We start from the raw sequence: 57671 nt of genomic DNA, 5'->3' as shown, positions 1-57671 counted from the left end.
AAGTTTTAAACCACCACTCCTCAAAGTGGGTGTTCGCAGAAATTTTCCTGTCTGTCCTCGTTAATAATGAACGTGGCATGCCATTTCAATTTCGATGTAAAACTCCCTGTTACAGTATAAAGGTTAAAACTTAATAGTCATACGAACAATGCAGCTTGTTTACTTAGTATACACGACATGTTATCAGCAATCAATGGTTAATGTTTCCTACTTAAAAATCGTTTATCCTTTTTCATATTCCTGCATAAGATAAGAATACATGCAGGTAGGAGGTTGAAAGTAATGGGGTTATTCATTAATCGTGAAAATCATCCAGCTATTTATAAAAATCAAGCTCAACTGACGGAACCAAACCAAACAATATATAAACAAGATTATTTGGCTGAGTTAATCACAAAACAAGATCAGGCGAATGCAGAGTTAAAAAATACAATACAATCATTAGAAAAGACACTTCAAAAACAAAACCAATTGCAATCTAACCAGGTGAAACGAATTAGAAATGATGTAAGGGATTTAGCTGAAGGACAAATTGAGCATATCGATTTTGGTCGTGATTTAACAACAAGAGTAGAAGTGCAGGGTAAAAAGAATCTAGAATTGGCTTCAAAGGTCGAACAACAAATTGAATTTCAGCAAGATATAGTCAAACAACTGTCAAACCAAGAAAGTTTTCAAGAAGATTTTGTGAATCGGTTGGAAAATCAAGAAGCATTAATGGAGAAGTTATCGAGGAAAGTTGATAATTTTCGTTCCATTCTTTATGAACGTACACATTTTCTTGCCGATAAGATAGAAGAGGGCTACAACTCCACCTCATCTTATATTCAGGATTTAGTATTAAACTCTACAATACCGCCAATTAAATATAAGTTGAAGAAAAAAGAAGAAAAGGTGGACTAAGAAGAATGTCAGTCATCTGGCGTTCTTTTTTGTATATTTATAATCATCTAAAAGGTCATTGACCGCGTTGGTCGATAAATGGTATTATTTAATCGACCAGATTGGTCTACGGAGGTATGAAAGTGACAATTAAATTTGATAAAGTGGAAATTGAAAAACAGAAGAACATTTTAAATGCAGCGCTTAAAGAGTTTGCTGATAAAGGTTACGCACAAGCTTCTACAAACAAAATTGTAGAAGATGCGGGGATTGGGAAAGGCATGTTGTTCTATTATTTTACGAGTAAAAAAAATCTATATACCTATTTAGTCGATTATTGCATCGATATCTTAGAAAAAGAATATCTTGAACGTATCGATTATGCTAATCCGGATCTATTTGAAAGGTTACTAACCGTTTCAAAAGTGAAGTGGGATTTTTTCATGGTTCATCCAGAAGTGATTAATTTTATCTCAACACTTTTTGTGAAAAATCCAGACCAACTTGATGATAAGTTGAAAAATAGATTTCAAACTTTACAAGAAAAATGGGGTGATGTGCTTTATGAAAATATTGAATTTGCCCGATTTAGGAAGGATATTGATCCTAAAAAAGCATTCGAATTAGTTCAGTGGTCCCTTCATGGTTTTGAGGAGAGCTTGAAATTCCGATTACGCGATCAAGTGATTTCGGAAATTGATTATGAAATATACTTTGAAGAATATTACGAATACGTAGCTGTACTAAAAACCGTTTTTTATCATAATGCTTAGGTGAATGGGGAGGATGAGATAATGTCGATTTTGGAAATTACCAATCTTACAAAGAAGTTTGGAAGTTTTACTGCGTTGGACGATGTTAATCTGAAAGTCGAAAAAGGCGAAATTTACGGCTTCATTGGTCCAAATGGTGCTGGTAAGTCGACGACAATTCGTGTTTTACTCGGAATTTTAAAAGCGACAAAAGGAAGTGCTAAAATATTTGGGAAAGATGTGTGGACACATGCAGTCGAGATTCATAAACGTATTGCATACGTGCCTGGGGATGTAAACCTTTGGCCAAATTTAACAGGCGGAGAAGTTATCGATCTATTTATGAAGTTGCGAGGGAAATCGAATCAAAGTAAACGAGATGAGCTAATCGAGCGATTTGATCTAGATCCTACGAAAAAATGCCGGACGTATTCGAAAGGAAACCGTCAAAAGGTTGCGTTAATCGCAGCATTAGCTTCGGATGCGGATTTATATATTTTGGATGAACCAACTTCTGGGCTTGACCCATTAATGGAACGTGTATTCCAGGAATGTATCTTGGAGGCGAAAAATGAAGGGAGAAGTGTATTGTTATCCAGTCATATTTTGTCTGAGGTTGAAAGACTTTGCGATAAAGTTGCCATTATTCGCGAAGGAAAAATTATAGAAACTGGCACATTAACAGATTTACGCCATTTAACAAGAACCAATTTGAACGTAGAAACGAAATTGCCAATGACCGACATTCATAATATGAAAGGTGTCCATGATATCGAAGTCAAGGAGCAATCATATGTCCTTCATGTTGACGGTGAAGAATTGGATGAAGTGATGAAAGTTCTCAGCCAATATGGAATCATTTCTATAGAAAGTGCACCACCGACATTAGAAGATTTATTCATGAGGCATTATGAAGGCCTTTCTACAACTTCAGATTCAGGAGTTGGAGGTGTAATCTAATGGCAAATCAGCGCTATACAAATACTTGGATGCTTTCAAAATTCATTTTACGAAGAGACCGGCTCCGTATTTCAATTTGGTTATTTATGTTAGCGGCTTTTACTTTTCTAGTTGCTCAAACTTTTTCGGAATTGTATGCAAATGAAGAGGAGCGGCAAATCATTGCCCAAACGATGTTGAATCCAGCGATGACCGCAATGGTTGGTCCAGCTTATGGCATTGATAACTATACAATCGGTGCTTTATTCGCCCATGAAATGTTGCTTTTTACAGCGATTGCTTTTGGATTGATGAGTATTTTATTGGTAGCGAGACATACCCGGGCAGATGAAGAAGAGGGCAGGGTTGAGTTAATCCGATCTTTGCCGACAGGGCGGTTATCAAACTTGGCGGCGACTGTTGGCGTGGTGAGTGGTTTGAATATCCTGTTTGCAATTCTCATTGGTTTTGGCTTGTATGGGATGGGCATTGAAAGTATGAATTTAAAAGGCTCGTTATTATACGGGGCAGCTGTAGGTGCTACGGGGATATTTTTCACTGCGGTAACCGCAATTTTTGCACAGCTATCTGAGAATGCACGAGGAACGATTGGACTCGCTTTTACTGTGTTGGGTGTTTCTTACCTGATTCGTGCGGTTGGTGATGTTGGAAGTGGGACGATTTCTTGGTTTTCGCCGTTAGGTTGGGTGTTGAGTGCGGAAGTCTATGTGAATAACTATTGGTGGCCAATTGCGTTAACGATTGGAATCGCATTGCTATTAATGATTCTTGCGTTCTACTTAAGTGCAATCCGAGATTTAGGGTCCGGATTTTTACCAGCAAAACCGGGAAGAAGGCATGCATCTATATTTTTACAAAGCCCACTCGGTTTATTCATCAGGTTGCAGCGTACAAGTTTAATCGCATGGGGGATTGGGATGTTTGTCCTCGGTGCGTCTTATGGTTCTATATTCGGTGAACTGGAATCCTTTTTTATGGATAATGAAATGTTGAAGGATTTGTTATCACCGGTTGACGGTTTTTCCTTGACGGATCAATTTATAACGATGATTATGTCGATTATGGCAATGATTAGTACAATACCTGCCTTGATGGTGATGAATAAACTGGTTGGGGAAGAGAAAAAGAATCGAACAGAACATTTACTCAGCCGTGTAGTGTCTCGAACACGTTTAATGGGAAGTGCGTTTGCCTTGTCGATTATGACCAGTTTTTTGATGCAATCACTGGCTGCCATTGGATTATGGACTGCGGGAAATGCGGTGACTGAGGAGGGGCTTGTTTTTAGTACGCTTTATGGTGCAGCAATCGTTTATCTTCCAGCCATGTGGGTGATGACGAGTTTAGCGGCAGTGTTTATAGGCATAGCACCGAAATTTACTGGGGCGATGTGGCTCTGTTTACTGTATTCGTTCTTCGTCGTCTATTTAGGGGGGCTTCTACAGTTTCCAGAGTGGCTGGCCAAATTAACGCCATTTGGTCATATTCCCAACATACCTGTAGAAGACATGGATTATATGAAGGTATCGATTTTAGTGGTTATTGCAATTGCTGCGGCTGTGGCTGGTTTTATAGGATATAGTAAACGGGATATTCAAGGCTGAGTGTTCGGAGAATTATAGCAGTGAGTTACAAGGAAGTACCGAGTATTTGAACAATGTCTCTAGTAATAATTATTATAAGCATCTTCTTTACTGGAATAGAGCGAAAATAATGTATACTATGGAGGAATGATAAATACATATAATGAAAAGGTAAAAGGAGAGAGTTTTTTTGCCAATAAATATACCTGACGGGCTGCCAGCAAGAGAATTATTAAAACAAGAAAAGATTTTTATAATGGACGAGGATCGTGCTAGGATGCAGGATATTCGCCCACTTAATATTGCAGTGTTGAATTTAATGCCTGAGAAAGAGCGTACAGAGTTACAATTACTGCGTTTATTGGGCAATACGCCACTGCAAGTAAATGTGACCTTTTTATATGCGGCAAGCCATCACTCAAAGAATGTTAGTAAATCGCATTTAGATAATTTCTATGAAACATTTGAAGACATTAAAAACCGTCGATTTGATGGGCTAATTATTACAGGGGCACCAATTGAACACTTACAATTTGAAGATGTAAACTATTGGGATGAATTGAAAGAAATCATGGATTGGTCGAAAAACAATGTGACGTCGGTTTTACATATTTGTTGGGGTGCACAAGCCGCACTTTATCATCATTATGGGATAGATAAATATGAGTTGTCGGAGAAATGTTCAGGCGTGTTCAGCCATCGTTTGTCGGACCCTACAGTAAAACTAGTACAAGGCTTTAATGATGAATTTAATGCACCGCATTCGCGGTATACAACAGTTTCTTCCGACGAAATCAGCAAGCATCCACAGCTGACTTTATTGGCAAAGTCTGATGATGCTGGGGCTTTCATCATTTTGTCGAATGACAGCAATCACATTATGCTAACGGGGCATTTGGAATACGATGCAGATACATTAGCTGAGGAATATACGCGGGATCTGGCAAAAGGCATCGATATTAAAGTTCCAGAAAATTATTTTCCGAACGATGATCCATCGAAGCCGCCATTGAATACGTGGCGTTCGCATACGCATCTTCTCTTTTCGAACTGGTTGAATTATTATGTCTACCAGGAAACGCCTTTTGAATGGAAATAGAAATCGAAGTGTCAGATAGCGTAAAGAAACGAAAAAAGTAAAGAATTAATTAGAATAGCATTATTTTCATTTTGAGTAGATGGAGATGTAAAATGGGTAAATTAGAATATGAAGATTGGGAACAGCGTTGGAATCAACTATTTGAAAAGTATGATAAAAAGGGTTACTTAAGTTTTAATTCGGATGAACGAATATGGCTTAACGTAAGAGGGGTAATTGATGCAATAAATAATGGAGGCATAATAAGTTATTATTATAATAGCGGGGCTGATGACCTTGATGATGCATTAGAAGATTTAAAAAGAATAGATGCAATTGATATTGTTAATTTGTTGCAAGAAGTGAATGAGTTATTTCCAAATGGAAATCCACCGAAGGATATTGAAGAACGGAATGAAGTGATTGATTCTTGGGAAGATGGACAGTACGATGGCTTCTTAGAGTCATTAGACGAAAGATTTTATGACGAGCTAGAAGAAACACTTGAAATCAAGTTGGATAAGGTAGTAAAAAGATTGTTAGATTGAACTATCGGGAGATTAATGTGTTCAATGTCATTGTCTTTCGTCCCCCTCAATAATCTGGCTATTATACGATCTTGTAAACGTATCTTTGTTTCATGATAAATTGGAAAAGGGATATTCTCATTTCGAGAATATCCCTTTGTTTATAGTTGAGGAATATGAGTGAGATGTAGCGAAGGGTATCGAAATCAAGGTTCCGCAAAATTATTTTCCAAATGATGACCCATCGAAGGAACCATTGAATACGTCGCGCTCTCATACACATCTACTCTTTTCTAACTGGTTGAATTATTATGTCTACCAGGAAACGCCTTTTGAGTGGAAGTAGAAATCAAGGTGTCATAGAGTGTGGAGGAAAAGTTCTGCTTCCTTGTAACTTGTGAAGCAAAATTATAAATTTAAAAGGCGACACTCAAGAGCAGTTCAACTTTGAGTGTTGCCTTTTTATTTAGTATGAGTCTTTTAATTATTCTCTTCACGAATTCGCCAAAATCTATTGCTATTATCCTAGTATCAAACATTCATTCTGAGAAAATGAATATTCTTATGCTAGACTATTAGTTAGTAGGAAGAATTACAAAATATAATAGAGGGTCTGATTTTATGAACTCAAAAACTTCTGAAGTAGTTTTTACCAAACGAAACTATAAACCAGCAATTATTCTTTTAACGATTGTCTTAATAAGTGCAATTGTTATTTTGTTAAGTTTGCCAGGGATTGAAGAATTCGATGCGTTTGATGTAACATTATTACCAATGATGAATGCGATCTTCAATGTATGCTCATTTTTATTTTTAATTGGTGCGCTTATCGCCATACTCAAGGGAAATATAAAAGTACATCGACGTTTCATTTATGCGGCAGTGGTAGCGACGTTGCTATTTCTAATCACTTATGTTGTTTTCCATTTCATTGCCTCATCCACGTCTTTTGGTGGAGAAGGTTTCATTGCGGTATTTTATTATTTTGTTTTGATTACCCATATTATTTTCGCGATGTCAATAATTCCACTTGCACTTACAAGTATCACATGTGCTTGGAATCGAGAACTTGAACGCCACAAGAAAATATCACGCTGGACAATGCCGATTTGGCTATATGTTAGTTTTACAGGCGTATTAGTTTATCTGCTAATTAGACCTTATTATTAAATAGAATTGACTCCATTTATTGTAGTTAATCTATCTCGTAGCGAATGGCTTACTTCAGTTAAGATAATGAAGACTAGAAAAGCTGCTACAGATAAGGTGGAGGAAGTGCTTTTGTGGCTAGACTGTTAAGTTTAGAGGTTGGAAAAGGGATATTCTCAAAATGAGAATATCCCTTTGTTTATAATTGGTAACATTAAATTTTTGAATTGATTCTTCATCTCAAGTGTTTGAGAGAATAATTTCCATAGAAAGTATGCACTTTCTTTACCGCGGTAATTTGCTCCACTAGGCGTCTTCTACCTAAGCAACGTAAACCCTACCTACTTTTACGTCCTTGCGACCCTATAGTCGCGCCAGTGTGAATAAGTATATCAAAAACATTACGTAGAATGCCAGAACATCAAATCTCATTTGTTACCCAACTTCTCAACTTAATAAGTATAACGTATCCGCCCATAAATGTCAATGACATTATGTTTTGTTGGAAAATCTTCAAACATTATAGTTTTTATTTCCCTCAAAGTATATTAAACTTAACAATAGAAGCATAGTGTAACTGAAAAAATATGAAGGAGGCGTATCGAATGGCCTATGTGATAACATCTGCTTGTATTACAGAAAAAGCAGCGGACTGTGTAATGGTTTGTCCTGTTGACTGCATCGAAGAGGGCGAAGATCAGTACTTCATCGACCCGGATGTTTGTATAGATTGTGGTGCATGTGTCGCGGCATGTCCGGTTGAAGCAATATACCACGAAGAAGATTTACTAGATGAGGACCTACCGTTTTTAGAAAAAGCGAAAACATTTTATAATATTGCTTAACAAACCCTAAAGATATTCTCCTTAATTTGAGAATATCTTTTTTTCTAACAAAAAACAAAGGTGGCATGGTTATGAAAACATTACTCTTAACGGGATTTGAACCATTTTTAAAGTTCACTGTGAACCCAACCATGAAAATTGTCGAGGAATTACATGGGGAAGTGATAGGAAATTACAAAATTCATAGTGAAGTGCTTCCAGTAGATTTTACATCGTCAGGTGATCAATTATTAGCTTATATAGATGACATCCAACCTGATGCAGTCATTTCACTCGGGCTAGCCGGGGGTCGCTCGAAAATCACGCCTGAAAGAATTGCGATCAATGTGAAAGACGGTGCTGCAGATAATGAAGGCCATACCCCAACAGATGAAGTGATACATGAGGACGGGGAAGATGGCTATTTCACATCCCTTCCAATCCGAGAAATGGTGAATCGTTTACAAGAGGCGGGTTTGCCAGCAGCGATTTCGAATACGGCCGGAACTTATTTATGCAACAATATGATGTACGAAGCGCTATATTATGCAGCGAATCATCGCCAACACATGAAGAGTGGCTTCATCCACATTCCAGCATCCCACGAACTAGCTATCCAACACGGTAGCGTACCAAGTTGGTCACATGATGATTTGAAAAAAGGGATCGTATTGTGTATCGAAGTGTTGGGCGCCAATGACAAATAGAGCGTTACGCATGATGCAAATTAATGAACGGACACTTCGCTTTGACTTTGAAATGAAAAGTTTTAATGAGAGTTTTACTACTTTACAAGCGTTTTGTGATTTTATTGAACAAGAATGGAAAGGTTTAATAGAAGAGGTCGTCCCGAGTTATGAAACGGTAACCGTCTATTTTCAACGGGATTTAATTAAATCAGCCGCTTTAATAGAAGAAATTCAGCTAAAGTGGCAGTCCAGGCCAAATCGCAAAGTACATTTAAAGAGCCGGCATATTCAAATTCCAGTTTGCTATGAATCGCCATTTGGTGAGGACTTTTTAGATGTTATGAATCATACTCAGTTGTCACGTGAAGAAGTCATCTCGCTACATACAAGTTCAAGTTATACGATTTTTGCGATTGGTTTTTTACCAGGTTTTCCTTATTTGGGCGGGTTGTCTTCTGCATTAGAGGTTCCTAGACGAAGCGAACCACGGCTTGTTGTGCCAAAAGGGGCGGTGGGCATTGGTGGTTCACAAACTGGAATTTATCCGATTGAATCACCAGGAGGATGGAATCTAATCGGACGAACTCCTTTTGAGTTGTTTAATGCAAATCGTCCACAGCCATTTTTACTGCAAGCCGGCGATACACTTACTTTTTTGCAGATTTCAACGCAACAGTTTTTTGAATTGCAATTAGAAATTACAGCTAACCCGAATATATACTTGAATTATGTGAAGGAAGTGACTGTATGAGGATTGACTTAAATGCAGATGTTGGCGAAAGCTTTGGGGGTTACTCAATCGGAGAAGATGAAAAGTTATTCGATTATATAACGTCTGCGAATATTGCTTGCGGTTTTCATGCGGGGGATTTTAATGTTATGCGTGAAACGGTTGAATTGGCAGCATTGAAAAATGTATCGATTGGTGCGCATCCTGGTTACCCGGATATACAAGGGTTTGGGAGAAGGGCGATGCAAATGTCACCTCGGGAAATTTATAATATAATCGTTTATCAAATTGGTGCCCTCAAACAATTTTGCGACATACAAGGTGTGCCGGTTTCGCATGTAAAGCCACATGGCGCTTTGTATAATATTGCAGCAATCGACGGGGCGATAGCAGAAGCGGTTGCTGAAGCAGTTTATGATGCAGTTCCGTCTGCCTATTTGTATGGGCTTTTCGGTAGTGAACTAATTACCGCGGGTAAGAAAATCGGTCTTAAAATAGCGGGAGAAGCTTTTGCGGACCGTCGATATACCGCGAATGGTCAACTAAGTTCACGAACTCTACCAAATGCCGTGATCGATACATATGAAGAAATTGAGAAACAAATACTGGATATTATTATTCATCATAAAGTTCAAACGATAACGGGTGACATCATTACGATCCGAGCCGACACCATCTGTTTTCACGGCGATGGAATTGGCGTTGCAAACCATGCCGAAATGATCCGACAAGTTTTAAAAGCAGCATCCATCCAAGTCAAAGCTCCGGGTGTCGCGCTATGATTCCGTTATTTAAAGTCGTAAAATCTGGCGTCTTTTCATCTATTCAAGATCGTGGGAGATTGGGTTATCGTAAATTCGGGGTCCCTGTTTCGGGGCCAATGGATATTAAAGCTTTTATGTTCGGGCAGAAAATTATCGGAAATGATGAACAGGGTACTGCACTGGAACTATTCTTAGGCGGATTGACACTAGAAGTACTCACAGATCATCGGATTGTCATTACAGGTGCAGATTTAAGTGCGCAACTTGATGGCGAAAAAGTACCGTTGTGGAAAACATTTTTGATTACAAAAGGGCAATTACTCACATTTTCTCAGCCACTCATTGGTGCAATTACCTATCTAATTCCTGAAGGTGGATTTTCAGTAAAATCATTCTTAGGAAGCAAATCGAGTTATGAGAAAGGTGGAATGGGTGACCCGATCAAAGATGGCATGATTTTATATGGGGATACAACAAAAAAGCAACGCATCAATAGAGGTTTGCGGACTGAGTTCGTTCCGACTTACCTTCAAGAAATTTCGATCGAATTATTTAAAAGTCCACATGTGAACTTGTTTGATGAAGCGAGCGTTCAAATATTTTTGACGAATACCTACACCCTCCGTGGGGGTGATCGTATGGGCTATTTCTTCAGTGGTCCAAAACTTGGGTTCATGACGAGTGGTGACATCGTCAGTGAAGCTACTCAGTTTGGCACGGTGCAAGTTCCAACAAACGGTCAACCAATCATTTTAATGGCAGATGCCCAAACAATCGGTGGGTATGCGACAATTGGAACCGTTTCAAAAGAGGATTTAGCAAAAGTGGCTCAACTACGAACTGGTGGTAAAATACGATTTGGTTATCGTTCATAATACATGTTACGTTAAAACAGGATTGGCACTTCACAAGCCAATCCTTTTATTATTCAGTTTATTGATTGGTTTTGAATGAAATTGATTGACTGTGGAGTGTTAATGAATTATTATAGAATCTAAGAGAAGGGATCGGGGTGATGTCAACTTGTTAACGAATGAACGTCAAGAAGTGATTATTGAGTTATTAGCACAAAAGAAAACAATTAAAATACAAGATATTATTGACCTTACAAATGCGTCAGAATCGACTATTCGGCGTGATTTAACAGAATTAGAAAACCAACAAAAATTAACAAGAATTCATGGTGGTGCGACGATTAATGAACGAAAACGTCATGAGCATAGCGTGATTGACAAATCCACCAGAAACCTTCAGGAGAAAATTGCAATTGCAAAATATGCATCATCATTGGTCGAAAATGAAGATTGTATCTATTTGGATGCAGGAACAACAACACTTCAATTAATTCCATTTTTAGTTGGTAAGGAAGTTGTCGTCGTAACCAATGGACTGATGCATGTGGATGCATTAGTCCAACATGGCATTACGACCTATTTGACGGGTGGTTATGTCAAAAGCAAAACTGGTGCGCTTGTTGGTACACAAACGATTCAATCGCTTGAAAACTATCGTTTTGATAAATGTTTTCTAGGGACAAATGGTTTCCATGAATCCTTCGGTTACACAACACCGGATCCTGAAGAAGCCGCTGTGAAACAACTCGCCAGTAAACTTGCAGAAAAAACCTATATGCTAGCAGATCCTTCGAAACATGAAAAAGTTAGTTTTGCAAAGATAATTGATTTAGAAGATGCAGTATTGGTAACAGGTAAACTTAAAAAGAATGAGTTAGAAAAATTAGCACTTCAGACTATAGTAAAGGTGGTTACGCCATGATTTATACATGTACAATCACTCCGAGTCTCGACTATACAACGTATTTACCTGAATTTCATTTAGGCGACTTAAATCGCACAGAAGAAGTCCATTATTATCCGGGTGGCAAAGGGATTAACGTTTCACGTGTTCTAAAAAGATTAGGAAGAAGTAGCGTTGCACTTGGTTATATCGGCGGGTTTACTGGTCAATACATGACCGACTTTCTAATAAGAGAAGGCATACAGACAGATTTCATCCAAACTGAAGAGATTACACGTATCAATGTAAAAATAAAAGCCGCACAAGAATCAGAATTAAATGGACCTGGTCCTCGTATCAATGAGCATCAGCTAACTGAATTACGTGAAAAAGTGAAGCAGATGTCATCAGGGGACTGGTTCGTCTTAGCAGGTAGTTTAACAAATACAATTCCGACTTCCTTTTTCAAAGAACTTGCAGCCATTTGCGAGAATAATGATGTCTATTTCGTTTTGGATACATCGGGTGCCGCATTAAAAGATTTAATCAATACAAAGCCGTTTTTGATTAAGCCCAATATCGACGAACTGGGTGAACTGTTTAATACCCAAATCACTTCTAAAGAAGAGGCTTTCCACTACGCAAAGAAATTAGTTGGAAAAGGGATTAGGCATGTTGTTGTTTCGATGGGCGGAGAAGGTGCACTACTTGTATCAAAAGAGGAAGGATTCGTTGCCGAGGCACCAAAAGGTAAAGTTGTCAATACAGTAGGTGCTGGAGATTCTCTTGTGGCAGGATTTATCGCATCATTTACGCAAAATGAAAATGTGCACGATGCATTTCGATACGGTGTAGCTAGTGGAAGTGCGACTGCTTTTTCTTCAGACTTATGTGAGAAAAATGCTGTAGAAGATTTACTTCACCAAATTAAGATACGTAATTTAACAGAAGGGAATGAAAAATGATGAAAATAACGGAATTATTACGTGAAGAAACAATCATATTAGATGTTGATTCAAAATCTAAGCCGGAAATATTGCAGGAATTAGTTACACAACTAGATCAGGCCGGAACCTTAAGTGACAAAGAATCATTTACGAGGGATATCTTAGCACGTGAAGCGCAGAGTACGACGGGCATTGGAGATGGGATAGCCATTCCACATGCGAAATCAGCCGCCGTGAAAAAGCCGTCAATTGCATTTGGTCGCTCACTAGAAGGATTAGATTTTGAATCACTTGATGGGCAACCCGCGCATATTTTCTTTATGATCGCAGCTAGTGATGGTGCGAATAATGACCATTTGGAAGCGCTCTCTAGACTCGCGACATTTTTAATGGATGAGAATTTTAGAGAAAAACTACTGTCTGCAACGTCGAAAGAAGAAATTTTGACGATTGTAAACGAAAAAGAAATAGCGGTTGATGGACCAAAAGAAGAAGTAGTAGAAGAAAAACCGCAAATAGCAGGGAAAATACTTGCGGTAACAGCTTGTCCTACAGGGATTGCACATACATTTATGGCTGCTGAAAAGCTATCAGAAACCGCAAAGACGATGGGTGTTTCGATAAAGGTTGAAACAAATGGGTCAAGCGGTGTGAAAAATCGTTTAACAGATGCAGAGATAGCGGATGCATCTGCGATTATTGTAGCAGCCGATACGAAGGTAGAGATGGCACGTTTTAATGGAAAACCGGTCATCCAAATTCCTGTTGGAAAAGCAATTTATGAAGCAGAAGAGATGATCACCCGTGCGATTAATCTAGATGCACCGATTTATAAACATGATGGCGCTAAAGGCGACGAGGAGAGCACTGAAGGTAAAGTTGGTTTTTATAAACACCTCATGAACGGTGTCTCTAATATGCTTCCATTTGTAGTGGGCGGCGGAATTTTAATTGCTTTATCTTTCTTCTGGGGCATTGAATCGAGTAATCCAGATAGTCCCGAGTATAATGCTTTTGCAGCCATGCTGAATGAAATCGGCGGTGGAAAAGCATTTTTCCTAATGGTACCTGTATTGGCAGGTTTCATCGCATCTAGTATTGCGGATCGACCTGGTTTTGCACCTGGTATGGTAGGTGGATTGATTGCCATTACTGTGACAGGCGTTGAAGGAGCCGCCGGGGGATCTGGATTTCTAGGCGGACTCATCGCAGGATTTCTTGCAGGTTATTTAACATTGCTCGTGAAGAAAATGTTTTCGAAATTACCGAACTCACTTGAAGGGTTAAAACCGGTATTGTTTTTCCCGGTATTTAGTATTGCATTTACTGGATTGGCCATGATGCTGATTAACCCACCCTTAACAAAAATATATACTGGGCTTACTTCCTTTTTGGAAGGACTTGGTGGTACAAACGTCGTACTCGTTGGAATTTTGTTAGGTGCGATGATGGCAATAGATATGGGGGGACCGGTAAATAAAGCAGCTTACACATTTGGCATAGCTATGCTAGATGCACAAAACTTTACATTTATCGCAGCTGTCATGGCAGCTGGAATGGTGCCGCCACTAGGGATTGCACTCGCTACGACATTGTTTAAAAAACGTTTTACGAAACAAGAAAGAGAAGCAGGGAAAACAGCATATGTGTTAGGTGCGTGCTTTATCACTGAAGGAGTTATTCCGTTTGCTGCAGCAGATCCAGCGCGTGTGATTCCAGCATCAGTTGTTGGTGCAGCTGTCACAGGTGGACTTACAATGTTCTTTGATATTGCTTTACGTGCACCACATGGCGGTGTTTTTGTCATGGGACTCGTTGAAGGCGGCGTAAGTAGCATACTGTTATACGCGCTTGCAATCATAATTGGTGCAATTGTAACGGCTATGCTTGCAGGTATACTAAAAAAGAATGTTCAGCAGCTCGCATAAGTGCAAAGAACCCGAAGCTAAGATTAAATCATAGCTTCGGGTTCTTTTTATATAATTTGCCATTCTCTCTTTTTTGCGAATACTTTTAATCGCTCTTCTGGTTGAACGGCTACTGGATTGCCGACTAAATCCAGAACTGAAACATCTGAATAACTGTCGCCATAAGCAAAACTATTGGCCCAGTCAATTTCTTTATTTCCCAATACTGATTTGATCTCTTCGTTTTTTCTCAATCCTTGGATGTGATGAATGGGTGTTTCCAAGTCAATAAAAGAATTTTTAATAGGGATATTCGTACCGATGATTTTATCAAAGGGTAATCCCTCAGCAACGATATGTAGAAGTGGGGTATACGCCCCTGAGACTAACATGACATAGACATCATCCTCGGCATGTTGTTTTACTTTCGCAACAACCTCGGGATTTAAATCAGCTTGCATTTTTACGGAAATTTCACGGAAATAGGTATCCATCTCATCGACTGACAAATCTTTAAGTGCATCCAAATATATTTGCATTGATCGTTCTCGCATTTTATGGTTCGGATAAACTTTCATTTTATTGCCAATATAAGGCAGTAAAATCGTACGGTAAAATCGCTTGTATCTCGTATGATATACCGGATGTTCCTTCAAATGATCCATCAGAATTTGATAGGTTTCTTTTGCATACAAAGTTCCATCAAAGTCAAATATTGCAACCCGCATCATCATCACCATTTCCTTCTATATAAAATTATCTATAGAGAAAATGATACAGGGTTGGATGCGCTTCTGCAACGTAAGTAAGATAAAAAACAATTCGAGTACTTGAACATTGGAAAATTCAAGTACTCGGTGATTAGTTTATTGTAGATTTTGCTGGTTGGGCATAGCAGGTTGTCCACTGGTTGCAAAGGCATTAAGTAAATTCTGCATATCCTGTTGTGCAAGTTGTGGCACTTGATAATAATGGTGTTTGTTTTGATATAGTGAAAGCTCATAGGCCATTTCAATGCAGTTTGGAACAGAATCAGCCAGAACACGGCGTACGACTGGATTACATGTTTCAAGAGCAGCCATCGTTTTACCAGAAGCGCTTGTTTTACAAGCATCAAGCAAGAAACCAGAAATCATTTCATCAGATATTTCAGCAGCCGATTGAATCGGTTTTTTGGGTTGTGTCGCTTTCATTCCATATACAAAATCATTCCCTTGGGTCATCTTGTAAGATCCAGTCGGATGTGAAGGGTCTTGCCCTGTTTTAAAACATTCGACGGTTATATTATATTCATCCAATGCAAAACGGTATTGCCGGTCTAAGATATTGAGTAATTCAGGGTCTTTTACTTGTGGTCGTAGTAACATCATTTGATTTAGAGCCGCAATTGAACCTGAGAGAACCTCATGAAGATCTAGCACTTCATGACCTCCATGATTCATTTGTGGTGTGACTGCGCCAGTGTGCATGTTTTGATGAGTTTCGCTACCAGAGTGATTTTGATTCAACTAAAATTCCTCCTATTTCGTGAAAGTTTTTTGCATCGCTTTTAGTATGGATGTAGAATTAAAAGATATTCATAAATTATATTGAAAAAATATATACCTGAAACAGAAGGAGTGGATTTGAGTTGAATATAATTTCTTATGAAGATATGACACAAGTAGAATTTATCAATAAATTCGCAGGTCGACAATTGCTCGTTTCAGTGTATTATATCGATGGATTATTAATCGATACAGGAAATTCAAAAATACAAGAGAAATTAATCCCATTATTGAATAAATGGCCGATAACCGATGTAATTTTAACGCATCATCACGAAGATCATACGGGAACAGCAAAATGGATTTTCGAGCATAAGAAAATTCCAATTTACATACATAAATCGGGGATAGATAATTGCAAGCATCGAATGAAACTGCCTTTTTATAGGAAAGTTTTTTGGGGAGAGCGCGCACCGTTTGAAGCGCTTCCGTTAGAAAATAAATTTAGCACGCCAAATTATACATGGGATGTGATTCATACGCCTGGTCATGCACATGATCATGTCGCTTTGTATAATCGTGAAAAAAAGTGGTTGTTTGGCGGAGATTTATACGTTCAATCGAGACCGAAAAGCTTATTTGCATTCGAATCCATTCCGGAGATTATCAACTCTTTGCGATTGATGTTAACTTATGATTTTGACACCTATATTTGTTCGCATGCAGGGATTATTCAAAATGGCAGAGAAGTGATTGCAAGAAAACTAGCCTATTTATCGGAAATCCAAACGAAAGTTATATCGCTACATGAAAAAGGGAAAACCAACCGAGAAATTCGCCAAGAATTGTTTCCGAAAAGTCATCCAATGAATTATTTTTCACTCTTTGAAAATTCGCCAATTCATATTGTAAATTCAATTTTACGGTAACTAAATAGGGATACGTTAAAAAAGTAAGACGCCAATGTCCTTTATCGGACTTCGGCGTTTTTTTGTCGTGTGCCGTGGATCGTTTGTCAGCTTTGTCAATCTTTGTTCATGTAATTTAAAATGGAATCGACTTGGCCCCAATTTGGGTTCAAAATTAGGACTGGTAGAAAGGTAAAGACAAATAACAACAGCAAGTTTGCACAGAAAAATAAGCGGAAGACTTTTTTTAACTTCAAACGTTTCCCTTCCCTCATCTATATTTTTCATAATCTTAGGCAATCGCCTTGTCATTAGTAGTGTATGCGAATCATCTCAATTCGCTATATGAAATATAAAACTAGTTTTAATAGTATCAAGTATTCGAGTGGCTTATTAATAGTATGCATATTGAGCTTGTCACATCAATAAACTTTTAAGAAGTGTGTACTTTTGAGAGAGAGGTAGATGATGAATGCGAATTCACGTTGTTCAACCTGGTGAAAGTCTATATGAGATTGGCAGGACATACGGCACAACCGTAGCAGAAATTGCGACAGCCAACGAAATACCTGATCCATCTAGACTAGTCATAGGCCAAGCTTTAGTTATTCCGATATCAGGTAGTTTTCATATTGTGCAACCTGGTGAATCACTTTTTACTATTGCCAATCGATATGGGACGACAGTTGCCGCCCTAGCGAATGCGAACGGAATCGCAACGAATGCGATATTGCAAATTGGTCAAAGGCTTGAAGTTCCACAAAAAACAAAACCAGAAATTGAGACGATGCTTTATGTAGAACCACGCACGCCGGTTGCAGAATCGATGATTGAAGAAGTACGTGATAAAACGAGTGGAACGTATTTAACATATCTCGCAATGTTCAGCTATCAAGTGTTGCGTAATGGTTCGTTACAAGCACCATCGACGGATAATATTCCCCAAATTGCAACTTCTAATGGCGTTGCAAATGCGATGGTTATTAGCAACTTGGAAAACTATCGATTTGAACCTACACTCGCAAACGCGATTCTCACGGATCTAGAAGCGCAAAATCAGTTAATCGGAAATGCGATTCAAATCGCAAATGATGTCGGATATAAGGACATTCACTTTGATTTTGAGCTACTGTTTCCAGCTGACAGGCAACTTTATAATAATTTTCTTAGTCGCGCTAGTGAACGACTTCATATGGCTGGATTGACAGTCTCCTCAGCAGTTGCACCCATGACAGCCAATGTATTGACTGGCATATACGGCGGACATGATTATGCATCTCATGGTGCGTTATTAGACTTTGTTGCTCTGATGACATACGAATGGGGTTACACGTACAGCGAGCCGCAAGCAGTCAGTCCAATTACTCCTGTGAGACGCGTAGTGGAGTATGCCACAAGTGTTATGCCGAGTAACAAAATCATGCTAGGGCAAAATTTATATGGCTATGATTGGGCTGCACCATTTTCACCACAAGGGGGCGCACCAGCAAAAGCTTTGAGCCCACAACAAGCCATCGCGTTAGCATTACAAGAGAATGTATCGATTCAATATGATTACCAGGCACAAGCACCATATTTTAACTACTACGATGCAGAAGGCGTATTGCATGAAGTGTGGTTTGAAGATGCCAGAAGTATCCAAGCGAAGTTCGACTTGATTAAAGAATTTAATCTTCGTGGCATCATGTATTGGAAACTGGGGCTCGCATTTCCGCAAAATTGGCTTTTGTTAAAAGATAATTTTACAATTCGAAAAAGATAATAGATACAACAAAGTAATCCCTTACATTCAAGTTGTAAGGGATTATTATTTTCTTTAAATTAGTAAGAAAACATTGAACTATATAAAAGATGTCGTATAATAAAACAATGAAAGAGGTGGACTTGCAATGAAAAAAGATATGAGAATTCATAGTAAAGTGTTCAGTGAAGGTACAATGAGAGCGCCAAACCGTGCAATGTTGCGCGCAGTTGGTGTGACAGACGAAGATTTTGAGAAACCAATGGTAGGAATTGCGAGTACCTGGAGTGAAGTAACACCATGTAATATACATATTGATGAATTAGCCATAGCCGCAAAAAAAGGCGCGAAAGAAGCGGGCGCTGTTCCGATGATTTTTAACACAATTACAATTTCAGATGGAATTTCTATGGGGACGAAAGGAATGAGCTATTCACTACCGAGTCGTGATTTAATAGCAGATTCCATTGAGACAGTAATTGGCGGGGAAAACTTAGATGGTTTAGTTGCTATCGGTGGCTGTGATAAAAACCTACCAGGTTGTATGATTGCGATTGCCAATTCTGATGTTCCTTCCGTATTTGTCTACGGCGGTACAATCGCACCAGGAAAGTTGCGCGGGGAAAGTATTGACCTTGTGTCTGTTTTCGAAGGCGTTGGACAGTTAAATAATGGACAAATAGATGAGCAAGAGTTAAACAAAATTGAATGTCATGCTTGTCCAGGAGCAGGTGCATGTGGTGGAATGTACACAGCAAATACAATGTCATCTGCGATTGAAGCGATGGGAATGAGTTTACCAGGAAGTTCTTCAAACCCAGCAGTTTCAGAAGAAAAATTAGCGGATTGTGAAGAAGCTGGTCATGCACTCTACAATTTAATGGAAAAAGGAATTTATCCAAAAGACATTATGACAAAAGAAGCGTTTGAAAATGCGATTACAGTTGTCATGGTGCTGGGTGGATCTACAAATGCTGTCCTTCATTTACTTGCAATTGCACATGCGATAGAGGTAGATTTAACGATGGATGATTTCGATCGTATCCAGAAGAAAACACCTCATCTAGCGGATTTAAGACCGAGTGGTAAATACGTAATGGAAGACTTGCACCGAATTGGTGGAGTTCAAGCAGTTATGAAAATGCTTTTAGAAGCTGGTTATCTACACGGAGATTGTTTAACAGTTACAGGTAAAACAGTCGCTGAAAACCTTCAGGAAGCACCAGATTTAGCCGAAGGACAAAAAATCATTATGCCTTTTGACAAAGCGTTAAGTGAAGAAGGGCCACTAGTGATTCTAAAGGGTAATTTATCACCACGCGGGGCAGTTGCGAAAATGTCTGGTGTTTCCGTCAGAACGCATACAGGGCCAGCACGTGTATTTGATACGGAAGAAGCGGCAACAAACGCAGTTATGGAAAATGAAATTAATGAAGGCGACGTCTTAGTCATTCGTCATGTTGGTCCCAAAGGTGGACCAGGTATGCCAGAGATGTTATCGATTTCTGGAATTCTTGTTGGTAAAGGGTTAGGCGAGAAAGTTGCGCTCATAACTGATGGAAGATTTTCTGGTGGTACACATGGATTAGTCGTCGGACATATCTCACCAGAAGCGCAAGTTGGAGGACCAATCGCTTTCATCAGAAATCATGACGAAATCACGATTGATGCTGAAACACAAGAAATTAAAGTAAATGTTTCAGAAGAAGAGTTTGCAGAACGCAAAAAAGATTGGGTAGCACCACCATTATACACGCGAGGCGTTTTAGGGAAATATGCACATAACGTAACTTGTGCATCAAAAGGTGCAGTAACAGATTATTATAACCGAAAATAATTTTTATGAACGCTCCTAGTCTAACTAGGGGCGATTATTTACGAGTAGACAGGGGATTACAATGATTAAAGCAATATTTTTTGATTTAGATGATACATTATTATGGGATAAGAAGAGCGTAGCGACTGCATTTCAAAAAACTTGTGAAGCAGCAAGTAAAAGTTACGATGTAGATCCTGAAGATCTTGAGAAAGCCGTTCGTGATGAAGCGAGAGAACTATACGCAACATATGAAACATTTGAATTTACAAAAATGATAGGTATCAATCCTTTTGAAGGTCTGTGGGGCACGTTTGATGATGAGGCTGACAGCTTCCAGAAGATGAAAGACATTGTCCCAACCTATCGACGCGATGCGTGGACAAGAGGTCTTCGTCGTCTAGGAATAGAAGATGCAGCTTTAGGTGAAAAACTCGCAGAATTATTTATTGAAGAGCGCAAGAAAAGTCCTTTTGTCTATGAGGAAACGTTTCAAGTACTCGATCAATTGAAAGAATCGTATCAGCTAGTGCTCATCACTAATGGATCACCAAGTTTACAACATACAAAACTTGAGATTACACCAGAAATTGCGCCTTATTTCGAACATATTATCATTTCAGGTGGATTTGGCGTAGGGAAGCCAGATCGAACCATATTTGACCATGCATTAGAACTTAGCGGTGTTCAAGCAAATGAAGCACTGATGGTTGGAGATAATTTAATGACTGATATTTTGGGTTCGTCTTACGTGGGAATTCCATCTGTTTGGATTAATCGAGACAACCAAGCCCAACATAAAGAAATAAAACCGACATATGAAATTACAAACTTAGAAGAACTTTTCTCGATTCTTTCAAAATAGGAAAAGAGTAACTTGAGATTGAAAAAGGTTAAGGATTGTTAATATCCTTGACCTTTTTTCGCTCTATTAGAACAGCTTCTTTTAGTTTATACACTTAATGGACAGTCTTTGAATTATCGAGCCTTTATCCAACTTTATTTATCGCAATATTAAGATTGTTGACCTTTGTTTCATAAATTAAAGTCTTATTCTATAAAAATACACAAAATTGATTTATCTTTTCAATTATTCATATTGAAAGTATCCCTATTTACTTGTATTATAAAGAAATATACTAAATTCGTGTAATTTAACATTATTCAGCAAAAGCCCGTCATCTCAGTAATTATAGAGATATATGAGAATGATTTGTTTTAGTCGGTGCTTATAATTATGCTGAATTATATTAAAGCCTACGAAAGAATTATTAAACTTGATGATTGAAAATGTGTATGTAACATGTATAAGGTTTATCGACTAACTTGAATTTAGGAAGGACTGATGCTATTTTGGCAAACATAAGTGAAGCATATGAAAACCCAAAAAAACTTGCAAATGATTATGTCCATGAAGTTTATTCTTTGATCAAACAAAGAAATCCAGGGGAAGTAGAATTTTTACAAGCAACTCGGGAGATATTTGATTCATTACGTCCAGTCTTTTCAAAAAATCCCCAATATATTCGTGATGGTATCTTAGAGAGAATTACTGAGCCAGACCGGATTATTACATTTCGTGTAGCTTGGGAAGATGATCAAGGAAAAGTACATGTCAATCGTGGATATCGTGTGCAGTTTAATAGTGATCTCGGACCATATAAAGGTGGGATTCGATTCCATCCTTCTGTAAATACGAGTATTATGAAGTTTCTAGCTTTCGAACAAATTTTCAAAAACTCCCTGACAGGTCAACCAATTGGTGCTGGTAAAGGAGGATCTGATTTCGATCCTAAAAACAAGTCTGAACGTGAAATCATGCGGTTTGTTCAAAGTTTCATGACGGAGCTAAGTAAATATATCGGACCAGATTTGGATGTGCCAGCGGGTGATATAGGTGTTGGCCGAAGAGAAGTAGAATATATGTCTGGGCAGTATAATCGATTGCACGGGGGCCATAAGGCGGGCGTCTTTACTGGAAAAGATCCAAATTATGGTGGGAGCTTGGGAAGAAAAGAAGCAACAGGCTATGGAACGATTTACTTTGCTGAAGAGATGTTAAAAGTGAATGATATGAGTTTCAACGGAAGCCGAGTGATCGTATCTGGCTCTGGGAACGTTTCTATTTATGCAATGGAAAAAGCCATTGAACTCGGTGCGAAGGTAGTGGCATGTAGTGATTCTAGCGGCTATATCTACGACGAAAATGGAATCAATGTCGAAACAGTTAAAGTGCTGAAAGAAGAAGGAAATAAACGAATTAAAGAATATAAAAAGTTCCACTCGAGTGCTAAATATTTTGATGATTGTACAGGGATTTGGTCCATTAATTGTGACATCGCACTTCCTTGTGCAACACAAAATGAAATCGATGAAGTGGCCGCATATAAGCTCGTCAATAATAATGTAAAAGCTATCGCTGAAGGTGCGAATATGCCTTGTACAAAAGAGGCGGTTGACTTATTCATCGAAAATAATGTCTTATTTGCACCAGCAAAAGCGGCCAATGCTGGCGGCGTAGCTGTATCAGCAATGGAGATGTCCCAAAATAGCATGCGTCTTAACTGGACATTTGAAGAAGTTGACGAAAAACTTAAAGAAGTAATGAACAACATATTCCAAAGTTGTTTGAAGGCGTCTGAAGAATATGGTCAACCTGGTAATTTAATTGTCGGTGCCAACATTGCTGGTTTTCTTAAAGTAGCAGATGCAATGATTGCCCATGGCATTAGATAAGAAAATAATGTATTTAAAAAACACTAGACCTCACACTGAAAAATCGTGAGGTGATCTAGTGTTTTTTTATGTGAGTTCTGTTTTGCAGATGGGTCGAAAAGAGTGGGGAAAGAGGACACCCTCTTTCGGTTTTTTATATGGCTGGATTAAATATTAAAACATTTAATCCCGACAAGTTTAATAGGTATGAGCCCTTGACGGGACATTCCTATTGTATTATGATTGTTCTTACAACTTAATATCTTATCAAGAGAAGCTAAGGGACTGGCCCGTTGAAGCTTCAGCAACCTCTGCCTCGCAGAAAGGTGCTAATTCCAGCAAGAGTAACTTCTTGGCAGATAAGAGTAAAAGAATATTTATTATTCAACCCTCTTTTCTATCGAGAAGGGGGTTTTTTATATCCAATTTATTAAATATCCCAAAAAATAAGAGAAAGAAGGTTAAATGATGAGTAGAATTGTTATTATTTCAGGAAGTCCATTGACACCGTCACGTACAGATCTCGTTCTTCGTTATGTAGAATCCATATTACAAAAGAAAGGTTTTACGGTAGATTATATTGCTATTCCTGATCTACCACCGGAAGATTTGGTTTATGTACGCTTCAATAGCCCATCTATCCGAAGTGTGATTGAACAAGTTGAAAATGCGGACGGAATCATTATCGGTTCCCCAGTATATAAGGCTTCTTATACGGGCGTACTTAAAGCGTTACTTGATTTGTTACCAGAGAATGCATTTAGGGGAAAAACAGTATTGCCTTTCATGGTTGGCGGTAGCATCGCACATTTGCTGGCAATTGAGTTTTCATTGAAGCCTATTATACATAATTTAAAAGGCGTTTCTACACAAGGCGTTTATTTCGAAGATTCCTTGATTGATAAAGAAAATAGTGTCAATCCAATTAAAGAAACTGATAGCGAATTCCGATTACAGACACAGTTGCAAGAGTTACTTGATACGATTGTAGAGGCACAGCGCACAACCGAATTAGTCGGAAATCTAAGGTGATAAAAAATATGGAGTAAAATCGACGAGTACTTGAATGATTCATTTTTCAAGTGCTTGTTTTATTTTCTTATTTATAAGCATTTAACCAAAAGATAGGATAGCCCCTAGTCTCCAAATATGTTAGCATTAATAATAATGTTATAATTCAATCTATTTAAGACGTTATTATGTGATTAATTAGTCTAGGCAATATGACTCTGCTAAGATTTAGAATCATATTGTTAAATGAGGCGATCCTATAAATTAAATGGGTCAATTTGTTGAAAAGGTGGAGTTACATGGGAAGAATTGTAATTGCAGTTATTTTAACGATTTTTGGTGGTATTCTTGGAAGTTTTTTGGAGCCAGCAGTGTTTGCAAACAGTATTCCGGTTGCAATCATGGGAGGATTTATTTTAGCGGAGATCCAACGTAAAGATGATAAGTAATGAGTATCTCATATGATTCTCATATAAGTATTTACGGAAATGTACGGGCAAGATGGAGGTGTTTTTTTGAAAAGAGTTTTTCATTTATTAATTGCTTTGTTTTTAATTATTTCATTATTGGGGTGCAGTTCCAGTGTTCAAGGAAGTATAAAAGATTTTCATGACGATGATATTGCGGCAATTGTGAAAGACAAAGAGATTACAATTGGTGACTTGCGGTTTTTGTATGCAGATGATCAGGTGTTGGAAAACATTGAAGGAACTGCAAAGCTCGAATTAATGATACAAGAAGCTAAGGCGTTGAATGTAGATATTTCTGATGAAATTAGTTTGCAAGCGGAAACAATGTTAGCGCTCCCTCTTAAAGATATAAAAGATCCGTACGGAAAATCAATGCATGCGTTTATCGAATCACAAGCTCAAAAGTTGGGGATAGATCCTGAAAAATATTATATGAAGTATGTAGAAATCAAGAGTGAACAAAATGCGTATTTAAATGCATACACGCACGAAATATTTGGTGAACCCGACGATTATAACGAAGAGGAATTAGAGACATACAATGAAAATACTAATGACTTTTTGAATGAATTAGTTAAAGAATATAAAGAGGAGATTGAAATACTAATCAAGAAGTAAGGAACAGTTAAATGATTGAAAAACTCAATTAGAATAGAGGGATATTGTGAAAAAGAATATTGCAAAAGTAATGAGTTTCATAGTAATCTTTACTTTACTATTTGGATTATTACGGTTATTGATCAATGTAGGGGTAATTCCCTGGAATCTATTGACAGATATTCTAACTCTTTTTATAATTATTCCCATTTTAATTATAATATCCACTCTTTTGTCAGGAAAATTTATAAATTTATTAATGGTGGAGGATTAAGTAGAATTATCAAATCCATGCCCGGGATCGCAGAGGAGAAAATCTTAGCATCGATACAAGGGAGTGACACAAGAATGAAAGAATTTATAAGTACATTTTTTATTTGCCTAGTCATTTGCAGTGTAGCTGCATTTTTATTTGCTGGCTTAATTCTAGATAGTTTGTGGGGGATTCTTATTGTTGTTGCATTTATAATTTCGGTGTTTATAACCATTTTTGTAAAACAGGAATCCAGAATTGATGAACTAGAGAAGAAAGTGGAAAGTCTATTAAACAATTAGTAATGCACTTTGAACGACAAAAGCCTGATTCCCAGCCGAAAACAGAATCAGGCTTCTTTATCATAAGTTTTTAAAGAGGGAAATTAATAGATTAATTTCACATGCCCGTCAACATAACTAGTTGGATGATAGCTATTGCCAATGGGATAATGGAGAGTATCTTTAGCCAGCTTTTTTTAGTTACAAACCCTAGTACTAACATTAATATGCCTATTATTAGCACAGCAGTGATTCCGAGCATCGTCATAGTTTTCCCCCTCTAAGTTTCGAACGTCTAACAATGTTTATTCTAGATAGCCAACAATAATACCTTCAATCTCTTCAATAGGTAATGACCCGAAATCGCGACTATCTGTCCCTCTCCACCATTGATCAACCAAGATAAACACTGTGTTTTCTTTGACGTTTACAGCGTTCATATTCGTATTGAAATAATCCCTCGTTAATTGTTCATTTGCAATATTTCTTGAAGGTACATTTTCGAAATACCCCTCTTCATTCAAACCAGTCATTGTTGCAATTCCGTAAAAAGTATCTAGCAGGCCTCCATCGATATATACCTGACCATTTACAATTTCAACAGTTTCGCCGGGTAAACCAACGACTCTTCCAATATATTTTTCAGGTGTTGAGGGGTGGCTTGTTAAAATTTCAGGCGGCGTTTGGTAATAAACCACCTGTCCTCGTTGTAAATTATTAAAATTAGTCGTGACGACGAGTTGGCCATGAACAGAAGTTATAAAATCATGACTGCCTCTATCCATCGCATCACTGCCCCAATCAATCAAAAAAGTGTTTTCAAATTGACTAACACTAGCTAATTGTTCGGGCGTTAGATGATCAGTAATGCTGAACGTGTTTCCTAAACTGATCTTAGTCTCATTCTCAATTAAAGAAAATACACTGAAGACGACGGAGAGAATCACGACAACTGAAAGTGCGATGGGTAACCATCTATGTGGTTGACGATACTTCTTTGGTTGAACGCTAAAAATATGGCGTCTCATTTTTTCTTTTTGGCCAGCAGAAAGTTGGATTGAATGGTCGAGTTTCTTTAACTCTTTGGACAGTTCATTGTTGAAAGAGTGTTTCATTAGTAATCCCTCCTTTTTCTAATTCTTTTTTAAATGCGGATAATGCTCTCGATAAAGTCATTTTCACTCTGCCTTCAGAACATTTTAAGATTGCTGCAGTTTCTTTTGTAGAAAACCCTTTAATTTCACGTAAGGTAATCATTTGTTGGTAGCTCGGCTTCAAGGAACCGAGCACATCATAAAATAGTTTTTGCTGTGAATTTTGTAAGGTCACTTCTTCTGCAGAAAATCCGAATGTAGAATCGAGCCGCAGTGTATCTTCATATTTTGTTTGTGGTTTGTTCTTTCTGAAATAACTCATCGTTGTTGTATAAGCAATACGAAAAATCCAAGTTCTTACAGAAGACTTTCCATTAAAACGATGTTCGTTTGCTACGACCTTCATAAATGTTTCTTGGGTTAAATCTTCTGCGACATGTGTATTTCTGACTAGCAACAAAATATAGCTATATATTGTATCTGCATAGTCGTCAAACCACTTTTCACTAGACATTCATTTCACCTCACAATTTCTACTTAGACGCAACAAGGTCTAATCGGTAACGAAAAACAACAAGATATTTTACTATATGTAATAGGGTTGCTATAACTTTTTTGTGTTTGAATATAACGATATATCTGATAGTATATTAGTATCATAGCATTACTGAGTAATTGTTCCATTTGAAAGGGATTTTGGAATGCCTCAGCAGAATCAATTCATAGGGGGACTTAGTTTGAATAACGACAAAGAAACGTCTGAAGCAAAAAGAGAAAGCAGTAATCTAGCAGGTGGGCTGGGGTGGAAACGAATGGGGATGGTGATTGTTGGATTAATAGTTGGTTATGTTCTATATCATCTATTTTCATGAGGAATTTATGTAAAAAAAAAGGGAAGAGCCATTGGACTCTTCATTTGTTGATATCTTGAGCAAGTCTACTTTTTTCTTTTGCTGATTTCCGAGTTTTTATATATGAATAGCAATTATAAAATGTGATGAAATACATAGCGAATAGCATGGTATATAGTGCATATATAGCGCTTCCAGGAAAGTGTTCAAAAATATACGCTTTCTGGCTGATGGCAAAGTAATTGACCATGATTAATAGGACCAAGCTGTATACTACATGAATAATTTCTTTTTTCTTTTTGAAAATTATTTTCAGCACGATAAACGATACCATAACGAATGAAAGAGTAAAAAGAAATGAAACTACAAAATTAGCAAATGCCATACTTCTCCCCCTAACAATAAATATAAAACGAGTATTAAATTCACACTATTCCTACTATACAATAAAAATAGAGATTATGGAGGTAAGTTATCAATATGAAACTTATTATTTATTTCCTTATAGGTATCGTCGGAATAAGTATAGGGGCTATTTTATTCTCATTTGGAAATGAAGAGGCTAGTTTCCAGACAAGGTTTTTTATAAAATTAAGCGGTATATTATTTTTCACGGGTTCCATATTCTTTGTTCAAAGACGTTGGAAAATCATTAATCATAAGTGAATCTAAAAAGACATTCACTAATGTGAATGTCTTTGATTATATTCGAAGATCCTTCTATAACAACCCTTCAATTAAATGAAACGTCGGTATCTGCTTATCAAATGTCGCAATATACTTAAATCCAACTGACTGCAGCAACTTTAACGACTCATTGAAATCAAATGCAATTTCCTCGACGCGGTGGGCGTCTGAACCTAATGTAATGATTTCACCACCACATTGCTTATAAAGCTTTAATACGTCATCACTCGGCATCGCATGAGGCAATCCGTAGCGTACTCCCGATGTATTTAGTTCGATTCCTTTGCCCGCAGGAATAATTTCATTGAATATCGCCGATAATTCATCATGGAAACGTTCGACTGGCTGTTCTTTTGAATAACGTTTGACGAGATCGACATGTCCCAGGACATTAAAACGTTTAAAGTTCTTCACGCAGTCAAGCAATTCATCGTAATAAACTTCGTAGGCTTCTTCAATAGTTCGTCCTTCAAAAATTTCCCCGTAATGTAAACTTTTCTTTTCGGTCGTATGCATCGAACAAATGACAAAATCGAACGACGTATTGTCCATTAAAGTTTCATATCTATGTAGTAAATGAGGCTGTACGCCAATTTCAATTCCTTTTCTTAATAGAATTTGCCCATCATATTTCTTTTGCAGATTATTAATCGTCTCGGTGTATTCACGTAAATCAAGATCGAAAACAATGGTTTCGTCGGGATATTCATAATCGATATGTTCGGTAAAACAAATTTCTTTTAGTCCTCTTTCAATGGAACCAACGACCATATCTTCCATTGAAGTCGAGCAGTCCGCCGAAAAATGGCTATGCATATGGTAATCAAACATCAAAATTCCTCCTCGTGTTGACAATCCGTATTTCTTATACTATAGTAATAAATAACTTCACTCTAGTAAAGTGATAAAGTATCGATGGAAAGGCGTGAAAATTAAGATTGTATAATGATTATAGAATGAATGACCAAAATGTCAAAGACTATCAAAAATACGAACGTACAATTAAAACGATTAATAAGCGCTTTAAAACATATGGGTATGAACGCATTAAAACACCAATGTTTGAACGATATGATCTATATTCACAAGTAAAAAGTTCCATCAATCAAAAAGAAATGATAAAAATAATAGATCGAACAGGTGATGTTTCAGTACTTCGGCCAGATATTACAGTGCCGATTACAAAACAATTAGCCGATAACTATCCAAAATTACCGAATGATTTACGTTATTATTACGTACAAGATGTTTTCAGACAATCGTTACTAGAAGAGGGCAGCATCGAAGGTACTCAAGCAGGTGTAGAGTATTTTTGTGAAACCTCGGCGGAAGCTGACGCGGAAGTAATTGCCCTAGCTTGTCATACCTTGAAAGATTTGGGTTTCAGTGATATTAAAATCGAAATGGGCCATGCAAGTTTCTTTCATGAATTTATACGAATGATAGAGTTAGATGCCCAGGATGTAGAACAGTTAAAGGATTTAATTCAAGCGAAAAATATTGTTGAACTGGGACCGTTTCTTCGCCAATTCAATATAACTGAAGACCTTATCGATGCGATTGTCACGATTCCAATGTTATACGGGAATCCAGTGGAAGTGAGCGAGCGCGCCAGAAAAATAGTCAAAACAGAAAAAATGGATGAAACGCTAGACTATCTGTTGGAAGTCTATAATATTCTTAAATTATACGGACTAGAAAATAATATCGTACTGGATTTAGGGCTTATCAATCATATGGGGTATTATTCGGACGTAATTTTCCAAGGTTTTGTAGAGAAGTTTGGGAAGCCGGTCTTAATGGGCGGTCGTTATAATCATTTAGGCAATGAATTCGGTGCAGACTTACCGGCAATCGGTTTTGCTTGTGAGGTTGAATCACTCGTAACCGCGTTAACAAGCGATACCGTTTCGGCACGAACACCAATTGACTTTAAAATCCTTTATGATGATGAAAATTTAGAACAATCCATTCGAATTGCCAATGAATTACGTGAGCGAAACTATACAGTTCTTTCCTATCCACTATTAAAAGCAACATCTAATGTACAAACTAGTATTTATCAACTGACGCTTACACAAACAGTAAAGACATTTACGTATCGAAATGAACAAACCACTTTCAATTCTTTACATGAATTACTCAAGTTATTGAACGGTGCGAAAGGAGCAATGTAAATGGATTATTTAACGTTAGCCATTGCGACTGGACGCACGTCAAAACAGGCAATGAAGCTACTCGAAAAAGCAGGATTGAACTTTCCCGATTATCATAATAAAAGTCGGAAACTTGTCATGTACGATGAAACAGAAACAGTTAAGCTCATCTTTGTTAAAACAGCAGATTTAACTACATATGTTGAAAAAGGCGCAGCGGATATTGGCGTTATTGGAAAAGACACGATTATGGAAGTGCAACCAGATGTTTATGAACTTGTGGATCTTAACCTCGGTAAATGCCAGGTCGTCGTTGCAGGTTTTCCAACCCAAAAGATTCAAAACGGCGCGCCTTTAACTGTTGCCACGAAGTATCCGCTAATTACAAAAGCATTTTTCGATAAAAAAGGAATTCGCGTTGAAACGATAAAACTAAACGGTTCTATCGAGTTAGCACCGCTCATCGGATTATCAGAAGTAATTGTGGATATTGTGGAAACAGGGACGACACTGAAAGAAAACGGCCTTGTCGTCTTGGATAAAATTGTTGATATTAGTGCAAGAATGATTGTCAATAAAGCAAGTTTCGCAACAAAAACGTATCAAATTGAACAGTTTATTTCGAAGGTAAAAGCAGTATTGGAGTGATGATGTTGAAGATACTTACTGGAGAACAATATAATGCTGAATTGAAAAATAGCAGTACAACCAACATTAATAATGAAGAATTAGATCGAACTGTGCTGAACATCATTGAACAAGTTCGAGAAAAAGGTGACAAAGCGCTAATCGATTACACGGCTCAATTTGATAAGGTGGCGCTGGATAATTTACTCGTTTCAGAAAAGGAATTCATTGAAGCGAGAGCGTTAGTCAGCAATGATTTTATCATTGCAATCAAGAAAGCGCATGAAAATATAAAAGCTTTTCACGAGGAACAAACAGAAAAGTCTTGGTTTACAACGAAAGAAAGCGGCATATTACTTGGCCAAAAAATCACACCCCTTGCTAGTGTAGGAATCTATGTGCCCGGAGGTAAAGCAACGTATCCTTCAACGGTTTTGATGAATGCGATTCCTGCAAAAATAGCTGGAGTAAAAGACATCGCCATTACGACGCCTGTTGGAAAAGACGGGAAGATAAATCCGCATGTGCTAGTTGCTGCAGCTGAGGTTGGTATTGAAACGATTTATAAAGTTGGCGGGGCACAAGCCGTTGCAGCATTGGCTTATGGAACGGAATCGGTACGAAAAGTTGCGAAAATAGTAGGACCTGGAAATGCTTATGTTGCGCGTGCAAAAAAGTGGGTATTTGGTGACGTAGCAATCGATATGATCGCTGGCCCAAGTGAAATTTGTGTTGTTGCAGATGAAACCGCTGTTCCACGCTATGTGGCCGCTGATTTACTGTCACAAGCGGAGCATGATGAGCAGGCAACTGCAGTTTGCATCACGACAAGTAAAGTATTTGCAGAAGAATTACAGGTAGAAGTAGAAAAACAAACGGCCTTATCGGATCGGAAAGCCATTATTGAAAAGTCGATTGCTGATAATGGACGGATTGTACTTGTTGATACATTAAATGAAGCTTTTGACTTGGTAAATCAACTAGCGCCAGAACATTTACAGTTAATGACCCGAAATCCGATGGAACACATGCAATTTATTGAAAATGCAGGAGCCATATTTTTAGGTAACCATTCACCAGAAGCGTTAGGTGATTACTTAGCCGGTCCAAATCATACATTACCGACTAGTGGAACATCAACTTTTTCTTCACCGCTTGGCGTGTATGACTTCATTAAACGATCGAGCATCATTCAGTATTCCAAAGATGCTTTACTGAATGTTGCAGATGATATTATTACTTTAGCAAATGCGGAAGGGTTATCAGCCCATGCAAATTCAATTAGGGTTCGAAAGGTGGACAAATAAGATGCGCAGTAAATCAATTACAAGAACAACAGCAGAGACATCGATTGCATTAGATTTTTCAATTGATGGCAGTGGAGAAACGGATATTCAAACAGGTGTTGGTTTTTTTGATCATATGATGACTTTATTTACAAAGCATGGTTTATTTGATCTGAAAGTAAAGTGTGATGGCGATATTGAAGTTGACCAGCATCATACTGTTGAAGATATTGGTATTGTGTTAGGCCAAGCGTTTTATGAGAGCATTGGAACGAAAGAAGGAATTGACAGGTATGCGAATGTGACGATTCCGATGGATGAAGCGTTGTCAACGGTATCCATTGATATTAGCGGGCGTCCATTTTTTGTTTACAATGTGGAAGGGTTAAAAGACAAAGTAGGGGAATTCGATACTGAGTTAGTAGAAGAGTTTTTCCAAGCATTTGTCAGCCATGCAAAAGTGACGTTACATATTAATTTGCAGTACGGGAAAAACACCCATCATATTATTGAATCGATATTCAAAGCGTTTGGCCGAGCGTTAAGTGCAGCTAGTAAGATTAATCCGGATGTTAAAGGGATTCCATCGACTAAGGGAATGCTGTAAATAGTATTTTATACAAGGAATGGTTTAAATAGTGCGTGGATTTCCGTTCCAGGCGGACGCTTTCCTGCGGGCATCACCAAGGAAAGATGCAGTTCAATCTTTCCCACCTCCTCGTCGCAAGCTCCTGCGGGGTCTTCGGTTGATGCTATTCCCGCGGGAGTCGCCGCCTTCCACTGCAATCCAAAAACTCAGAGATTGTATTTCAGCAATATTAACCATTAAAAATGAATATAAAATGAATTGATTAATTGGAGACGAGGATTCTGATGCAAATAGATATCCTTATAGACCTATCGTGTAACTGTTGATCAGTAAATATTATTTATTATTAATTTGAAAGAAGGCGTGCGCAAATGATTCTTTTTCCTGCAATTGATATACGTAATGGCAAATGTGTTCGATTAATACAAGGTGATTATGACCAAGAAATTATATATGGTGATTCACCGACTGAAATGGCGCTCTTATGGGAGAAACAAGGGGCGGAGTACATACATATTGTTGATCTTGATGGGGCGAAGACAGGTGATTCTTCAAATCGACTCGCAATCCAAGCCATAGCAAAAGCTGTTTCAATACCTATCCAAGTGGGTGGTGGGATTCGATCAATGGAGATCATTGATGACCATATTGCAAATGGGGTTACTCGAATTATTATCGGGACAGCTGCTATCACAAACCGTCCTTTTCTGGAAGAAGCAGTTGCGAAATACGGTGATCAAATTGCTGTTTCAATTGATGCTCGTAACGGATTGGTTGCGACAGATGGTTGGACCGAGACAAGCGATACACTAGCAACTGACTTAATAAAAGATTTAGCTGAAATCGGTGTGAAAACAGTCGTTTACACAGATATCTTAAAAGATGGCATGATGCAAGGACCCAACTTTCAAGAATTAAAAGTCATTAATGAAGCATCATCCATTGATATCATTGCTTCAGGCGGGGTTACTACCAAAAATGATTTTGACCTGTTAAAAGAGATGCATCTATACGGGGCAATCATGGGGAAAGCACTTTATGAAGGTACTGTTACGTTAGACGAACTTCTGGGAGGAAACGTGAATGGCGAGTAAACGAATTATTCCATGCTTAGATGTTGATAAAGGTAAGGTCGTGAAAGGCCGTAAGTTTGAAAACATACAAGAAGTGGCTGATCCACTTGATTTAGCAAAGAAATATGTAGCAGACGGTGCGGATGAACTTGTGTTTTATGACATTACAGCATCAACAGATAATCGCCCATTATTTTTAGAAACGATTGCCACGATCGCGAAAGAAGTTCCCATTCCATTTATAGTTGGCGGCGGCATTCGTACACTCGAAGACATACAAAACTTATTCGATGTTGGAACGGACAAAGTATCCATCAATAGTTCAGCACTTGAAAACCCTCAGTTTATTAAAGAGGCTGCAAACAAATTTGGCTCTGAACGCGTTATTTTATCGATGGATGTGAAAAAAGTTGGTCCTTCGAAATGGTCTGTCTTTAGTAAAGGCGGAAGTGTAGATACGGGCCTAGATGCCATTGAGTGGGCCGTTCAAGGTGAAGCGCTAGGTGCAGGTGAGCTAGTTGTTAATAGTATCGACGGGGACGGCGAGAAGGAAGGCTATGACCTAGAGCTGAACCAAACAATCGCCGAGGCTGTTAAGATTCCGATTGTAGCGAGCGGCGGAGCAGGGAAGATGGAAGACTTCGAGAAAGTCCTAACAGAAGGTAAAGCCGATGCGGCACTCGCAGCCTCCGTTTTTCACTATAATGAAATTAACATCCGTGAGTTAAAAGACTATTTACAAACGAAAAACTAATAAGTAAGGACTGATGAACAATGACGATAGAAATAGAAACTGTTTCATTCGACGAAAAAGGACTTATTCCCGCTATCGTACAAGATAGCAATACTGGAAAGGTCTTAATGCTAGCCTATATGAATGAAGAAGCGTTAACGAAAACGATTGAAACAAAAGAAACATGGTTCTTCAGTCGCTCACGACAAGAATTATGGCATAAAGGCGCAACCTCTGGTAACCGTCAAACTGTGAAGGAACTCTCTTTTGATTGCGATAGCGACGCTGTACTCGTTCAAGTCGAACCAATGGGACCTGCTTGCCACACAGGTGAAATGTCTTGCTTCTATAAAACGGGTTTAGAAAGTGAAGCCTCAAATCGTGAAATCGTGCACGAAGTTATCGCAGAAATCAAAAATCGCCGAGCGAATCCGGTGGAAGGCTCCTACACAACCTATCTTTTCCGAGAAGGGATTGACAAGGTACTTAAAAAAATCGGGGAAGAATCAAGTGAGGTTATTATCGGTGCGAAAAATGAAGATAAGCAAGAACTTACAAGTGAGTTATCCGATCTAATCTATCACTCGCTTGTTCTAATGGAAATTGCAGATGTTAAATTAGCAGATGTTAAAAATGAATTACTGAAACGTCGTACAAAAGTGGAAGATTGAAGTAAACATATTTTCATCAACAAGAAATATATTGCGCACACCTCGAGGGGAAAACTAGTGAAATCATTTACGGGATAAACTCCGTAAATGGTTTTATTTGGTTTTTGCATTTATTTGTGCTTATCCGTTTCAACACGGAACATCAGCTCTGTTAACTAGTGAATTTTGTATGAGGTAAAATTATCCTTTTCCTACATATAATAAAACATTCTAATTGTAATCAAATTAAAATTTTCACCACTATTATCGCAAGAAAATTGTAAACTGGAAGTCTTATAATGCTCAAAATGGCGTTATTCGTCTTTTTACTCAATTTACTTTAGATTCCAACTATTATACGGTGGACAAAAGGTGGTTTTGAAACTACTGAGTTATCTGAAAACATGGTATAATACTGAAAGTAAGGTGATAAAGTGAGACGAACCAAGCTACTAAAAACCATTCCACTCGAAGAACTTATGGACCTGAAAATCGACTTTGATTTCAAACAATTGTTTGGAATTGAAAAGAACAAGGCGATTACCATTGTTTTTCTAAATGCTGTTCTACAACGAACAGGTAACGACAAGATTGTCGATATTTCATTCGAAAATAGTGAAGTAGGTGGGAAGTACGAAGACGACAAACAATCGAGATTAGACTTGTTAGTCGTTACTAATTCTAGCAAGTGGATAAATGTGGAAATACAGTTCAGCAATAAATACGACATGGTAAAGCGGTCGATATATTATTGGGCCGAGGTATATGGTACGCCATTTGAAAAGGGGATGAGTTATAAAACATTATCCCCTGTAATTGCTATCAACATTTTAAATTTTGATTTATTCGACCAAACAGACCGCTTTCATACAAGTTATCACCTTTATGAAGACACGGAGAAGTTCAAGCTAACAAACGTGATGGAATTGCATTTTTTAGAAATGACGAAGCTCATCCGCGATTGGCAAGCGAATAAGCTAGATCCGTGGAATGACCTACTCGCAAGGTGGTTGTTATTACTTGGAATTATTGACCGTCGAAAAGGGAAAGTGTATGAAGATATTTTAAGGAATTGGAGGAAATTGCATTGAAAGATGACCAACTGCACGAGGCATTTAAAAATTGGGAAGTCCTAAGTGGAACAAGAGAGCAAAGGATTGCGTATGAAGGACGGATGAAGCGGATTTTTGATGAAGAAGCGGGAGTTCGTGAAGCGGAGCATAGAGGTGCACAAATGGAAAAAGTGGAAACAGCCCGACGATTACTGATACAGGGAATGGACATTAGAACTGTTGTAGAAATAACTGAGCTTGACGAGATTAGGATTAGAGAAATTAAAGAAGAATTAAATAATGAATAATGAATAATTGTGTAATACGAGAATGATATTTAAAGTATATATGTCCTTATTTTGTCTTACTAATTTTTACAACTAGGTCCAGAAACTATTTTCTAGCTATTCCGAAACTTGTATGGAGTTATGTCAATAATCTGATACAGTTAATAGAACTATAGCCTAATTGAAAGGCATTTCTTTTGAAATTGATGAACCACAAATTATCGCATTGATTGGTCCAAACGGTTCTGAAAAACCAACTTTATTGAATATCATTACGAATCTATTGGGTGTCAATAGCGGAGAAGTTTACGATTCTTACTAAAAACAATAAAGACCCAAACATCTTTCAAGAATTTTCAGAGCAACAAATTATGGCAACCCCTGAACGAATTTGAATAACGGGTTATTTGAAAAGAAAGTGCAAGGTTCAGAAGAAAGGTAACGAAAGAATTTTGAGAAAAAGGGTGATGCCAAGTGAAACTCTTACAATTTGAAATGAGCAAATTATGGCGAAAAAAAAAGCTTTTATTGCTATTTTTCATTGTGCTTGTGAGTGTGGGTGGAATTTTCCTGAAAAACTATTCTCAACAGTCACTGAAGGGAGAGCGTGCACTCGGAAAATTTGGAACCGCTATCAATCAGACAGATCAATTATATGCGAAGCTGAATGCTTTAAATAGAGAAAATGCACTTGATGAACTGCAAGAAAAACAATATGAATATACCAATGAAATGGCAAACGCATTTTTCCATTGGAAAAGTGCAATTTATAACAAGAATTGGAGTACGATACCCGCGTACGAAGGCGACTTCTTAACGAACTTACAAGAGTTTGAAAAAGTGGGTGGAGAATTTACAGCACTACAGGGATTGGAAAAAGAACTAGCGATAGCGAAAAATGATTGGCTGCAGTTGTATGAGCTTTCTTATGAAGATGATAAATATCCGACATCACCGGCCCTTATTTTAAAAGAAAGTACAGGGTTTCTTTTTGGCACACTCGGCATTTTGATCTTATTGTTGTTCTTTGGAAATACGATTACGGTGGAAAAAGAGCAAAAAACATGGCTGACACTAAAAACACAGCCAATCGCTAAATGGAAATTGATTGCAGCAAAATATAGCAGTCTCTTTTTGGTGATTCTTATCTTTCTCACTATGGTTGTGGGTGTTGGGTTGGCTATCCCCTTGATTTTTAGTGAATACGCTATGAATCTCCATTATCCGCAGATTTTAATGGATGGAGAGACTTTTGCTTTTATTTCGACCTATGAATACTTGACGCGGGGGATTATTTTATTTATATGTGTGAGTATATTTGCATTCAGTCTACATTTTCTAATGAGTACATGGGTGAAAAACTCATTCAGTGCACTGGTGGTAACGGGACTTATACTCCTGCTTGGTTTTATTGCAACAGATATATTTGCGTCGCTCCAGTCCGCTTGGAACCCATTTCAGTATTTTCATTTCTCTGAAATACTCGCAACGATTCCACAAAGTACAGATTGGTTTTATCCACTAGCAGCATTACTTTGGAGTATACTACTCGTTACTTTGTCTATTTTCTTACCCGAAAAAGAATTAAGCTTTTTTGGTTCTTCGGAAAATAAGAAGCCATTTCGACGTGGTGGAACAATGAAACCCATTGATGCAATTTGGCATATTAATGTGCTTGAATGGAGGAAAATGCGAAGGAATGGGTTGCTGAAACAGCTTTATTTCATTCTTTCCATACTAGTAGTGTTTGGTTATTTTGCGATTGCTGATCAAGCGAAAGAAAAGGAAGAAGTGTACTTTAATGAACTCATAACGAATGCAGAAAGACATATAGATGAAGGAATCCCTTTTTATGAGGAAACAATCGGTTTATTTGAAGAGGCAAAAAAAGAGGCGGAAGAAGCAGGGGATGAAGACATCATTGCGATGTATAATCAACAAATTGAAGAACATGAATATGCAATCGCATCCGTTTGGGAAGAGTTGGATGAAAAAAAGGAAGTTATCTCCCTTTATAAAAATAATGATTGGGTTTCATTCTATACCTATCAACTTGAACAAAACGAAAGTTATAAAGAGTTTTCTAGGAATGCAGATGGCCCAAAAAGTATTAGTAAGTTCACGATTGAAGCCAGTATCGCTGAGAAAAAATGGCTCATCAAACACAATGTTCAGCCTGTATTTGAAGGGACGATGATCCCGACAATTCATGACACTTTTGGGGATGATATTACTTATAAGAAGGAATTTGAAGAAGGTAATACAAAAATAGATAACAGTGGGTTATTTATTCTTTATCTTTATTTCGATAAGTATATTTATTTCATACCCATGTTGTTGTTTTTATTTTTACTTGGTGCTGGATTTTCCAATGAGCGCGGAAAGAAGGCAACCCTTCAATTTTTAAGGACCCAACCAGTTGCCGAAAAAAAGATCTATCTTGGAAAAGGTGTTTCTTCAACGACGATAGCCCTAATTAGTAGTCTTAGTTTGATTGCTTTCGTTCCTTTAGTAGGGACAATTTTTAATCGTTTCGGGGATTGGCACTATCCGATTTTACGTTATGACAGCAAGCGATTTGTAGAATCTGTAGAGTACACTGGAATCCGTACTACAGATGGAAGAGGTCACTTTATTTCTATAGGTGATTATTTACTGGAAAGTAGTTTACTATTCATTTGTATTTTGCTATTTTCAATTAGTTTATCTATGTTTTTATCGTTGTTTGTCAAAGGTCAATTCGGCGTTTTTGCATCTGCAATCTTAGTTGGAGTTGGCGGATATATTGGAAGTACACAATTTCTTTCTGAAAAGGTACACTTGTCGCCTTTTACTTATCTAAATATCGCCAAAGTTACAAATGGGGAACTTTCCGAGCTTTTTAACAATCCAAGTATTAATGTTCAAACGGGTAGTCTAATGCTCTTGGCATTGACTGTATTACTATTTGTAGTAGGGTATTCTGGATTGAGTATCAAGAACTTGGTTCGAAAGTAGGGATGGTGACCTACTTAATTATGTTTGTCTATCAACATAATATTGGAGTTGATAGAATATATGGTATAGTGAGAATATAATAGGTTGAGGGGGTCTGATGAAAATTGGAAAAGGTTTATGAGACAAGACATGTATTTTTAGCAATCGCAATCGTTATCCTGCTTATTTCACCTATTCTCCTCCTGATCATACCAGAGAATGTTGCAGATACTTTATACTTTTCTCCTGATAATTGGGGTGTCATTGTACCAGGGAATGGGTATGTCCTATATATTGTTGCTTTTCTATTTTTATTACTAGCCTCAGCCATTCTTTTTGTACTCGATATTAAAAAGCTATCAATCGTAATGAGTATTGTTTTTCTATTAGCAAGTGGTGCTTCCTTTTATTTTGCATCAGCCACTTATACAATTTTTACAGATGATTCAATTTCATATAGAACTCTTTTTTCCAACGAACAACAAACATACCAGTGGGATGAAATAGAAAAAGGTTATTATTATGATCGTCTCCCAGGTGACGGTTTCTCTACTTATGAATTTTTCTTCATCGACGGAAACAGTATGACATTAACTGAAAATGGACATGTAAAAGAATTGAGTGGTGGTATACGCAGCAGAGTAATTGTTGAATATGTAAAACCGGAGGAAGCTTAATAAAAAAAGAACCGCGTACTTAATTCGAATAAGTACGCGGTTTTACTTTTACTTTTTAGCTAACAACTTCACAGCGAACTGGACAATCAATGCTAGACCAAGCCCAAACGAGGTGATTATAAATAAGGACAAGATGCCCATCAAGCCGCCTTGACCATTGAGATCTTGAATGTAGCTTCGAAATAATTCAAAGAATGCAATGACAAAAGCAGTAGAAAAAATATAAAAAGCTATTTTTAATTTATAAAATAATAATGCAGAAAAAGCAATCCCGATGATCAGACTGAAAACCGAAAACGCAACGAAGTTTAAGATTTCGATATCTTGTCCTAAAACATTTCGAAGACCAACGACTAACAGGACAAAAGAGATTAACCCTGTGACGATACCAACTTTACCGTAATTATTTTCCACCAAGTGCACCTACCTTCTTATCTATGATACAGAATAATAGGTAGTTTTTATAGGGAAATGGTTGAAAACTCGTTGAAACAATAAAAACCCCACTCGATAAGAGTGGGGTTTGGTTATCAAACATTAATATTTTTTAGCAATTATGACAAGTTTCCCGTGATCCAATTCTTCTTCGGCATCCGATGCTTCTTCTGCTGATAGACCAGCTGCTTCCATTTTGCTACGAAGTTCATCGCCACGAGACGAAATTAGGTTTTTCATAGTATCCAGAAAACCTTGGTCTTCCATACCGACAACTTCAGTATTCAAGGCATCCGAAATATCCTCTGATCTTTGTTTGTAATGTGCAAAGATATAAATCTCATCTCTCGAAAAACCTTGTGTTTCTAATTTCTCAACTTCTGCTTTTGCTTGCACTGAATTTTCCACAATAATTTTCATGTAACTTTTCCCGCCAATTAATGTATCTATTCTTTGTTTACCTGTAATTGACGTTTTTTAAACATCAGAAGAAAAAAATCTATTGATAACTACGAAACTACAATATTTCATAAAAAAAGAATGTAGGAAAGTACCTAGATAATAGGAAGTAAATGACTATTCTTCATCTTCAGAATCAGATTATATGGAAAAGTCGTTGTATTTAAAAAGTTTAATAGTATAATCTAAAATAAGCTACTATCTTTCAGTAGGCATTTACATTTGATCAGCATTATCTCCAAGAATACAAGCTTACTTAAAGGCTGTAGGAAAAACTCTACGAGGGGGAATTTAATTGAACAAGATGAAAATGCGTGCCTTACTATTTTTAGTCATGGGTATAATGCTTCTACTTTCGGCATGTGGTGGCGGAGGTAAGAGTAATATTGCAATCGGGCCGCCAGCGAGTGAGACGAACAACGTATCAAAGTTGATTTTAGAAGCGTACGGTATTGAAGAAGATAGCTACAATAAATTCCAAGAGGGTTTTGGTGATGCAGCAGACGGTGTTCAAGATGGAAATATTGATGTTTCCATTGGGGTTCTTGGTTTGCCAGCAGGTAGTATTGAAAGTTTACAAGCTTCAGCAGGCGATGTGAAAATGCTAAGCCTTTCTGACGAAGCCATTAAGTACATCGAGGAAAACTCAGGTTACAGACGACTCACGATTCCGAAAGATACGTATGAATTCTTGACAGAAGATGTTGAAACAGTGACAGCCTATGCGATTCTAATGGGTAACACAGATACGATTGATGAGGAACTGGGCTATCAATTAGCGAAAATTATGGTGGAAAATGCGAGTGAAAACACACATGATCAAGCCAAACAAATGACGCTTGAAAATGCATTAAGAGGTGCTGAAGGATTATTAATCCACCCAGGTGCTAAAAGATATTATGAAGAACAAGGACTCACTGTTGACAATGAGGTGGCAGAAATAACAGCAAATGAAAGTGATCGGAAATCTGAATTTATCCTAGGAACAGGGAGTCAAGGTGGAACGTATTATCCACTTGGTGGAGAAATGGCTAGTATTTGGAACAAATATATAGACGGCATGAATGTCACAAATACGGAAACTGGTGCTTCAGTAGAAAACCTTGCAACTATCAGGGATGGTCATATGGACTTGGGGATGTCGGTTCATGTACCTGCTGGGCAAGCACAAAACGGTGAGGCAGATTTCGAGGGGAATGAAGTGAAAAACGCTGCATTCATTGGTCATATTTATCCAGAAGTCATTCAAATTGTAACTAGAGAAAAAGCGAAAATTGATAGCTTTGAAGATTTGAAGTAATTATAGCGAATGACTTCCGAACTGAAAGGGGATGTGCGACGTGAAAACTGAAGAACAAGTCGATGCACAAGCAATCCTAGAAAAGTATGATAAAGAAAATCAATTTCGTACTCAAATTGGGAAATGGGCGTGGGTTGTAACATTTTTGGGTGTCGCATTGACAATCTTTCATTTATATACGGGGTATTTTGGAACGCTCCCAACGCAAAAACAAGGAGCGATACATTTAGGGACAGCATTAGGAATTGTATTCCTTCTTTATCCTGCAAAAAGAGCAATGATGAAGACGCAGAAAACTGTACCTTGGTACGATATAGTCCTTGCTTTTACTGCGATGTATGTCACATATCATAAAATCATTTTTTTCGATTCGATTTTACAAAGTCGAATTTCTGGATATAGCATGCCAGATATCATTATTTCGATTCTCGGTATCCTTCTGGTTCTTGAAGCGACGAGAAGGACTGTCGGGGTCCCAATTGTAATTGTTGCGAGTGTGGCCATTTTATACGCTATTTTCGGAAAGTGGGTCCCCACACAAATCTTATCGCATCCTGGATTTTCACTTGAACGACTTGCACCGAATCTTTGGTTCCAGGAAAGTGGTATTTTTGGAACACCTATTCAAATATCGGCGAAGTTTATCTATCTGTTTCTATTTTTTGGGGTCATATTAGTTAACACGCCAATAGGTAAGTTCTTTAATGATATTGCTTTTGCGCTTACAGGTCGTTTTACTGGTGGAACAGCAAAGGCGGCGGTGGTTGCAAGTGCACTCCAAGGTACTGTTTCTGGTAGCTCGGTAGGAAATACCGTCGCATCAGGATCTTTTACAATTCCAATGATGAAAAAATCTGGTTTTACACCTGAGTTTGCAGGCGCTACTGAAGCTTCTGCATCTACAGGCGGACAAATCATGCCACCGATGATGGGGGCTGCCGCTTTTATCATGATGGAATATTTAGGTGTATCCTATGGAACCATTATGTTGGCGGCACTTGTTCCGGCGATTCTATATTTTACTGGTATATTCATTGGTACACATTTTGAAGCAAAGAGACTAAAAATATTTGGAATGCCGAAAGACAAACTACCAATATTTAAAGATTTGATGATAAGAAATGGCTATATGCTTATTCCGTTATTCGTAATCATTGGAACAATCTCCATCGGTTATACACCACAACGAGCGGCATTATTTGGAATTCTTTCAGCTTTTCTTGTCGCTTATGTACGGAAAGAATCTCGTATGAACTTACGCCAAGTTGTGAATGTATTAGAACAAGGTGCGAGAGTAGCGCTTCCTGTAATTGCTGCTGTCGCAACTGCAGGGATTATCGCGGGTGTTGTTAGTATTACAGGATTAGGGTCTAAATTTGCAGCTGGTATTATCGCATTATCAGGTGGCCATCTCATTATGGCGCTCATTTTCACAATGGTCGCATGTATTATTCTGGGTATGGGTCTGCCAACGACAGCAAACTACGTAGTAACCGCAACCATTGCAGCACCTGTTCTTATTAATGATTTTATGGTTGCGCCGTTAGCTGCTCATATGTTTGTTTTCTATTTTGGAATCGTTGCAGACATCACACCACCTGTTTGTTTAGCAGCATATGCGGGTGCTGGAATAGCGAAAGCAAACCCGTTTAAAACTGGGGTCATCGCAGTAAAATTAGCCATTGCCGCATTCATCATTCCGTTTGTATTTATTTACAATCCAATATTGGTGCTTGTTGATGCGACACCGGTAAAATTAATACTTGCGGTAACGACAGCAGTATTGGGTATGATTGGTGTAAGTAGTGCGGTAATTGGTCATTTTGCTCGAAATTCAAGAATATGGGAACGTGTTGTATTATTTGGAGCAGGTATTTTATTAATTGTGCCGGAGTTCTTTACTAGCGCATTTGGATTTGTATTACTCATTTCAATATGGGTTCTTCAGTCAAGAAGACCTGATGAAGCCGAAGACAAATTTGAGTCGAGTACCATCACTGCATAAACAATTAAGAGCTAATCCATTTTGGGTTAGCTTTTTCTTAGGTTGAAATAATAGGTAGGGGGATATGTCGATGAAGCAGCGAGAAGTATTATCAGGCATAGAAGCATATAAACTTAAAACACCTAAGTCACTGGATTTTTCAAAATCCTCTAAGAATGTTATGCCAGGTGGTGTAACCGCCAATATTAAGTTTTTCGAACCATACCCGACAATTATGGAGAGTGGATCAGGCGCATATCTCATCGATGTCGACGGCAATGAATACGTAGATTATTTACTGTCTTACGGTGCTTTAATGACTGGTCATGGCCATCCAAAAGTTATAGAAGCGATTCGAAAACAAATTGACGTCGACGGGACCTTGTTATTTGGGACTCCACACCAATTGGAAGTTAAGATGGGGCAGAAAATTCAACAACTGTATCCAAGTATGGAAAAAATTCGTTATACAAATTCCGGTACTGAAGCAACATTGCTTTCGATTCGTCTGGCCCATGCGTATACGGGTAAATATAAAATCGCGAAATTCGAAGGTCATTACCACGGTGGATATGACCAAGTCTTATTAAGCATTAACCCTCCCGTACATGCAGCTGGTCCAGCGAACAATCCAATTGCTATATCCGAATCAAAAGGTATAGATCCCTATCATCTAGAAAATACAGTTATCTTGCCTTTTAACGATATTGACGCAACAAGGGAGATCCTCATGATTGAGAAAGATAATATAGCAGCGGTAATCATCGAACCTATTCAAGGCGGTTTCATCCCGGCGGAAAAGAGTTTTATGGATGAGTTACGAAAACTAACAACAGAATTAGATGTTCTGTTGATCTTTGATGAGGTGAAAACGGGTTTTAGGGTGAGTCTAGGTGGGGCTCAAGAGCTTTACGGTATCAAACCAGACATCACGACTTTAGGAAAGGTTGTCGGAGGAGGCTTTCCATTTGGAATTGTTGGAGGCAAAGTGGAAATAATGGAGATTAGCGCACCTTCTGCAGCATCAGATGTTTTTGATAGCAGCCAAAGTACAGGTTCAAGCGCTCAAGATGTTTTGTTTCATAGTGGAACCTATAACGGCCATCCTACGATACTTGCTGCAGGCCTAGCTACCATCGAAATATTGGAAAATGAAATACAGCAAGTTTTCAGCATGACGGAGAAATTAAAAACCGGAATCAATCAGTTGTTCGCTTTCAAAGGAATTAATTCGCAGACGATTGGTTTGGGATCTATATTTAATCTAGTTCTCACAGATAAAGAGCATGTACGAAATTACCGTGATTTACAACAGTCCAATTTTAGTTTGCGAAAAGACATTGATTATCATTTATTATCAATAGGGATATACACGAAACCACTTAATCGCTATAGTTTATCAACTATTCATAGAGAAAAGGAAATAGCTCGTACACTTGAAGCCTATGAAAAAGTATTGAATCGATTATTTTAAGGGAAACGGATTATTTATGGCGTGATGTAAATGCGCTGTAAATAATCCTTTTAATTCATATGCTATCGTCCTCTCATGCCTTTCCACGGTGCATATATTCCGCTTCCGCTTCTAAGTACTCGCCTTCACAAGAGTATAAGTAAAAAAAGTTGTTCCAATTTAAGTAATAAAGTAGTATAATAAGTGGATTGTAATTTTTGAAATGAGGAAACGACATGAAAAAAACAATTTATGGATTAACGCCAGAACAATTAGCTGATTGGTTAATTGAACACGGCCAAAAAAGATTTCGTGCTGAACAAATTTGGGACTGGCTATATAAAAAACGTGTGACGAATTTTACGGATATGAAAAATATAAATAAAGAATGCATTGAACAATTAGAAGAAGCGTTTGTCATCCAAACTTTGGAACAAACTGTTAAGCAGGAATCTGCGGATGGAACGATTAAGTTTTTATTTAAAATGGCAGATGGTAACTTAATCGAAACAGTATTGATGAAATTTCCATACGGCTATTCAGTTTGTGTCACAACTCAAGTAGGTTGTAATATTGGCTGTAGTTTCTGTGCGAGCGGATTGCTCAAAAAGAGCAGAGATTTAGTTGGTGGAGAAATTGTCGAGCAAATTATGAAAGTCCAGCATCATTTAGATGCTAAAGGATTGAATGAACGCGTTAGCCATATTGTCGTGATGGGAATCGGCGAACCGTTTGATAACTATACGAATTTAATGGACTTTTTACGTGTCGTCAATGCGCAAAAAGGACTTGGAATTGGTGCTCGTCATATTACGGTTTCAACGAGTGGTCTTGCACATAAAATTCGCGATTTTGCCGATGAGAATTTACAAGTGAATCTTGCTGTATCTTTACATGCACCTAATGATGAGTTGCGTACAAGCATTATGAAGATCAATAAAGCATTTCCTATTCAGAAGCTAATGGCATCCATCGATTATTATTTAGAAACGACGAATCGTCGTATTACATTCGAATACATTTTACTGAACGATGTGAATGATCATGTTGAAGAGGCAAAAGAACTTGCAAGATTGCTGGCAAACAAACGACATCTAGCGTATGTGAATTTAATCCCATATAATCCAGTCGATGAACACGGGCAATATAGTCGAAGTACACCAGAAGCGATTAAATCATTTTATGAAACATTGAAAAATGCTGGGATTAATTGTGGTGTGCGTCATGAACAGGGCACCGATATTGATGCAGCATGTGGACAACTAAGAAGTAAACAAATTAAGAAAACAAAAGCAGTATAACTAGTCGCCGGTACATCAAGTATAAAAATCTTGTTGTATCGGTTTTTTTAGATTCGTGATTTACCTATTATTTGGTATAATGTTAGTAAGAGGGGGAGTGCTTTGATGAAAAAGCGTTTTTTCATGCTATTATTATCGTTGATATTATTGTTATCTGCTTGTACGAAAGAAGAGGAGAAAGAAATTACGCCGATTGATCGATTAGCAGCGTATGTCGATTTATGGAATCAAGCTGAATTCACTAAAATGTTTGATGAATATCTAGTTGAACGATCAAAAGAATCATTTGGAAAAGAAGAGTTTATTGACCGGACAGAATTACTTTATAAGGATTTAGGTATCACAGAAGTCGCGGTTGAATTCGTCCAGCCTGAAGCTGAAGAAATTTACGTGAAGGAAGAAAGTTATTTTTATCCAGTTCACATTCAAATGGAAACCATTGCGGGTCCAATTGAATTTGAAAAAGAAGTTAAACTTGTAAATGAAGTGCGGGAAGAAGAAGACAATTGGTATATTGAATGGGATCCATCGTTCACATTACCGGATTTAATGAAACAAGATAAGGTTGGCGTTTCGACAACAGCATCTAATCGCGGTGAAATTTTCGATCGTCATGATAAAGCAGTTGCGATAAATGGATCAGGAATTGATGTAGGAGTTGTACCTGAACAATTTGATGTCGAGCAAAATGCAGAGAAACTGGCGAATATTCTAGGAACGACTTCAGAATATATTAATAATCAATTGAACCAAGCTTGGGTTCAACCGGATCAATACGTTCCGATTAAAAAATTAGCCTTTACGCAAGAAGCAATTTACGATGAAGCCAAACTAATTGCTGGTGTCCAGTCGAGGAAAACAGATCTAAGAGAGTATCCATATGCCGGGGCATTGGCGCATTTAATAGGCTACATAGGCCGTATTAATGCAGACGAATTAGAAAAGCTTAAAGAGAAAGGTTATTCGGAGTCTGATCTTGTTGGTAAGCGTGGACTCGAACAACTCCTCGAAGAAAAGCTCCGCGGGGAAGACGGTATTCGCATATATATTGAAAAGACTGATCATAATGCAGAAAGAATTACAATAGCTGAAAAGCCTGCTGTAGATGGGGAAAATGTTACGCTCACCATTGATGCAGACCTTCAGAAAAAAACATTTCTAGCTATGAACAATGAACCTGGGACTGCCGCTATAATCGACCCTAAAACAGGAGAGACACTTGTTTTAGCAAGTTCACCCGCATTCGATCCAAACGAATTCGCCATTGGCGTGAGTTCATCACGTTATAGCGAATTGACTGAGGATCCACGCGAGCCGATGCTCAATAGATTTGCGGCTACGTATGCACCAGGATCTGCGATCAAACCGGTAACTGCAGCCATTGGTTTGGCAGCAGGTACATTGAAACCAGAAAAAAGCTATACGATAAACGAAGATAAGTGGCAAAAAGATAGCTCATGGGGAAATTTCAAAGTTACGCGCTATTACAGTGCACCGAACCCAGTCGATTTGAAAAAGGCACTAGTCTACTCAGATAACATTTATTTTGCAATGGAAGCATTGTCCTTGGGCAGAGAAAATTTTGTTGATGGGTTTACTAAATTTGGTTTTGGTGAAGAAATCCCTTTTAGTTATCCAGTTAGAAAATCACAAATCTCGAATGATGGAACGATTTCCTCTGAAGGACAACTTGCAGATTCATCATTTGGACAAGGTCAAATGTTAATGAATATTGTCCATTTAGCTTCCAGTTATGCACCGATTATTAATGATGGAACAATGATGAAACCGATTTTATTCTCAGATGAAAAGCAGGGAGAAGTATGGAAAGAGGGACTTATTACTCCTGAACAAGCAGCAATTCTTCGGACGAATTTACGAGATGTGATTGTGGAAGGGGCCACCAAAGATATGGATCTCCCATCCATAAGTATTTCTGGGAAGACGGGCACAGCCGAACTTAAGTCTTCGCAGGATACATCAGGTAAGGAAAACGGCTTCTTTGTCGCTTATCCCACAGAAGACACTTCGTATATTATTGCCATGATGATTGAAGGCGTAGAAGATCAAGGCGGTAGTCTACATGTCGTGAAAAAGGTTGCAGAAGTAATTGCCAATTAAATAATTATCAACTGTCTATCACCTGTTTTTTTGGGGAGATAGGCAGTTTTTTATATACAAATAGACTTGCGATTAGTAATTTATTTTATAATTCTCTTTCTTTTTTCTTTCACTTATAGTAAGATGTTAATTATTCACCATTACGTATAAATATACAGTTATTCAATTAGAAAATAAATAGGGGAAATGACAAATGCAGAAAAAGCGTATCGTTGTTAAAATCGGAAGCAGCTCGTTAACGAACGACCGGGGTGAAATTGATCAAGATAAATTTAGTGATCATGTGAATGCATTGGCGGAACTTCGTCATGCAGGTCATGAAGTGCTTTTAGTGTCTTCAGGTGCAGTGGCTGCAGGTTTTGGGAGATTGGGATACAGTACAAGACCCATTACACTTAAAGGAAGACAGGCAGCCGCGGCTGTAGGCCAAAGTTTACTCATACAATCTTATATTGATAAATTCACGAAGTTTTCAATTGTTCCTGCTCAAATTTTGTTGACGCGGGATGATTTCACAAGTCGTGAGCGATTTAAAAATGCTTATGCGACGTTAACTGAATTGCTAGAACGGCGTATTTTACCGATTATTAATGAAAACGATACCGTTTCTGTAAGAGAGTTAACTTTTGGCGATAATGATATGTTGTCGGCATTGGTCAGTGGATTTATACGAGCAGATCAGTTAATCATTTTGACAGATGTCAATGGCCTTTACGATGGTAATCCCCATATTGACAAGACCGCTAAAAAAATTGAATCTCTTCATGAAATCACTGATGACATGTTAGCTTTTGCAAAAGACTCGGGCTCAAAAGTAGGAACAGGCGGCATGCAATCAAAGTTATTAGCCGCGAAAACCTCACTTTCTATCGGGGTCCCCGTATTCATAGGGACTGGCAGTGGAAAAGATAAGTTGTTGAATATTATTGAAGGGCACGGGGATGGCACTTATATTTCAAACGAAGTAAGAAATTCTATTAATATAAGTCAACAATGGATTGCCATGCACTCGGAAGCAACGGGTAAAATCTTCGTCGATAAAGGTGCAGAAGAAGCAATCTTGTACAAGAGTAAAAATTTATTGCCAGCGGGTATTTATCAAGTAAAAGGGAAATTTCACCGTGGTGATATTGTGGAAGTATTTGGGCTGAATGGTCTAATCGGAAAGGGCGAGGTCACTTATTCCTCTTCTGATTTGCTGAAAATGATGGGCAAGAAGAGTAAGGAACAGACGAAACGAGCCAGTTCAATGCCGGTTGAAGTGATACACCGTGATAAATGGGTCAGCATATAAAGGGAGGAATGTAAAATGAGTGAAATTGCATTATTAAATGAAGTTCAGATAAAAGGTAAAAAAGCAAAAGAGGTTTCTTCAGATTTAATCGGTATTTCTACAGAAAGAAAAAATGAGACGCTTAACTTAATTGCCAATCAATTGATTTTCGATACTGATTTTTTATTAACCGAAAACCAAAAAGATTTAGTGGCCGGAAAAGAAAAGGGTTTGACAGATGAGGTTTTAGATCGCATTATGTTATCCGAAGCGCGCATTAGAGCGATGGCTGATGGGATTAAATTATTAGTTCAATTACAAGATCCTGTCGGAGAAGTTATTGAATCTATTACGAAAGAGAATGGGCTATTGATCAATAAAAAACGCGTGCCAATTGGTGTGATCGGCATGATTTATGAGGCGCGACCAAATGTGACTGTAGATGCTGCGACATTGGCTTTAAAAACGGGTAATGCAGTGATACTTAGAGGGAGTTCTTCAGCAAAGTTTTCAAATCAGGCGCTTATCCAGTCAATTCACAAAGCACTTGGGAAGAGTGTTATTCCAGTTGACGCAGTGCAATTAATCGAGGATACCAGTCATGAAACGGCAAAAGAACTGTTTCAATTAAATGAGTATCTGGATGTGCTAATTCCACGTGGAGGTAAGAAATTAATAGAAACAGTAGTGAAACAATCGACCGTTCCAGTGTTGGAAACTGGCGCTGGGAATTGTCATTTATATATCGATGAAACTGCAGAATTAGAGATGGCGATTAAGATTGCGCTGAATGCGAAAATTCAACGTCCATCTGTTTGCAATGCAATCGAAACGATTCTTGTTCATGAAAATTGGTTTGCTGAGCATGGTGAAAAACTCATAAATGCACTTCATGAAAATCAAGTTAAAATCTTTGGAGATTCAACAGTAGTGGATCTATTTTCATTCGCAAATCAAATTGAGGAAGAAGATTGGTATACAGAGTATTTAGGGCTTGTGGTTGGCGTGAAAATTGTCGGTACTGTTAATGAAGCCATCACGCATATTAACCAATACGGTACAGGTCATTCCGAATCGATTATTACGAGTACTAAAAATCACGCGACACTCTTTTTAACAAAAGTCGATGCTGCCGCGGTGTATCACAATGCTTCGACACGTTTTACAGATGGATTTGAGTTTGGTTACGGGGCGGAAATCGGAATTAGTACGCAAAAGCTTCATGCAAGAGGGCCAATGGGACTGCAAGCGCTGACTTCAAGTAAGTTTGTAATTCAAGGTAACGGACAAATTCGAGAATGAATTTTCTATGAGAATTAATTTTCCGACTTTACGTTAAATTAACCTTTGTCATTTACTCTGAATAGACTGGAATAGCGTTTATCCAGAAACTATTTGGAGGTTATCTAAATGAGGAATTTAAGAAGCTTATTGTATTTTGTAACGGTCACACTGTTGCTAACTGGTTGCATATCGATTCCTACAGGGGATGGTGGGAAGATTAAGCTTAGTAAAGATAGCGTAGTGATAGAAGGCGAAGACGGTGAAAAATCCAACATTGATTTGGATACTGATGACGGTGGTGTTTCCATTACGACTGGTAAGGATGGAGAAGAATCAGAGATAACTGTAAATATGGGATCACATGCGGAGATTCCTGATGGGTTTCCACAAGACATTTCATTACCAGCAAAAGAATTTTTAGTCATGTCTAGCAGTTCGCCAAAAGATAAGGATGACGAACATAGTCTCAATTCGATTTCGTTATCTTATCAAGTTGAGGGTGATTTTGAAGACGTTAAAGAAAAGTATGACAAGTATTTAGTGAAGAATGATTATGAAGTCGAAAGGGTGGATATTGCACAGACGATGTACACAATTCAGGGGACAAAAGGAAATAATTCATTGTTGATTACTATTATTGCTGAAGATGAACTTTCCTACCTGTTACAATTAATGTATTTGTATGAGTGAAAACAACGTCTGTTAAACAAATCCATTACGAGTGGTTCAAATAACTATATTTTTACTGAGTAGGTAATCAATCTATTGATTACCTACTCAGTTTGTATTATATCCAATGAAATCTGTACCAGACGGACGATTACCTGTAGACTAGGTCGAACCGCTTCCACTGCTTTTTTTCAGGTGTAAGGTCCCGCATGCAAGCAAAACAACTTATCCCGCATTAACGGGCAGTAAGACGCCTACTTCAAGGCATATGTTAGACGATAAAGATAAGTGGTCGATCAACTGCCCGTAAATGCCCGATTGGTTCAACTAACAATCCGTTAGGAAGAATTGAACTGCATTCTTCTTCGGAGATGAAAAGCCCCCCCACGGATTGAAGTTTCACTTTATCCTATCAATAGGTGAAAACGCTGCTAGTCGAAACATGTTAAATGACCCGTTTAATGTCATTTTAATAATTCCTTAACATCCTTTATCATCTTATCCACATAAGATGCATCTACAAAATTATATTCCTTTACTAGATGTCCATTATTGTCAACTAAATAAAAATTCGAACTATGGATAACTTGTGTTGAGGCGACGGGTTTTTGTACGATGGTTTTAAATTGATCTCTGGCGAAAATTTCAATTTCGTCTTGTTTATAACCAGTCAGTAGGTTCCAATTCGATAAGTCATCAGTAAAGTCTGTCATATATGATTTTAGTTTACTGGGTGTATCAATTTTCGGGTCAACAGTAAATGACACGAACTCCACATCGAAATTTTTTTCTTTGAAAGTACGTTGGAGTGAAGCCATTTCTGCGGTCATTGGTTGGCAAATTGTTGTGTAATTTGTGAATATGAAATCAGCAATCCAGACAGTATCAGATAGCTCATTCAATCCAAAAGCTTCTCCTTCTTGATTGGTAAATGAAAATGGTTTGATTGTTTGCTCTTCCTGGTGTTTTGGCCCACACGCGAAAAGAAGAACAGCACAACTCAGCCGCTGAAGGAAACTTTAAGTTTCTTCAGCGGCATCCTCGTCTTCCCATTTTGGTAATTGAATCCGCACATTTGTCCCTTCAGTCGTACTACTCTCGATGGAAAATATTCCATCATGCAAACGAACGATTTCTTTTACAATGGAAAGACCTAAACCTGAACCACCCGTTGAACGATTTCTCGCCTTGTCTGTGCGGAAAAAACGTTCGCCAATCCGATGTAAATCTTCTTCAGAGATTGGTGTTCCTTGATTGGTCACTGAAAATTGTACATAAGCATCGTCTTCGACCAAACGAATATGGATCATATTGTTTTCAGTTGAATATTTGATTGCGTTATCCAAAACGTTATAGAAAACTTGTTGAATGCGCTGAGGGTCACCAAAGACGATGAGCTCTTCTTGAATGGTGACTTCGAGCGCCACATTTCGTCGGGAGACCTGAATCTTAAACAATTTAATCGTGTCTGTTAATAATTGTGCAATCGCAATCGGCTCAGATTCAATTGTATAAAAGTCTTCTTGTAAATGATTAAGCTCATTTAAATCATTGATTAACTTATTGAGTCGTTCGGCTTCTTTTTCGATGGTCATTAAATAGCTCTCGGCTTCTTCTGGAGATGTATAAATATTTTGTTTTAACGCTTGTGTATAGCCCATAATATAGGTAAGTGGGGTACGTAATTCATGAACAATATTGGACGTGAATTCCTTTTTTCTCTTCTCCTGTTGCCCAAGGGAATAGCTCATTGTATCAAATGCTTTTGTTAATTGGCCGATTTCATCGTCTGGCGTAAATTCAAGATACTTTGAATAATTTCCTTTAGAAACTTCAACAGCTTTTTGTTGAAGTTTTTTTAATGGGTTGAAAATCGATGCCCAAAAACGATTGACGATTAAAAATAGAAGTAAGAAAAATAGGGTGCCACTTACTAAGAGAATTGGAATACTATCGCGGAAAACGTCTTGAATGGCCGCTAGCGGTACATAAATGTAGATATATCCGATCAGGTTATTTTCGCCTTTTATTGGGAAAATTGCGCCAATGATTTCACGGTCGAATTCTTCAACAAACCCTTCTTTAAGCACATACTTGCCGTTATCTAATAAGGCCAAGTCTTGTTTGTCGATGAGCGTTTCATCATTGATTTTATAGGGGAAATAAGATGAGAGATCATCTAATTGATCGACGACAATAATTTCATATTCGGAGACGAGATTATACCATTGGATTTTTTCAATGATTTCGTCACTCAATTCCCCGTAATGATAATGAGACGCCGTTCTTTGACCTTGGTAAATGACGGATTCTTCAATACTGGCTAAATATAAATTTGAATATAAATAATGAATGAAGAAAAAAGAGAAAATTATTGTAAATCCAACACTAGATAGTAATAGGAAAAGTATTTTCTTACTGAATGTAAATCTGGATTTTTTCACCGATTACACCTCTAATTTATAGCCGATACCCCAAACAGTTTCAATCACTTCAGCATAAGTCCCTAGTTTAAGACGCAAAGTTTTAATATGGGTATCTACTGTTCGGTCTGTACTCTTGTGGTTTTCATCCCAAAGAAGGGCCAATAACTGCTCTCTTGAATAGACACGCCCTCTATTTTTTAATAGCAGTTGTAGAAGTCCGAATTCCTTCAACGTGAGTGATAAAGTTTTGCCATCGACTGTTGCGGTATGCGCAGATGCATCAATCACAAATGGGCCGACTTTCAACAAGCTTTGTGGATTGGGAATTTGATAGGTACGTCTAAGAACAGATTCGACACGGGCGATCATTTCTGCAGGGAGAAAAGGTTTAACGATATAGTCATCTCCAAGTTGGAGACCTTTCACTTTATCCCATTCATCACCTTTTGCAGATAGAAAAATAATTGGGACGGCGGAACTGCGTTTGACTTCTTCAGCAAATTGGAAGCCGTCCATATAAGGCATCATTACATCAACTATGACAAGGTCAGGCGACATTTTCTGGAGCTGTTCTAATGCGTCTACCCCATCAGTCGCTTCCACGACACGATATTGTTTAGATTCTAAGAACTTGCGCACAAGTTCTCTCATTTGACTTTCATCATCAACTATCATTATTGTATAAGCATTCATACAAACCACCTCATTCTTCAGTAAATATCTTTATATCTATTTTCAAGTAAAGTTATGAAGTTTGTGTGAAGCAATGAACTACTTCACATAAAGTTCTAAAACTCTCTTTATAATTATACTGGAGTTACCAGCAATTCATAATTAAACGTACAGGGGGATTCAAGTTGAAAAGAATAACTGGATTTTTAACAGTACTATTAATACTTGGCGTATTAGCGGCTTGTGGTAAGGAAGACGACATTCCTACAGAAGTAGCCTTACCGGAAATACTAGAAGTTGAACTAACAGTCACTGAAACAGCAGCGATAAATGAAACTGTGGACATGAAAGCTTTTGTTACACAGGGTGAAAATAAAATAGAAGACGCGAGTGAAGTTGTATTCGAGGTATGGGAGGAAGGCAAGAAGTCAGAAAGTGAAATGATTGATTCACTAAATGAAAAAGGTGGTATTTACACAGCAGACACCTCTTTTGACCATGATGGCTTATTTCATGTTCAGGTTCATGTCACTGCAAATGGCCAACACACAATGCCGTTAACTGAAGTGGTTGTTGGGGACGGTGGCCATTATGATGAACAAGCAGCAGAAGACCACTATCATGCTGAAGGTTTTTCTATGTATTTCACGGCACCAGAGGATCCAACTGCTGAGGTAGAAACATCATTGGTCGTTCAGATACAGATGGAGAATGAGCCTTTAGAAAATTTAAGAGTCCGTTATGAAATTTGGAGCGATTTATCCGAGAAACATGAGTGGGTAAATGCTGAAGAAACGAGTACAGGTGAATACACTGGAAAACATACATTTACGGAAGCAAGCACTTATCACGTTCAAATTCACGTTCAAGATGAGAATGAATTACATGAACATGAAACCTTTGATCTAATCGTTCAATAAGAAGAAAAGAACTATTTCGGGATCTCAACGAAATAGTTCTTTTTTTATTTCTAGTCTCATAGATTAAACATGGTTGCATATAATTTGAAATATGTTATAAATAGTATGTAAGCCTAATTCCTACTAAGTCAGTAAGAATAGTATGTATATAAAAGGGGTTTTATTATGGGACGTGAATTCATCGATATTTTTGATGGATGGATTGATTCGTATGATGCTTCAGTCGCAGGTAAGGATCCAGAGTACGCCGACGTTTTCGAAGGCTATAACGAAATACTGGCTGAAGTGGCAGATCAATCATTTGGAACAGTGCTTGAGTTTGGAACGGGAACAGGAAACCTTACTGCTAAATTAGTAGATAAAGGATTGACTGTCATTGGCGTTGAACCAAACGACGCCATGCGTAAATTTTCTAGCGAGCGATTTCCAATGCTGGATATTATAGATGGCGATTTATTAGATTTTAAAATAGATAATCTATCAATCGATACAATCGTTAGCTCCTACGTATTTCATCATTTAACAGATGACGAAAAAGGTGTAGCTCTTAAGAAGTATGCTGAGTTATTAGACGAAAACGGGAAAGTTATCTTTGCAGATACGATGTTTATAACCGAAGAAACGAAGCTAACACAAATTGTCAAAGAACGTTCACGTGGTTTTCATAACGTTGCAGATGATTTAGAACGTGAATATTACACAACAGTACCTGTATTAATGGAATTATTTATGACAGCAGGATTTGAAATTACAAGTAAACAAATGAATGACTATGTTTGGATCTTGAACGCGACAAAGAAGGCAAATATGTAAACACTGGGAGAGATA

At 37.9% G+C, this 57671-nt stretch carries 60 protein-coding genes, 1 pseudogene and 1 riboswitch; of the genes and pseudogenes, 48 read left to right on the top strand and 13 right to left on the bottom strand.

Features of this window, described 5'->3' with window-relative positions; translation table 11 throughout:
• Positions 1–282 precede the first annotated feature (282 nt).
• The 16 genes and pseudogenes from AC25Y1_RS01165 to AC25Y1_RS01090 all read left to right on the top strand — a co-directional run bounded on the left by AC25Y1_RS01165 (position 283) and on the right by AC25Y1_RS01090 (position 14550).
• Positions 283–903 carry a hypothetical protein gene (locus AC25Y1_RS01165; protein WP_488146099.1) on the top strand — a complete coding sequence of 207 codons (621 nt, stop codon included), beginning with the start codon at positions 283–285 and terminating at the stop codon, positions 901–903.
• Positions 904–1025: 122 nt separating this feature from the next.
• Positions 1026–1655, top strand: a complete 630-nt coding sequence (locus tag AC25Y1_RS01160) for a TetR/AcrR family transcriptional regulator (protein ID WP_488146098.1) — start codon at positions 1026–1028, stop codon at positions 1653–1655.
• Between the two features lie 21 nt (positions 1656–1676).
• On the top strand, positions 1677–2594 hold the full coding sequence (locus AC25Y1_RS01155; RefSeq protein WP_488146097.1) for an ABC transporter ATP-binding protein: 918 nt from the start codon (positions 1677–1679) through the stop codon (positions 2592–2594).
• Positions 2594–4198: an ABC transporter permease gene (locus tag AC25Y1_RS01150; protein ID WP_488146096.1), complete on the top strand. Its 1605-nt coding sequence runs from the start codon at positions 2594–2596 to the stop codon at positions 4196–4198. The genes AC25Y1_RS01155 and AC25Y1_RS01150 overlap by 1 nt, the downstream gene beginning before the upstream one ends.
• 169 nt (positions 4199–4367) lie before the next feature.
• Entirely contained in the window at positions 4368–5276 is a 909-nt protein-coding gene (metA, locus tag AC25Y1_RS01145; RefSeq protein ID WP_488146095.1) for a homoserine O-acetyltransferase MetA, read from the top strand.
• Positions 5277–5368: 92 nt separating this feature from the next.
• Complete coding sequence (locus tag AC25Y1_RS01140) at positions 5369–5803, top strand: DMP19 family protein (RefSeq protein WP_488146094.1); 435 nt, start codon at positions 5369–5371, stop codon at positions 5801–5803.
• Between the two features lie 163 nt (positions 5804–5966).
• Positions 5967–6128: pseudogene (locus tag AC25Y1_RS01135) on the top strand (homoserine O-acetyltransferase/O-succinyltransferase family protein); the annotation flags it as partial.
• Positions 6129–6403: 275 nt separating this feature from the next.
• Entirely contained in the window at positions 6404–6952 is a 549-nt protein-coding gene (locus AC25Y1_RS01130) for a DUF420 domain-containing protein (RefSeq protein ID WP_488146093.1), read from the top strand.
• 584 nt (positions 6953–7536) lie between these two features.
• Positions 7537–7776, top strand: coding sequence for a DUF362 domain-containing protein (locus AC25Y1_RS01125; protein ID WP_488146092.1), 240 nt, complete (start codon positions 7537–7539; stop codon positions 7774–7776).
• A 71-nt stretch (positions 7777–7847) separates the two neighbouring features.
• Positions 7848–8462, top strand: a complete 615-nt coding sequence (gene pcp, locus AC25Y1_RS01120; protein ID WP_488146091.1) for a pyroglutamyl-peptidase I — start codon at positions 7848–7850, stop codon at positions 8460–8462.
• Entirely contained in the window at positions 8452–9195 is a 744-nt protein-coding gene (gene pxpB / locus AC25Y1_RS01115; protein ID WP_488146090.1) for a 5-oxoprolinase subunit PxpB, read from the top strand. Before pcp ends, pxpB begins: the two co-directional genes overlap by 11 nt.
• Entirely contained in the window at positions 9192–9956 is a 765-nt protein-coding gene (locus AC25Y1_RS01110; RefSeq protein ID WP_488146089.1) for a LamB/YcsF family protein, read from the top strand. The genes pxpB and AC25Y1_RS01110 overlap by 4 nt, the downstream gene beginning before the upstream one ends.
• Complete coding sequence (locus AC25Y1_RS01105) at positions 9953–10813, top strand: 5-oxoprolinase subunit C family protein (protein ID WP_488146088.1); 861 nt, start codon at positions 9953–9955, stop codon at positions 10811–10813. The genes AC25Y1_RS01110 and AC25Y1_RS01105 overlap by 4 nt, the downstream gene beginning before the upstream one ends.
• A 148-nt stretch (positions 10814–10961) precedes the next feature.
• Positions 10962–11714 carry a DeoR/GlpR family DNA-binding transcription regulator gene (locus tag AC25Y1_RS01100; protein WP_488146087.1) on the top strand — a complete coding sequence of 251 codons (753 nt, stop codon included), beginning with the start codon at positions 10962–10964 and terminating at the stop codon, positions 11712–11714.
• Positions 11711–12640: a 1-phosphofructokinase gene (pfkB, locus tag AC25Y1_RS01095; protein WP_488146086.1), complete on the top strand. Its 930-nt coding sequence runs from the start codon at positions 11711–11713 to the stop codon at positions 12638–12640. Before AC25Y1_RS01100 ends, pfkB begins: the two co-directional genes overlap by 4 nt.
• Positions 12640–14550 carry a PTS fructose transporter subunit IIABC gene (locus AC25Y1_RS01090; protein ID WP_488146376.1) on the top strand — a complete coding sequence of 637 codons (1911 nt, stop codon included), beginning with the start codon at positions 12640–12642 and terminating at the stop codon, positions 14548–14550. The genes pfkB and AC25Y1_RS01090 overlap by 1 nt, the downstream gene beginning before the upstream one ends.
• A 47-nt stretch (positions 14551–14597) precedes the next feature.
• Here AC25Y1_RS01090 and AC25Y1_RS01085 read toward each other — a convergent pair whose 3' ends face one another.
• Positions 14598–15263 (bottom strand): HAD family hydrolase, encoded by a 666-nt coding sequence (locus tag AC25Y1_RS01085; protein ID WP_488146085.1) that lies wholly within the window; start codon positions 15261–15263, stop codon positions 14598–14600.
• 132 nt (positions 15264–15395) lie between these two features.
• Positions 15396–16037, bottom strand: a complete 642-nt coding sequence (locus AC25Y1_RS01080) for a spore coat protein (RefSeq protein ID WP_488146084.1) — start codon at positions 16035–16037, stop codon at positions 15396–15398.
• 122 nt (positions 16038–16159) lie between these two features.
• On the opposite strand from AC25Y1_RS01080, the gene AC25Y1_RS01075 reads away from it, so the two are divergent.
• The 9 genes from AC25Y1_RS01075 to AC25Y1_RS01035 all read left to right on the top strand — a co-directional run bounded on the left by AC25Y1_RS01075 (position 16160) and on the right by AC25Y1_RS01035 (position 25829).
• On the top strand, positions 16160–16945 hold the full coding sequence (locus tag AC25Y1_RS01075) for an MBL fold metallo-hydrolase (protein ID WP_488146083.1): 786 nt from the start codon (positions 16160–16162) through the stop codon (positions 16943–16945).
• A 451-nt stretch (positions 16946–17396) separates the two neighbouring features.
• Positions 17397–18686, top strand: a complete 1290-nt coding sequence (locus tag AC25Y1_RS01070; protein ID WP_488146082.1) for a glycoside hydrolase family 18 protein — start codon at positions 17397–17399, stop codon at positions 18684–18686.
• 127 nt (positions 18687–18813) lie between these two features.
• The gene (gene ilvD, locus AC25Y1_RS01065) at positions 18814–20502 is read left to right on the top strand and encodes a dihydroxy-acid dehydratase (RefSeq protein ID WP_488146081.1); all 1689 of its coding nucleotides are present in this window, start codon (positions 18814–18816) and stop codon (positions 20500–20502) included.
• Between the two features lie 61 nt (positions 20503–20563).
• The gene (locus AC25Y1_RS01060) at positions 20564–21346 is read left to right on the top strand and encodes an HAD family hydrolase (protein ID WP_488146080.1); all 783 of its coding nucleotides are present in this window, start codon (positions 20564–20566) and stop codon (positions 21344–21346) included.
• A gap of 488 nt (positions 21347–21834) precedes the next feature.
• Complete coding sequence (gene gdhA, locus AC25Y1_RS01055) at positions 21835–23217, top strand: NADP-specific glutamate dehydrogenase (protein ID WP_488146375.1); 1383 nt, start codon at positions 21835–21837, stop codon at positions 23215–23217.
• Between the two features lie 240 nt (positions 23218–23457).
• Positions 23458–23562: riboswitch (SAM riboswitch) on the top strand.
• A gap of 102 nt (positions 23563–23664) precedes the next feature.
• Positions 23665–24228 (top strand): NADPH-dependent FMN reductase, encoded by a 564-nt coding sequence (ssuE, locus tag AC25Y1_RS01050; RefSeq protein WP_488146079.1) that lies wholly within the window; start codon positions 23665–23667, stop codon positions 24226–24228.
• A gap of 278 nt (positions 24229–24506) precedes the next feature.
• Positions 24507–24656 (top strand): hypothetical protein, encoded by a 150-nt coding sequence (locus AC25Y1_RS01045; protein ID WP_488146078.1) that lies wholly within the window; start codon positions 24507–24509, stop codon positions 24654–24656.
• A 66-nt stretch (positions 24657–24722) separates the two neighbouring features.
• Complete coding sequence (locus AC25Y1_RS01040; RefSeq protein ID WP_488146077.1) at positions 24723–25295, top strand: hypothetical protein; 573 nt, start codon at positions 24723–24725, stop codon at positions 25293–25295.
• A 270-nt stretch (positions 25296–25565) separates the two neighbouring features.
• Positions 25566–25829 (top strand): hypothetical protein, encoded by a 264-nt coding sequence (locus AC25Y1_RS01035; protein WP_488146076.1) that lies wholly within the window; start codon positions 25566–25568, stop codon positions 25827–25829.
• Between the two features lie 97 nt (positions 25830–25926).
• Here the strand turns inward: AC25Y1_RS01035 and AC25Y1_RS01030 are convergent, their stop codons facing one another.
• Genes AC25Y1_RS01030 through AC25Y1_RS01020 form a run of 3 tightly spaced genes read right to left on the bottom strand, consistent with a single transcriptional unit; the run spans position 25927 to position 27416 of the window.
• Positions 25927–26076, bottom strand: a complete 150-nt coding sequence (locus AC25Y1_RS01030) for a hypothetical protein (RefSeq protein ID WP_488146075.1) — start codon at positions 26074–26076, stop codon at positions 25927–25929.
• Between the two features lie 37 nt (positions 26077–26113).
• A complete protein-coding gene (lepB, locus tag AC25Y1_RS01025; protein ID WP_488146074.1) occupies positions 26114–26923 on the bottom strand; it encodes a signal peptidase I in 810 nt (269 codons plus the stop codon).
• The gene (locus AC25Y1_RS01020; protein ID WP_488146073.1) at positions 26901–27416 is read right to left on the bottom strand and encodes an RNA polymerase sigma factor; all 516 of its coding nucleotides are present in this window, start codon (positions 27414–27416) and stop codon (positions 26901–26903) included. The genes lepB and AC25Y1_RS01020 overlap by 23 nt, the downstream gene beginning before the upstream one ends.
• 223 nt (positions 27417–27639) lie before the next feature.
• On the opposite strand from AC25Y1_RS01020, the gene AC25Y1_RS01015 reads away from it, so the two are divergent.
• Positions 27640–27774: a DUF6366 family protein gene (locus tag AC25Y1_RS01015; RefSeq protein WP_488146072.1), complete on the top strand. Its 135-nt coding sequence runs from the start codon at positions 27640–27642 to the stop codon at positions 27772–27774.
• Between the two features lie 40 nt (positions 27775–27814).
• Here the strand turns inward: AC25Y1_RS01015 and AC25Y1_RS01010 are convergent, their stop codons facing one another.
• Complete coding sequence (locus AC25Y1_RS01010; protein WP_488146071.1) at positions 27815–28138, bottom strand: hypothetical protein; 324 nt, start codon at positions 28136–28138, stop codon at positions 27815–27817.
• Between the two features lie 335 nt (positions 28139–28473).
• On the bottom strand, positions 28474–29271 hold the full coding sequence (locus tag AC25Y1_RS01005; protein ID WP_488146070.1) for a histidinol-phosphatase HisJ family protein: 798 nt from the start codon (positions 29269–29271) through the stop codon (positions 28474–28476).
• Between the two features lie 125 nt (positions 29272–29396).
• Between AC25Y1_RS01005 and hisZ the strand changes: the two genes are divergently transcribed.
• The 12 genes from hisZ (at position 29397) to AC25Y1_RS00945 (ending at position 40546) form a co-directional block, all read left to right on the top strand.
• Entirely contained in the window at positions 29397–30617 is a 1221-nt protein-coding gene (gene hisZ / locus AC25Y1_RS01000) for an ATP phosphoribosyltransferase regulatory subunit (RefSeq protein ID WP_488146069.1), read from the top strand.
• Positions 30618–31244, top strand: a complete 627-nt coding sequence (gene hisG, locus AC25Y1_RS00995) for an ATP phosphoribosyltransferase (protein WP_488146068.1) — start codon at positions 30618–30620, stop codon at positions 31242–31244.
• Positions 31245–31249: 5 nt separating this feature from the next.
• Positions 31250–32530 carry a histidinol dehydrogenase gene (gene hisD / locus AC25Y1_RS00990; RefSeq protein ID WP_488146374.1) on the top strand — a complete coding sequence of 427 codons (1281 nt, stop codon included), beginning with the start codon at positions 31250–31252 and terminating at the stop codon, positions 32528–32530.
• Between the two features lies 1 nt (position 32531).
• Positions 32532–33116: an imidazoleglycerol-phosphate dehydratase HisB gene (hisB, locus tag AC25Y1_RS00985; protein WP_488146067.1), complete on the top strand. Its 585-nt coding sequence runs from the start codon at positions 32532–32534 to the stop codon at positions 33114–33116.
• Between the two features lie 353 nt (positions 33117–33469).
• Positions 33470–34192 carry a 1-(5-phosphoribosyl)-5-[(5-phosphoribosylamino)methylideneamino]imidazole-4-carboxamide isomerase gene (gene hisA / locus AC25Y1_RS00980; protein ID WP_488146066.1) on the top strand — a complete coding sequence of 241 codons (723 nt, stop codon included), beginning with the start codon at positions 33470–33472 and terminating at the stop codon, positions 34190–34192.
• A complete protein-coding gene (hisF, locus tag AC25Y1_RS00975; protein WP_488146065.1) occupies positions 34182–34925 on the top strand; it encodes an imidazole glycerol phosphate synthase subunit HisF in 744 nt (247 codons plus the stop codon). The genes hisA and hisF overlap by 11 nt, the downstream gene beginning before the upstream one ends.
• Positions 34926–34945: 20 nt before the next feature.
• Positions 34946–35575 carry a bifunctional phosphoribosyl-AMP cyclohydrolase/phosphoribosyl-ATP diphosphatase HisIE gene (hisIE, locus tag AC25Y1_RS00970; RefSeq protein WP_488146064.1) on the top strand — a complete coding sequence of 210 codons (630 nt, stop codon included), beginning with the start codon at positions 34946–34948 and terminating at the stop codon, positions 35573–35575.
• Positions 35576–35988: 413 nt separating this feature from the next.
• On the top strand, positions 35989–36645 hold the full coding sequence (locus tag AC25Y1_RS00965) for an Rpn family recombination-promoting nuclease/putative transposase (protein ID WP_488146063.1): 657 nt from the start codon (positions 35989–35991) through the stop codon (positions 36643–36645).
• Positions 36627–36914, top strand: coding sequence for a hypothetical protein (locus tag AC25Y1_RS00960; RefSeq protein WP_488146062.1), 288 nt, complete (start codon positions 36627–36629; stop codon positions 36912–36914). Before AC25Y1_RS00965 ends, AC25Y1_RS00960 begins: the two co-directional genes overlap by 19 nt.
• Before the next feature lie 160 nt (positions 36915–37074).
• Positions 37075–37215 carry an ATP-binding cassette domain-containing protein gene (locus tag AC25Y1_RS00955; RefSeq protein ID WP_488146061.1) on the top strand — a complete coding sequence of 47 codons (141 nt, stop codon included), beginning with the start codon at positions 37075–37077 and terminating at the stop codon, positions 37213–37215.
• A 173-nt stretch (positions 37216–37388) separates the two neighbouring features.
• The gene (locus tag AC25Y1_RS00950; protein ID WP_488146060.1) at positions 37389–39890 is read left to right on the top strand and encodes an ABC transporter permease; all 2502 of its coding nucleotides are present in this window, start codon (positions 37389–37391) and stop codon (positions 39888–39890) included.
• Between the two features lie 104 nt (positions 39891–39994).
• Positions 39995–40546, top strand: coding sequence for a hypothetical protein (locus AC25Y1_RS00945; RefSeq protein WP_488146059.1), 552 nt, complete (start codon positions 39995–39997; stop codon positions 40544–40546).
• A 48-nt stretch (positions 40547–40594) separates the two neighbouring features.
• Here the strand turns inward: AC25Y1_RS00945 and AC25Y1_RS00940 are convergent, their stop codons facing one another.
• Both AC25Y1_RS00940 and AC25Y1_RS00935 read right to left on the bottom strand, forming a co-directional pair.
• Positions 40595–40963: a hypothetical protein gene (locus AC25Y1_RS00940; protein WP_488146058.1), complete on the bottom strand. Its 369-nt coding sequence runs from the start codon at positions 40961–40963 to the stop codon at positions 40595–40597.
• A gap of 120 nt (positions 40964–41083) precedes the next feature.
• On the bottom strand, positions 41084–41401 hold the full coding sequence (locus AC25Y1_RS00935) for a YflT domain-containing protein (protein WP_488146057.1): 318 nt from the start codon (positions 41399–41401) through the stop codon (positions 41084–41086).
• Positions 41402–41744: 343 nt separating this feature from the next.
• Between AC25Y1_RS00935 and AC25Y1_RS00930 the strand changes: the two genes are divergently transcribed.
• The 8 genes from AC25Y1_RS00930 (at position 41745) to AC25Y1_RS00895 (ending at position 52846) form a co-directional block, all read left to right on the top strand.
• Positions 41745–42740 (top strand): TAXI family TRAP transporter solute-binding subunit, encoded by a 996-nt coding sequence (locus tag AC25Y1_RS00930; RefSeq protein ID WP_488146373.1) that lies wholly within the window; start codon positions 41745–41747, stop codon positions 42738–42740.
• Between the two features lie 40 nt (positions 42741–42780).
• The gene (locus AC25Y1_RS00925; RefSeq protein WP_488146056.1) at positions 42781–44745 is read left to right on the top strand and encodes a TRAP transporter permease; all 1965 of its coding nucleotides are present in this window, start codon (positions 42781–42783) and stop codon (positions 44743–44745) included.
• A gap of 70 nt (positions 44746–44815) precedes the next feature.
• The gene (locus AC25Y1_RS00920; RefSeq protein WP_488146055.1) at positions 44816–46198 is read left to right on the top strand and encodes an aspartate aminotransferase family protein; all 1383 of its coding nucleotides are present in this window, start codon (positions 44816–44818) and stop codon (positions 46196–46198) included.
• Between the two features lie 215 nt (positions 46199–46413).
• The gene (gene rlmN, locus AC25Y1_RS00915) at positions 46414–47478 is read left to right on the top strand and encodes a dual-specificity RNA methyltransferase RlmN (protein ID WP_488146054.1); all 1065 of its coding nucleotides are present in this window, start codon (positions 46414–46416) and stop codon (positions 47476–47478) included.
• Between the two features lie 105 nt (positions 47479–47583).
• Positions 47584–49599, top strand: a complete 2016-nt coding sequence (locus AC25Y1_RS00910) for a penicillin-binding transpeptidase domain-containing protein (protein WP_488146053.1) — start codon at positions 47584–47586, stop codon at positions 49597–49599.
• Between the two features lie 193 nt (positions 49600–49792).
• A complete protein-coding gene (proB, locus tag AC25Y1_RS00905; RefSeq protein WP_488146052.1) occupies positions 49793–50893 on the top strand; it encodes a glutamate 5-kinase in 1101 nt (366 codons plus the stop codon).
• A 15-nt stretch (positions 50894–50908) separates the two neighbouring features.
• Positions 50909–52174 (top strand): glutamate-5-semialdehyde dehydrogenase, encoded by a 1266-nt coding sequence (locus AC25Y1_RS00900; protein WP_488146051.1) that lies wholly within the window; start codon positions 50909–50911, stop codon positions 52172–52174.
• A 108-nt stretch (positions 52175–52282) separates the two neighbouring features.
• Positions 52283–52846, top strand: coding sequence for a hypothetical protein (locus AC25Y1_RS00895; protein WP_488146050.1), 564 nt, complete (start codon positions 52283–52285; stop codon positions 52844–52846).
• A gap of 250 nt (positions 52847–53096) precedes the next feature.
• On the opposite strand, the gene AC25Y1_RS00890 is transcribed toward AC25Y1_RS00895, so the two are convergent.
• The 4 genes from AC25Y1_RS00890 to AC25Y1_RS00875 form a co-directional block, all read right to left on the bottom strand.
• Positions 53097–53228 (bottom strand): hypothetical protein, encoded by a 132-nt coding sequence (locus tag AC25Y1_RS00890; RefSeq protein WP_488146049.1) that lies wholly within the window; start codon positions 53226–53228, stop codon positions 53097–53099.
• A 61-nt stretch (positions 53229–53289) separates the two neighbouring features.
• Complete coding sequence (locus AC25Y1_RS00885) at positions 53290–53829, bottom strand: SCO family protein (RefSeq protein ID WP_488146372.1); 540 nt, start codon at positions 53827–53829, stop codon at positions 53290–53292.
• A gap of 15 nt (positions 53830–53844) precedes the next feature.
• Positions 53845–55269: a sensor histidine kinase gene (locus tag AC25Y1_RS00880; RefSeq protein WP_488146048.1), complete on the bottom strand. Its 1425-nt coding sequence runs from the start codon at positions 55267–55269 to the stop codon at positions 53845–53847.
• Between the two features lie 3 nt (positions 55270–55272).
• Entirely contained in the window at positions 55273–55944 is a 672-nt protein-coding gene (locus AC25Y1_RS00875) for a response regulator transcription factor (RefSeq protein WP_488146047.1), read from the bottom strand.
• Between the two features lie 164 nt (positions 55945–56108).
• Here AC25Y1_RS00875 and AC25Y1_RS00870 point away from each other — a divergent pair, with 164 nt between their 5' ends.
• Both AC25Y1_RS00870 and AC25Y1_RS00865 read left to right on the top strand, forming a co-directional pair.
• Complete coding sequence (locus AC25Y1_RS00870) at positions 56109–56843, top strand: FixH family protein (RefSeq protein ID WP_488146046.1); 735 nt, start codon at positions 56109–56111, stop codon at positions 56841–56843.
• 165 nt (positions 56844–57008) lie between these two features.
• Positions 57009–57656 carry a class I SAM-dependent methyltransferase gene (locus AC25Y1_RS00865; protein ID WP_488146045.1) on the top strand — a complete coding sequence of 216 codons (648 nt, stop codon included), beginning with the start codon at positions 57009–57011 and terminating at the stop codon, positions 57654–57656.
• Positions 57657–57671: the final 15 nt, after the last annotated feature.

It is taken from the genome of Sporosarcina sp. Y1009 (assembly GCF_057669865.1).
The sequence above is the reverse complement of the archived record's forward strand: the minus strand, read 5'-3'. Positions and strand labels throughout refer to the sequence as shown.

Bases quoted from the DNA above. Each gene is read 5' to 3' on its own strand.
- AC25Y1_RS01045 (WP_488146078.1), top strand. From the start codon at position 24,507: ATGGGAAGAATTGTAATTGCAGTTATTTTAACGATTTTTGGTGGTATT.
- AC25Y1_RS01150 (WP_488146096.1), top strand. From the start codon at position 2,594: ATGGCAAATCAGCGCTATACAAATACTTGGATGCTTTCAAAATTCATT.
- AC25Y1_RS01090 (WP_488146376.1), top strand. From the start codon at position 12,640: ATGAAAATAACGGAATTATTACGTGAAGAAACAATCATATTAGATGTT.
- AC25Y1_RS01010 (WP_488146071.1), bottom strand. From the start codon at position 28,138: ATGGCATTTGCTAATTTTGTAGTTTCATTTCTTTTTACTCTTTCATTC.
- AC25Y1_RS01140 (WP_488146094.1), top strand. From the start codon at position 5,369: ATGGGTAAATTAGAATATGAAGATTGGGAACAGCGTTGGAATCAACTA.
- AC25Y1_RS01125 (WP_488146092.1), top strand. From the start codon at position 7,537: ATGGCCTATGTGATAACATCTGCTTGTATTACAGAAAAAGCAGCGGAC.
- AC25Y1_RS00875 (WP_488146047.1), bottom strand. From the start codon at position 55,944: ATGAATGCTTATACAATAATGATAGTTGATGATGAAAGTCAAATGAGA.
- AC25Y1_RS00900 (WP_488146051.1), top strand. From the start codon at position 50,909: ATGAGTGAAATTGCATTATTAAATGAAGTTCAGATAAAAGGTAAAAAA.
- AC25Y1_RS00920 (WP_488146055.1), top strand. From the start codon at position 44,816: ATGAAGCAGCGAGAAGTATTATCAGGCATAGAAGCATATAAACTTAAA.
- AC25Y1_RS00865 (WP_488146045.1), top strand. From the start codon at position 57,009: ATGGGACGTGAATTCATCGATATTTTTGATGGATGGATTGATTCGTAT.
- AC25Y1_RS01105 (WP_488146088.1), top strand. From the start codon at position 9,953: ATGATTCCGTTATTTAAAGTCGTAAAATCTGGCGTCTTTTCATCTATT.
- hisF (WP_488146065.1), top strand. From the start codon at position 34,182: ATGGCGAGTAAACGAATTATTCCATGCTTAGATGTTGATAAAGGTAAG.
- AC25Y1_RS01020 (WP_488146073.1), bottom strand. From the start codon at position 27,416: ATGTCTAGTGAAAAGTGGTTTGACGACTATGCAGATACAATATATAGC.
- hisB (WP_488146067.1), top strand. From the start codon at position 32,532: ATGCGCAGTAAATCAATTACAAGAACAACAGCAGAGACATCGATTGCA.
- pcp (WP_488146091.1), top strand. From the start codon at position 7,848: ATGAAAACATTACTCTTAACGGGATTTGAACCATTTTTAAAGTTCACT.
- AC25Y1_RS01130 (WP_488146093.1), top strand. From the start codon at position 6,404: ATGAACTCAAAAACTTCTGAAGTAGTTTTTACCAAACGAAACTATAAA.
- hisIE (WP_488146064.1), top strand. From the start codon at position 34,946: ATGACGATAGAAATAGAAACTGTTTCATTCGACGAAAAAGGACTTATT.
- lepB (WP_488146074.1), bottom strand. From the start codon at position 26,923: ATGAAACACTCTTTCAACAATGAACTGTCCAAAGAGTTAAAGAAACTC.
- hisG (WP_488146068.1), top strand. From the start codon at position 30,618: ATGGATTATTTAACGTTAGCCATTGCGACTGGACGCACGTCAAAACAG.
- hisA (WP_488146066.1), top strand. From the start codon at position 33,470: ATGATTCTTTTTCCTGCAATTGATATACGTAATGGCAAATGTGTTCGA.
- AC25Y1_RS01060 (WP_488146080.1), top strand. From the start codon at position 20,564: ATGATTAAAGCAATATTTTTTGATTTAGATGATACATTATTATGGGAT.
- pxpB (WP_488146090.1), top strand. From the start codon at position 8,452: ATGACAAATAGAGCGTTACGCATGATGCAAATTAATGAACGGACACTT.
- AC25Y1_RS01035 (WP_488146076.1), top strand. From the start codon at position 25,566: ATGCCCGGGATCGCAGAGGAGAAAATCTTAGCATCGATACAAGGGAGT.
- AC25Y1_RS00910 (WP_488146053.1), top strand. From the start codon at position 47,584: ATGAAAAAGCGTTTTTTCATGCTATTATTATCGTTGATATTATTGTTA.
- pfkB (WP_488146086.1), top strand. From the start codon at position 11,711: ATGATTTATACATGTACAATCACTCCGAGTCTCGACTATACAACGTAT.
- AC25Y1_RS01070 (WP_488146082.1), top strand. From the start codon at position 17,397: ATGCGAATTCACGTTGTTCAACCTGGTGAAAGTCTATATGAGATTGGC.
- AC25Y1_RS00930 (WP_488146373.1), top strand. From the start codon at position 41,745: ATGAAAATGCGTGCCTTACTATTTTTAGTCATGGGTATAATGCTTCTA.
- AC25Y1_RS00935 (WP_488146057.1), bottom strand. From the start codon at position 41,401: ATGAAAATTATTGTGGAAAATTCAGTGCAAGCAAAAGCAGAAGTTGAG.
- AC25Y1_RS01165 (WP_488146099.1), top strand. From the start codon at position 283: ATGGGGTTATTCATTAATCGTGAAAATCATCCAGCTATTTATAAAAAT.
- rlmN (WP_488146054.1), top strand. From the start codon at position 46,414: ATGAAAAAAACAATTTATGGATTAACGCCAGAACAATTAGCTGATTGG.
- AC25Y1_RS01155 (WP_488146097.1), top strand. From the start codon at position 1,677: ATGTCGATTTTGGAAATTACCAATCTTACAAAGAAGTTTGGAAGTTTT.
- AC25Y1_RS01005 (WP_488146070.1), bottom strand. From the start codon at position 29,271: ATGTTTGATTACCATATGCATAGCCATTTTTCGGCGGACTGCTCGACT.
- ilvD (WP_488146081.1), top strand. From the start codon at position 18,814: ATGAAAAAAGATATGAGAATTCATAGTAAAGTGTTCAGTGAAGGTACA.
- hisZ (WP_488146069.1), top strand. From the start codon at position 29,397: ATGAATGACCAAAATGTCAAAGACTATCAAAAATACGAACGTACAATT.
- ssuE (WP_488146079.1), top strand. From the start codon at position 23,665: ATGAGTAGAATTGTTATTATTTCAGGAAGTCCATTGACACCGTCACGT.
- AC25Y1_RS01030 (WP_488146075.1), bottom strand. From the start codon at position 26,076: ATGACGATGCTCGGAATCACTGCTGTGCTAATAATAGGCATATTAATG.
- AC25Y1_RS00950 (WP_488146060.1), top strand. From the start codon at position 37,389: ATGAGCAAATTATGGCGAAAAAAAAAGCTTTTATTGCTATTTTTCATT.
- AC25Y1_RS01085 (WP_488146085.1), bottom strand. From the start codon at position 15,263: ATGATGATGCGGGTTGCAATATTTGACTTTGATGGAACTTTGTATGCA.
- AC25Y1_RS01110 (WP_488146089.1), top strand. From the start codon at position 9,192: ATGAGGATTGACTTAAATGCAGATGTTGGCGAAAGCTTTGGGGGTTAC.
- AC25Y1_RS00895 (WP_488146050.1), top strand. From the start codon at position 52,283: ATGAGGAATTTAAGAAGCTTATTGTATTTTGTAACGGTCACACTGTTG.
- proB (WP_488146052.1), top strand. From the start codon at position 49,793: ATGCAGAAAAAGCGTATCGTTGTTAAAATCGGAAGCAGCTCGTTAACG.